Raw genomic sequence first — 54,937 nt, 5'->3', positions numbered from 1 at the left:
TCCCCCATCAGCTCCTGGAAGGCCAGAATCTTGTTGACCGTGCCTTCGATCTGCCGCACGTTGGAGGTGATGTTTTCCGCAATGTATTGCAGCACCGGGTCGGGCAGATTCATGCCCCGGCGAATGGCTTTGTTTTTGATGATGGCCACACGGGTCTCATAGTCGGGGGGCTGAATGTCTACGGGCAGGCCCCATTCAAAACGGGTGCGCAGCCGGTCGTCCAGCCGCAGCATCTCCTTGGGCGGACGGTCGGCGGTGAAAACGATCTGCCGGCCGGCTTCATACAGAGTGTTGAAGGTGTGGAACATCTCTTCCTGGGTGGACTCTCGCCCAGCAATGAACTGTACGTCGTCCATGAGGAATACATCGGCGGAGCGGTACTTTTCCCGGAATTCCGGATTGCGCCCTTCCCGGATGGCCTGAATGAGTTCATTGGTGAAGGAGTCGCCCTTGATGTATACAATGCGGTAGTCCGGATGGTTACGGTGGATCTTGTGGGCAATGGCGTAGAGCAGATGGGTCTTGCCCAGTCCGGATTCACCGTAGATGAACAGGGGGTTGTAGGTCTGGGCCGGCCGCTCGGCCACGGCGAGCGCGGCGGCATGGGCAAATTTATTGGAAGCGCCCACCACGAATCGGTCAAAGGTATACTCCTCGGTGCCCGGCAGGAAGACATCCTCCGTCTTTTTCTTACCGTAACCCTCCAGTTCTCCCTCTCCCAGCACTACGACCTCAAAGTCAGAGGAAAACAGCTCATGCAGTGCTTTTTTAATGACAGGCAGATAGCGGGAGACAATGATGTCTTTTTTAAAATTGGAAGGTGTATGGAGCACGAACCGGTCCTCATCCAGTGCTACGGCAGTGGCGTCATCAAACCAGGTATTGATGGTGGTGGCGGTCATGTCCCCTTCCATCAGGGAGAGCACTTTGGCCCAGATATCGGCCGGAAAATTCACGGAAAGACCACCTCTTTCGGAAAATATCATAGCAATTTATTATAGCAGAAAAACAAGGGCAAGGCAACGCTATACTATATAAAAAAAGAAAGGCTTTTTTCTGGCATCTTTGGAAGGAGCCGGAGAAGGTAGTGGACAAGGTAAAAAGAGAGCACAATATCTGGTGTAGCCCTGCGGAAAGGGGGAGAAATCCCAAAAAAGATTGCAAAATTATAGTTGACAGCGCATTTTGATATGGGCTATAATATCATCTGCATCGTGCAGATATGCGCGCTGTAAAGCAGTTTACTTTGACGACCGCAGCCATCAGGCTGTTGTGGTGGGCGGCATGACCGCCGGATTACAGTACAGGAGGTGTACCAACATGGTCCGTACCTATCAGCCCAAGAAGCGTCAGCGCTCCAAGGAGCACGGGTTCCGTAAGCGTATGCGTACCGCCAACGGCCGCAAGGTCCTGGCGCGCCGCCGCGCGAAGGGCCGCGCCCGTCTGACCCACTAATGGGTCCGCGAATGGAATAGGGCTTTTTAGGGGCGGGGGAGTTTTCCCACCGCCCCTGCGCAGCATACGCAGGATTTTATCCCGCAGAGAGGAACGCGCGACGTGAAGCAAACCATTGCACTCAAACAAAATCACCTGTTTCGCCGGCTTTATGGCAGGGGAAAAAACGCCGTAGATCCCTGTCTGGCGCTGTACTGCCAGAAAAACCGGCTGGGGTATAACCGCTTGGGCATCACAGTAGGGGTCAAGCTGGGGAAGGCGGTAGTGCGCAACCGCACCCGCCGCCGGATTCGGGAGGCCTACCGTCTCCACGAAGGTCAGTTTGCATCCGGGTATGATCTGGTGGTGGTGGCCCGGGTACGGGCCGGACACAGCCGTTATCGGGAGATCGAGCGCAGTTTGCTGCGCCTGGCTGGCCGGCTGGAGTTGCTGTGTGTGAAAGAGGGACAGGCATGAAACGGGTGCTCTTGGCCCTGATCGGCTTTTACCGCAAATATGTTTCTCCTTGCCGCCCGCCATGCTGCCGTTTTATTCCATCCTGCTCGGCCTATGCCCTGCAGGCCGTGGAAAAATACGGCGTATGGAAGGGGGGCTGGCTTGCCCTGCGCCGGATCCTGAAATGTCACCCGTTCCATCGTCAAAAATCCGTGGAGTACGACCCCGTCCCCTAGAGGGACCACAAATCAACTTGGAGGCGCGCAAATGGATTTTGCACAGATCATCCTCTCCCCCTTTGTGTGGCTGCTGACCTTTTTTTATAACCTGTTTGGCAGCTACGGTATCGCCCTGATCCTGTTCGCCGTGGTGGTGAAGCTCATCCTGTTCCCCTTCTCCCTGAAGGGAAAACGGGGCATGATCCAGATGAATATGCTCCAGGGCAAGATGCAGAAGCTCCAGAAGCAGTACGGCAAGGACAAGGAGCGCTATAACGCGGAAGTTCAGAAGCTCTATGAGAAGGAAAAGGTCAACCCCATGAGTGGTTGCCTCTGGTCCTTCCTGCCCCTGCTGATCCTGATCCCCCTGTACGCCATCATCCGCCAGCCCATCAAGTACATGATGGGTATCAACGACGCCGATGTGCTCAACACCATTGCCCAGACGGTGGACTGGAGCACTCAGGCCGTCAATATGGGCTGGATCAAGGAAGCCACCGACACCTTTACCAACAGCGGCTACAACCAGCTGTATCTGGCCTCCCTCATCACCCCGGAGAACCTTTCTGCGGTGCAGAGCGCCGTGGGCGAGGTGGGCAAGAACCTGTTCTCTATCAATTTTGATTTCCTGGGTCTGGTGGATCTGTCCCAGATGCCCCAGCTGAAATTCTGGACCATCGCCGGCGGTTTTGGCCTGTTTCTGATGCCGGTGATCTCTGCTGTAACGGGCTTTGTGTTCTCTCTGATCTCCATGAAGACCAACGCCATCAATCAGCAGAGCGCCCAGTCCGCCAACAACAACAGCATGCGCACCATGCTCATTGTCAACCCTCTGATCTCCCTCTGGATCGGCTTTTCCATGCCGGCGGCCCTGTGTGTCTACTGGATCGCCCAGAACCTGCTGAGTATGCTGCAGGAGTTCCTCTGCGGCAAGCTGCTCAAAAAGGACTATGAAAAGGCCGCCGCCGCCCGGGCCGAACAGGAACGGCTGGACAAGGAAGAGGAGAAAGAACGCCGCCGCCTGGCTGCGGAGGAACGGGCCCGCCGCATTGAAGAGGCAAAGCAGAATAAGGGCCGCAAAAAGAAGCTGGAGAAGAAAACCGAGGATGAAGACAAGATCCCCGGCTATGTGAAGGAAGTCAGCCGGGTCGGTATGCGCCAGTATGCCCGGGGCCGGGCCTATGATCCCTACCGGTACAGCGACGAGGGACCTACGGTATATCCGGGCGCCCAGCCGCTGTTCCCTTCCAAGCAGGCGGCCACCGTCCAGGCCCAGGAGCCTGAACAGGAGCCTCTCCCCCAGTCGGCCGACACCGGAAGTGAGACAAGCAGTAACGGTACTACCGTTGATTCGTAAGGAGAGATGTCCATTATGCTGAAATGGATTGAAAGCACCGGAAAGAGTGAAGAGGCCGCCATTGAAGCCGCCCTTCAGACCCTGGGTATGGACCGGGATGAGGTCTCTGTGGAGATCCTGGAGCGGGCCAAGTCCGGGTTTCTGGGCATCGGCAGCTGTCCGGCCAAAGTAAAAGTGAGCTATGAGGCTCCCGACGAACCTGTTCCGACCCCCAAGGTTGAGGAGCCTGCGCCCGCGCCCAAAGCAGAGCCTGCACCCAAGGTGGAATCCAAGCCCGAACCGGTTCCCGCTGCAGAGCCCGTGTCGGTTGCACCGGCGGCTCCCGCCGGGGACGACCGTACCGGACGGATTGAAGCGTTTCTCACCGGACTTCTGAAACAGATGGGGGCGGATGCCCGGCCGGTTATCCATACCGACGGAGACGGGATTTACCAGGTGGAGCTGGTGGGCAGCGGCCTGGGCGGCCTGATCGGCCGCCGGGGCGAGACGCTGGACGCCATCCAGCAGCTCACGGGCTATGCGGTCAACCACGGCCAGTCCAAGCGGGTGCGCATCCACGTGGATGCCGAGGGGTACCGTGCCAAGCGGGAGGAATCCCTGGTCCGCCTGGCTCAGAAAGTGGCGGGCAAGGTGGTCCGCTATCGCCGCAATGTGACGCTGGAGCCCATGAACGCCTATGAGCGGCATGTGATCCACACCGCGCTGCAGGATACCCCTGATATTACGACCTACTCTGTGGGTACCGAGCCCAACCGCCGCACCGTGGTGGCTTACAGCCGTGGGGAACATCGGTAAAATGTAAGACGCATGCAAAAGCGCCTCAGGAAACTGAGGCGCTTTTTTCTCTTGCAATATTCGAACAAATGTTGTATAATGAAATCGAACAAAAGTTCTGTAAAAAATAGCAGGAACTTTTCCACATTTTAGTCCGTCTATGAGGATAAGAACGGAATCCGGCCCCGCCGGAAAGGGACAGGAGGATTTGCCATGGAGACCATCTATTACCGTCTGGATGCCAAACGGCTGACGTGCTCCGGAGTGGGTGCGGAGAAACAGGTCAGCGGTGGAGAGCCGGTGTGCTACGCCTTTGTGCCCCGGACCCGCCCGACTGGGGGCAAGACCGGCGTAGTGGTGGATTTTCAGGCTTATCGCCAGGCCCAGGTACAGGAGCAGGTGCCCTCCTCCCCTTCTGAGCTGCCCCGGCGCCGCCGGAGCCGGATGGAGCGGGTGGCCGGATTGGGGATGGAATTGTGTGCCACAGGGGCCATAGTGGCCCTTGTGGTGGGTATGCTCATCCGCTTTTTTACCCTGTGATGTGGAAAACGTATGGGCGGAGCAAATGCTCCGCCCATACGTTTATTCTGTACCCTTGTATTTCTTCCGGGTGGCGATGCCGCCCCGGATGTGCCGTTCCGCTTTGTTTTCGTCCAGCACGTCCTTTACCTGGAGGTAAAGGGGCCTGTTAAAGGCGGGCAGACGCTCGCTGAGGTCCTTGTGGACTGTGGACTTGCTGATGCCGAACTTCTGGGCCGCGCTGCGCACCGTCGCTTTGTTTTCTATGATGTAAAGCGCCAGCTGGCAGGCGCGCTCCTCGATGTTCCCTTTCAAACAGCAACACTCCCCGCAATGATTCTCACGGGGCATGTATATGCGCCTTCAGCGGGGGATATGTAGAAAAAACCGGGGTCCCCCAGCTGGGGGACCCCGGTTGAACCTTATTTGACTCAGACGTTGAAGCGGAAGAGCACGATGTCGCCGTCCTTCATGACGTACTCTTTGCCTTCGGAGCGGACCAGTCCCTTCTCCTTGGCGGCGGTCATGGAGCCGCAGGCCATCAGGTCGTCAAAGTTGACCACCTCGGCCCGGATGAAGCCGCGCTCAAAGTCGGTGTGGATCTTACCGGCGGCCTGAGGGGCCTTGGTACCCTTCTTAATGGTCCAGGCGCGGCACTCGTCCTCGCCGGAGGTGAGGAAGCTAATAAGCCCCAGCAGGGCATAGCTGGCTTTGATAAGCCGGTCCAGACCCGACTCGGCGATGCCCAGATCGTCCAGGAACATCTTTTTCTCATCGGCGTCCAGCTCAGCGATCTCGGCCTCCAGCTTGGCGCATACGGGAATCACCTGGGCGCCTTCCTTGGCGGCCAGATCCTCCACGATCTTGTAATAGGCGTTGCTCTTGCAGTCGGCAAAGCCGTCCTCATCCAGGTTGGCGGCGTAGATAATGGGCTTGAGGCTCAGCAGCTCGGAGGTGGCGATAATGGCCGCGTCGTCCTCATCGCAGTCAAAGGAGCGGGCGGAGTTGCCCTCGTTGAGCCAGTCTTTCAGGGCGGTGAATACCTCTACCTCGTGCAGGTACTTCTTGTCACCCTTGGCGGCCTTCTGTGCCCGGTCAATACGCCGCTCCACCATCTCCACATCGGCCATGATCAGCTCAATATCGATGACACCGATGTCGCCCGCCGGGTCCACGGGCACGTTGGTACTGGTGTCGGCCACCACATGCATGATGTTCTCGTCGTCAAAGCAGCGCACCACATGCACAATGGCATCGCATTCCCGGATGTTCGCCAGGAATTTGTTGCCCAGACCCTGGCCCTGGCTGGCCCCCTTGACCAGACCGGCGATGTCCACGAACTCCACCACCGCGGGGGTGGTCTTTTTGGGATGATACATCTCGCTCAAGGCGTCCAGCCGGTGGTCGGGCACGGCCACCACACCCACGTTGGGATCGATGGTGCAGAAGGGGTAGTTGGCGCTCTCTGCGCCGGCGTTGGTAATGGCGTTGAACAGGGTGCTCTTGCCCACATTGGGCAGGCCCACAATACCTAATTTCATATATTCTAAATCTCCTTTATTTTCAATGGTTTTTCGGGTTTTGGGGACACACTCCGCACCAATTCCGCACCAATTTTTCGCAGCGCACCATTTTTAACTTGCCACATTGGTGTCCTGTTCGAACAGTTTGATGGCGTTGGTCAGGGATGTGTCGGTGACATGGACATAACGATCCATGGTTGTTTTAATGCTCGCATGACCGAGCAGCTTCTGCAAGACTTTCGGCATAACGCCCCGTTCAATCGCACGGGTAGCGTAGGTGTGTCTCAGAGCGTGCATACAGAACCGCTTGATTTTCGCCTCATCGCACAGCTTGTACAGATGGGTGTCATAGGAACTGTTTTTTGCAGGCTCTCCGGTACGGAAATTGATAAACACCAAATCTCGCATACAAAGGTACTCTGTCTGACCTGTCCGGCGATCCACATATTCCAGAATCTGAGATAACAGTTCTGATTCTTTGCGGGTGAAGCGTTCATCGTAGCACGATTTCAATACATCGTATGCCCGCTTCGTCAGCAGGATCGTGCGGTAGCTGGTCTTTGTCTTAGGAGGACCAGCACGCCAAATGCCTTCGCTGTGGCGATATTCCAAGGTCTTGTTGACAGTCAGTGTCCGCTTCTTCCAGTCAATCGCATCCCAAGTCAAGCCGATCATTTCCGAAGTGCGCAGTCCGGTCTCCAACAGCAATACATACTGTCTGTAGTTGTGAGAGCGTTTTGCGGTTTCCAGAAACAGCGTCTGTTCTTCCACAGTTAAGAACTTGATGTCATCCACAGCCCGGACGGGCTTCGTATAACGAACCCCGTCCATAGGATGTTTTGTAAGCATATCGTTCATGACTGCGGCTCGGAACATGGTTCCCATGGCAATATACGCCTGCCGAATGGTGGAGCCAGCATAAGTGGCTTCCATCCGATTCAGGACAATCTTGCAGTGCATGGGTTTGACATCACATAAGCGCATATTTCCGATAACAGGCTGGATGTTCTTTTGATACCGTTCCCGGTAATTTCGCCGGGTGTTGGGAGCCAGATCCGCAATCAGATTGGTGATCCAGAACTCAAACCAGGCATCCACCGTCATTTCGGAGGATGTGTTGCAAACATCGTGCTTATCTTCGTACTGCGCATCAGCCAGCCAGTTGCGAGCTTCCGGAAGTGTGTCAAAGTGCTTTTCCTTGCGGGAGCCGTCCTTTGCGGTATATCTTGCGGCGTACTTTCCGTCTTTTCTCTGGCAGATACCTTTGCCAATTTCTTTGCCTTTTAAGTTTTTGCCCATTTAATGAACTCCTTTCCTGAGTGCCGGAAACGAGAGTTCATCACGACACTCCATTCTATCATGAAAGTGCTTTTTTTTCAATAGATTTCGATGTTTTTGGTGCGCACCAATTTTGCCTGTTCTGTTCATCAAATCGCAACTCTCCCTTCGATAAATTCCTCAAAAGCCTTGCGTTTGACCAGTTTCTTTGTACCTACATACAATACAAAGGGACAGTTGGGTTGTTTCAGCATCTCGTCAATCTTGTTGATTCCGATATTGCTGTATTCAGCCGCTTCCCGAATGGAAAGCAGCATTTTACGGTCGATAGGCAGGATCGTTGCCTGCTGGTTCTGATTCATCATAGGCACAAATAATTCCTTTCTTATATTTCCATATCCCGTCCGTGCTTGCGGGCAGGAGCCTTGTGTTCACGAGTTTCCTTTCCTCTGGCGAGGATGGCAGAAAGAAAAGCCCTGACCCGTTCTGCTGCGATTTCCAACGCATCCAGATAGGGCTGGGCTTTTTCTTTCAGTTCTTTATATTTTTCGTTCAGTTCGTCATGCCGCTGTTTCCAGATGGAAGCGGATTTTACAGCGGAAGCCAATTTTTCTTTCAGGCGTTCATTCTCAGCATTGAAGATAATTCCGTTTGTGGCGTATCGTTTCAGGGTATCGCACTGGTCTGCTGTGAGGGTGACATTTCCGGTGAAGGAATTTTTCTTACCCATCGCTTCAATATCCTGCACGGTCACTGCCACCGTCTTCGCAGTCTTGGTTTCCTTTTGCAGAGCTTTCAGCTTCTTTTCCTGTTTCTCCACAGCAGATTGGGTATCCGCCAATGCCTGTTCCGCTTGGTCTGCCCGTGCCGTCACAGCTTCCAGACGCTGGGTTTCGGCTTGCACCTTAAACTGAGTAACGGTCAGATGTTCCTCGGTGCTGCCACGCTCTCCACGCTCCACATCGGTATATCCGGCAGCTTGCATGAAATTGAAAAAGTCATCCTGCAACACACTGTAGGACGACTTCAAAATCTTTTTTCCTTTTGTGTTCAACATGGGATTGCCGTTCCCGTCAAGAACAGGTTTGGATTCCCATTTCTTACTGCGGCTGACCTGCATGATCGTTTCCTTGACTGTTCCCCGGAGGGCTTCGTCCTTGCACCGCTTCGACCAGAGAATCTGTTTTTCCACCACCGGGATATAGACCACATGAAGGTGGTAGTGGTACACATCCTCGCCAAGAGCTTCCGACATTGCCCGGTTGCGCTCATCGGCGTGCATGACAGCAGAGAGAATATACTGCTCACCGCCTACAACCTCCACGGCGGCTTTATAGGCATCAGCGTAGAACTGTTTGGCAAATACATAGCCGCCGTGATTATAGAAGTAAGCGGAGTTCACATCGAATACCAGCTCACCGTATTTCACGGCATCCGCTTTCAGACCTCTGGTGGAGATCACCTTGTCCTGTTCCATCTGCGTAAACATTTCTTCATATCCGGCTGTCGGTTCTTTGAAATGAATGTTCAGAGAAGAACGCTCCGGCACGATGTCCTGATTGCTGTAACTGTCTTTTTCCCGTTCATTGTGTTCCTGCACCTTTGCCAGATCATCGGCAGTTTCAATGTCCTGATGGCGGGCAACGGTGCGGTCAATTCCATCATTTCTTGCCATGGGTCATGCTCCTTTCCGAGAGGATTTGCGAGGGACGAGGGGCTTTCGAGAGGCACTTTTTCAAAGTGTAATAACCCACTATTACACTTTCATCCATACTGGCTGCAAAGTGCCGTGGGCTCTCCGAGGGCTCCTCCGGAGAGGGGGTGCGGTCACTGCGGTGACCTCTGCTGTCCAGTCCGAAAAATGTCCCCGGCCTTTTTCTCTTGTCCAGCCTGTCTGCCAGCGGAATTGCACCACAATCCCTTGCAGACAGCGGCAGCGAACAATCCGCAGTTTTGCCGATTGTATTCACTGCCAGTCCATAGGAAGCACTGCGGCACTTCCTATGGGGACGGGAGCTGCGAGGGGATAAGATACGCCGCATCATCGCTCCCTCCGTTTCTGCCACACGATGTCATAGCCCAGCACATCGGCAAGCTCGATGACCTCTTTGTAGCGGATGCTCTCTCTTTGGAGCTTTGCAGAAAGGTTGGATACGCTGTCCGACCAGTCGTGTTCCTCCGCCAGTCTGTCCACAACCTCCTGCATGGTAAATCCGGCACGGACGATCTGTGCCTTGATTTCATTTCGTACATTACTCATATTGAAAAACCTCCATAATTTTGTTCATGAAAAAGCGAAGCAGCTGCGCCCATTGGCGTGTCCGCTTCGCTGTACCGTGTAATATCTGATTTTCATAAAATGCGATAGAAATACCGCCTGTGATGTCCTGCACATAAGCACCCCTAACCCATTTCACTGTTTTGTGTGCTTTGGTCTGTAACAGTGAAAACAGCCATGATTTCGCAAAGGCTGTTCACTGTCCAGAGAAGCACTGTTTCGCAAAATGATTTCGCCCTGCGGTCAAAATTTTTGCTGTTTCCATTACCATTGATTTTCTATCCCCTAAAATAAGGGGGCTGCGGATGCTCCCAAGATAGAAAAACGATAGTAAGTGAAAAGTACGTGTACCAAGTGTACGATTGACACTCGGCTCCATCCGGTACGGATGGTACACGTATTTCTGAGTTACTGCTGTTTTTACAGAAACGGTCTTTGCAGAAGTTCAATGCCCACAAACCCTCTGGCAAATCGCCCGCCGCCGATGTTGACCTTGTTGGTGTATTCAAGGTTATAGCGGCTTTCATTCTGCTTTAGGAAGGAACCGAAGCTCTTTTGGGAAAGGCTGTTCAGGGCGTTATCATCACACCACTGCTTGTAAACAGCGTACAGGTTTTTGGAGCTTGCTTCATAATCCGCACGGAAGCGGATATATCCCTCGGAAGCCAGAAAATCAATGATGTTGTTTCCGTCAGAAACGGCATCGTTCAGATTGTCCAAAGCCGACTGGCTCAGGGTAAATCGGAAATCATTTGCAATCAGGCGGTGCAGTCCCTCCAACGCCCAGAGGAAGATGCCCTCTGCTTCGGCAGTCATCTTTTCCGCAATATAGGGATCGTCTTTTCTGTTTGGGTCTTTCTCCTTGGTTGTCAAAATGATCTGTCTGCGGAAGAAGCCCACACTCCGGTCATGGAGGGCTTGCAGGACACCGTTCCCAAGTCCGATGAACCGCACATACAAATCTCCCTGATAGCTTTGTTGTCGCTTTCTCTCCAAATCCATGGGCAGCTCTGCGGTGATAATCGCCTTGATATTGTTGGTCTGGGGCAGCGCTTCCAGCTTCATATCATCGTCCAGCATCAAAAGCTCATGTTCCAAGTCGGCACGGGCAAAGTTGCTTGTCTCCACCTTTGCCACGCTTCCGGTTTTCATGTTGGTTCCCAACAGCGCACGAAGAACAACGCCGATCCGGCTCTTGCCTTCGCCGCCCTTTCCCGTCAGCATGAGCATCTTCTGACCTTTGGTGGAGGGGATGAAGCAATAGCCGATAAATTCCTGTAAGGTCAGAATGTCCTCCGGCTCCAAAAGCTGGGACAAAAAATGCAGCCATGTGACTGGCTGCGGAGCTTCCGGATGATAGGCGACGGGTAAGCGATTGCGGCAGTAATCTTTTTCCGTGCTGAATGTGCCATCCAAATGATAGGTGCCGTTTGCCACATGGATGCGGTCTTGATACAGGAGAAGATCGGCAGCACAGCACTCCATTCGCATTACATCCAGAAGATTTGTGACCCTTTTTGCAATGTTGCTGGTCACATAGGGCTTGATACGGTCATAGATTTCTTTTTTCAGCCTGTTTTCATCGTTCACAATGCCGTTTACCGTGAAAAAGGTTCCGTTTACCGTAATCATGGGATAGTCCCTGAGAAATTCTTCACAGAAAATGACTTCGTTGATTGCTTTACCGTCAAACCATACCGCAATATCAGCGGATGGGTTCTGTGCTGCTTCTTTGCTCATGGGGCAGTACCTCCTTTTTCTTTCGTGCCACATAGTCCTGAAGAAAAGCAATCTTGCCCTCCTTCATCATCCCGTCCACCACGGCACCCCGTTCTTCCAGAGTGCCTACGGTCAGGATGTCAGCCAGATATTCCATGTGGTCGAGCATCTGGCAGGCTTCCACGAAACGGTCATCCAGCTTGTCCTCCGGCGTTCTGGGCGCATACCGCACCTTCCAATCTTCCAGCAGATGCAGATAATCCGTCAGCACCCGGAAGCAGAGCATTTCATCCTCCCGGAACTGGCGGATATGGGGGCGTTTTGTCTTGTGTGGAACTGCCACGGCTTGTCCCGGCTCGGTGCTGATACCGAAGTCCGCAGCCAGCCTTTGCGCCGCTTCGTAATTACTGAGATCAAACAGCCTTGCCACGAAGTCGATCACATCTCCCTTTGCTCCGCAGCCGAAGCAGTAGAAATACTCCTCGTTTAGCTTCAAGCTCGGATTTCGGTCATTGTGGAACGGACAGCAAGCCATACCGTTTCGGTTGACCCGCAGCCCGTAGTGTTCGGCGGCTTGTCTGACCGGGACAGCCGCCTTGATTGTTTCATAGATTGTCATTGAAAATCCTCCATTTCATAGTTTTGAAAAAGAAAAACACCCGCCGAGTGGCAGGTGCTTCGCTCCTTCTACTATGGTTATGCCGGATTTCGCAAAAAACAGGCTAATCGGAGGACAACCCCGTTTCAAAAAACAGGACAGCAGTAGATTTCTTCACATTTGGATGATATAATAAGAGAAAAAGGAAAACAGGACAGGAGGACGAATATGAATCAGGAATTGATGACGCTGGATTTCTGGCAGGATACGGTCATATACGAGGATAAAACGCTGCCCACCGGCACACTTGCCTGTGATGCGCTGAATGTATCCACCGATACCCTTGCCCGGATGAACGAGCAGTGTGACAAAATCAATCTGCTGCTGGGACAGCTGAACGCCGCTCAGGATGCTTCTGCATTGTTTCCAATGGTAAGGGAAGCTGCACTGACGATGCTTGATATTCTCAGCGTCACCCCTCCGTTTCCTTATATGGACATTCCAAAGCACCGGGAACGGATTCAAACGGTCTTTACGGCAGAAAATGCACAAAAATATGTAGAGTTCGCAATAAAAGCAACGACCAATTCATTGCCATTTGAGGAAGTCCCGATGTATGCAGATGCGATGCTGCTCCAACGCTACACGGCGGTTTTCGGGCATCTGGCGTACTCTCTTGGCGAATATCAAAAGGCTATGCTTGATTTTGCCGAAAAAACGGACGGCAATGAAGCAGACCGTACAGCAGAAGGATTTGCCAAGTTATTCGGCACCTGTTTTCCACCGGAGTTCTCCATTACGGAAGGCAATGCCTGGATGGCTGCATCCAATAATTCTATCCAGTATGTTTCTGCGCTTCGTCCCGGCTATGATGTGCCGATGCTGGTCAAGCGGATGCACTTCCTTACTTTTGTGGGGATGTTCCGTACGGACTTGTTTGAGGGTCTGTGCGTGGGTCACGCACCAAAGAAATGTCGTATCTGCGGCAAATGGTTCCTGACCACCAATGCAAGGCATACCAAATACTGCGGCGGATATGCGCCGGGGGACAAGCTGCACCGCACCTGTCGGCAGATCGGCAATCTGAAAGGCAGAACCCAGAGAGAACTTGCGGATGATCATCCGCTGAAACAGATATATGAGAAGCGGCTGAACACCATAAACCGATATATCAAGCGTGGCACACTGGATGCGGAACTTGCCAAGGCGATGAAAAAGCTGGCAAAGGATAAGATGCTCCGGGCAATCAGTGATGTTGCCTATGCCCGTGGGGATTATGAAACGGAAATGGAACAGGACGCTTTGCAAAGTGAAGCTGAAAAGAAAATTTGAAGTTGTGGAGGTGAAATGAAGTGGAAATAACGCCAAATGGTTTACAAAAAGAATTGACGACTTTGCTATCAGAGCTGGTTTTTGATACAGGATTTAAAAAGAAAAAAATCGGATGGTTAACTCGAAAGGTTGGAGAATGTGAACAATTTTTTACTATCACTTTCACAAGGGATCGTGGTTTGCCGGGGAATCTCTATTCTGTAAATTTTACGCTTTCATTTACATATAAAGAGGTAGATAGACTTACAAGTTTATTTTTAGGAATGGAATATGACCCTAAGTGGTCTACGGGTGCATGGATGTTCTATACACAAATTCCAAACTACACAATGAGCACGTTTAAGTATTGTTCCGATGAACCTATGCAGACTTATGCTGAACGCATTGCAAATTACTTTAGAAAATATGCACTTCCGTATTATGAGAAAATTGATACGTTAGAAAAAGTTGCAAAAATCTTTGAACAAACTGCATCCGCAAAAGACAGCGATAAAGCGAGAAACTTTTTTGTTGTCCGCCGTTTGCGGGGGAGTGAAGATGATTGCTGTTATGCGGCGATACTTTGCGTGCAAGGAAAATGGAACAAATTGAGAGACTTTCTTCCTATAGCAAGAGAACTTAGCATAGAAGAAAAAGAGCGCATAGAAAAATATATTTCAGATAAATAATCAAGCGCACAACTTCCAGTTTGTCTAAGAGAAAATATGTCCTCACGGAAGCCGAAGGGGAGGTGCGCTTATGCTGAGAGAATATTCATGGGACATGACCGGGTACAAGCCAAAGTCCTTTCCCGATACGCCCGACAGTGGCATTACAAGATATATGGCAGAGCGCATCTTCCAACTGGAACCGGAGCTGCCAAAGGCAGAGAACATCAATGATTACATTCTGTCTGCTCTCCGGGAAAAGGATTTGAAATACTTTTCGTTTTTCCTGCACCATTACGAGCCACAGCTTAACAATCGCATCAAAAGCTTTCTTGGCGTAGACAGCGGCGATCAGTATGACCCAGAGCGTTTTTTGGATATAAAACTTTCCTGCCGGGAGGCTATGCTCCAGAAGCTGCCGGACTATGCCCCTGAAAAGGGTGCTGAATATGCTACCTACATTTATCCCTTCATACGGGATGCCATGCTCCGTTTTCGCATGGGCGAAGAACAATGGTCGGTATCCTCGCTGACCAGCTATAAGATGCTCCGCACCATGGCATGGCTTTACCACAACACAAAAGATGCCATTGCTGAATTTTCAAAAAAATATAACTGCGATCTTGCGCTGGCAGAGGAATATTTGAAAGTTGTCCGTGGTATCCGCAATCAGCAGCCATTCTTTGTGACCGAGCAGGACGAGGACGGCGAGGAAACAGGCGAGGATGTGACCCGTGACTATAGCTGGAACTATGCCGATATTCTATGGGATGGTATACAGGCTGAAAAGGTGCGGAAAGCATTTGAAAAGCTGAACTACCGGGAACAAACCTTGTTGGAAAAACGGCTTGCCATCTGCATGACCTGTGGGCGTGTCGGTTCATGGAAAAACCGCCCTACCTTTGAAGAATTGGCTGTCATGTTTGAGGGCAGCTCCGCCAGCGGTGCGGAACGAGCCTACCGGAAAGCAGCGGAACATCTGACACTGCTGTTGGTAGAAAACGGCGGTATCCATGCAGTCCGGCTGAAACAGAAGTCCAAAACCAAACGAAAAAAGAAAATTGCCACCGCAGTCTACGAATATCAGGCAGACTGCGATGGCGAATGGGGAGAAATTTTATTCGATTTTGAAAACGGCACAGGGTCGATTGTCCGGCTTGCCGACTGGGATACCATGATTTCCAATGTTTTTGCAAAACGGGTGATCCGGTATCTGCTGAATTGCGAAAATGATAGATTGCCAAAAGAAACCATGTTTGCGTTTGAGATGTATGAATAAAGGCGAGTAAAGTTTACCAGCCATAAGAAGAAAAAACTCGAAAATAAAAAAAGCCGCTGCCGCATGGTTGGTTCCATGTAGCAGCGGTTTTTCACCGGCAGCATTCAATCAATATTCAATAGGCAAATTATGCTGCTTCAAAAAAGACAGTTTATCCCAATATCCTCTCTGGAACAGAATTTTACCATTTACAACATGGAAGAAGCCGCATCCCCGCAGTCCCAGCGGGTCTTTCCACTCCAAAATTGCCCATTGTCCATCTTCAAAAATATTCTCTACAATGGCTGTCATATCGGCAGTGGCAAATTCTGCTGTAAACATTTCTCTGATTGCGTCTATCCCGATCACAGGCTCATTGGTCACCTGATGGTTGGTTGCATTATCATGGTACAGGCTCACGATTGCATCTACATCGTGGCCATTAAAGGCATCTACCCATTTGCATACTACTTCTTTTGGTCGTAACATCATGATTTCCTCCATATATCTTTGTCTACTGTTTTCATTATACAATCTTCATGTAAAAAAGCAATTCCCCCATGAAAACAGGAATTGCTTTTTTATGTAGACTTGAGACAGTTATACTGAAGATTTGAACATAGGCTTACAATTCACGCCGCTTCCACTGATTCAATGCAGCAACGATACAAGCACCCACAACAGCGAATGTCAAAACGATAAAGGAAAGTCGGAATCCGTGCAGTGCCACCTCATACACATCGTAGTAGCGCAGAGGGGTCAGGTAATCCAAAATTTGATTTTCTGTGTATTCGGCTGTAAAGGCCAGAGCATAGGCAGCCAGCATGGAAATCGTACCTGTCCTCACCGCAGCCTTATAGGACATAAACAGGCTGGCAAACAGCAGCCCCAGAGCGAAAAAGAGGAACTGGGTAAAGAACATTCCCATGGTTGTGGTGAGCACTGCTCCCGGCTGTTCCAGACCGCCCAAAGGAAGAACGATTGTAAAATAATTACATAAACCGCTGAACAGGGCAAACACCAGCAGATTTACCGCCGAAACGATCACCTTCGCCAGTACAATGGTTTTCCGTTCCACAGGCTTTGTGAACAGGTATTCCGAGGTTCCGAACTTCTTTTCCTTCGCCACACAGGACAACCCCAGAGACATGGCATAAGGGAACGCCAGCAATCCTTCCCAGAAATAGATGCACACATACCAGCCAAGGGATGTGGTTAAATCGCCTTTGACCCCAAACATAATCATGATCAATCTCGGAAATTGGCTGACCATCGTTGCCATTTCATTCAGACTGTCCTGTAGAGACAGAAGCTCAAAATAGCAGAAACCGCACAGAAGCAGCATGATCCCTAACCAGATCAACAAGAGCCTTCTGGTTTGGCGGAACTCATTTTTAATCAATGTTTTCATGTTTGCACCCCCTTATGAACGAAACTGAATGTCTTTTTTCAGAAAGACACCGTAAGACAGCACCAAAAACAGGGTAACCAGCAGCACGCCCCAGCCAAGATAGGTCATATCATAGAAGCCAGTTTCGGAAATTTTTGCAGCTCCAAAGAAGGAGTATGGGGACAGGAAACTGATAGCCCGGTTACTGATGATGTTGGAGAAGCTGGTTATGCAATACTCCACAAACACGACTAATCCGGCGGTCAGCAGTGGGCTACGGTTGCGGGGAAACAAAATTCCCACCATCAGACCCATTGCAGCAAAGAACAGCGTAACAAGGGTGAGGGACAGAGCAATCAGAAAAAACTCTCCCCATGGAGTTCCGGAACGAAACATTGCCATGGCCAAAAAAGAAGCCAGCAGATACGCAGCACCTACGACCACCACTCCGATCAATACAGTCAATGCCTTTGCCCAATAGATTGTTTTCCGAGGAAAGGGCTTTGTAAACAGGTATTCCGAAGTTCCTTCCGTACATTCTCTGGTGTGAACGGAAATGCCGAAGTGCATTCCGAAAACGCCGGAGGCAATCATGAAAAAGCTGGTCAGAAACCCATAAATGCCCAACGGGGAAGTCAAGTATTCCATCGATACGCCGACACTCCTGTAAAAGTCCGTGGTGCCCATGGTTTCAAAGAGTTCCACGGAGGCAACATCCAGGAAGCTGTAATAAGTCGGTGTCATCAAAAAGATACACACAGCCAAGGCGATGGTCCAGCCCAGGATATAGGTTCGATGCCGTTTCAGTTCATATTTCAAAATGACCATACCTGACACCTCCTTACTCATAGTAGTGCATGAAGATTTCCTCCAAAGAGGGCTCTTCCAAAAGCACATCGTCCAAATGCAGCAGGTGAAGTTTATCAATGATTGCTGTGATATTGCCGTTATACATAAAGGAAACAGAGGTCTTGTCCGGGGTCTCAGAGAAATTCGCAATACCAGGCAGCTCCCAGAAATCACTGGAAATCGGTGTTTTGGTGGTAAGGCTGACCTTTTTATAACCGCTTTCCCGTAGTTCTCTGATAGACTGGATGCTCATGAGCTTACCCTCTTTTAAGATTGCCACCCGGTCACACAGCTTCTGTACCTCGCTGAGTACATGGGAGGAGAAGAAAATTGTGGTGCCCCGGTTGTTCTCCTCCTTCAGAATATCATAGAATGCCTGCTGGATCAGCGGGTCTAAGCCGCTGGTAGGTTCATCCATGATCAGCAGCTTAGGGGAAGTCATAATGGCAGACACGATGCCCACCTTTTTCTTGTTGCCCAGAGACAGGTCTGCAATCTTCCGGGACAAATCCAAATTGAGCCGTTCGGAAAGCTCATACATTTTCGTTTCACAGTTCATGGCGTACAGGTCGGCGGTGTATTGCAGTAGTTCCCGCACCTTCATGTTTTCATAATAGCTGTTCTCGCTGGGGAGGTAGCCCACATCTCTGGCAATGACACTTGCCTGACTCTGGCAGTCTAAACCGAAAATAGAAGCGTTGCCACCGCTGGGACGGATCAGACCCATCAGAGTGCGGATGGTGGTGGACTTACCCGCACCGTTTGGGCCAATGAAGCCAAAGAACTCGCCCTGATTAACTGTGAGATTGAGGTTGCTGATACCTCTGTGTTTCCCATAGTGCTTGGTCAGTTGGTTCAAGACAATAGCGTATTCACTCATTTTAAATATTCCTCCTTATAGAAATTGTTTTTTAGAATTGAAATGGTTTTTTCAAATTCATTCATAACTGTTTCAAAATCAAAAACGGCTGCGTTACGATAACGGGCTGCATACCCCTCCGCCATCACTAAAAGCATATTGTAAACAGGTTGAGCATCTTCGGGATTTTTGAACTTTAAGGAATCATCCTCTCGTAAAACCATTTCATTTCTGAAATTCCCTGCTTCCATCTTTAATGAAGCAAGTAGGTCATTGACTTCAGGAGAAGCCTCTTCCCAAACACTTGCCATAAATTGAGTAATAAACGGGTGTGTTTTCATTGCAGCCATTTTCATCTTGCTGGAAACCAGAATGCGGTTAAACAGATCGGTTTCTGAATCAAGTATCGTTTGGTCAAACGAAGGCATAATGATTTTCATACAATATTCCAACAGGTAGGTATACAGTTGTTTTTTGCTGCCAAAGTACTGAAATACGGATGCCTTTGAAATATGCGCCGTTACAGCAATATCGTTGACAGAAGCCTTATCATATCCAAACTTACCAAAGCACTGGAGTGCCGCATTGATGATGGTAATTTGCTTTTCCTCGCTTAGTGCAAAAAATTTGTCCATTTAATTTCTCCTTTCAAGTGACCGATTCGGTTATTCACAGTATAGCACCGATAACCGATTCGGTCAAGCGATTAGAAATCTAATTCTATGCCAACATCCACTACAAAAAAACGCCTGTACGAGCATTTCTCATGCCCGCACAGGCGGCTTGCTTTATCTTTGGCAATCAATCCAAAGGTTTATATTCTGTTACAGTTTTCAAGTAGGTTTCCGTATCGCCGTTGAGGATCAAATCCGCATAGGCTGCCGGATCGTTGTAAATCAGCCAGTCCAGCTCTGACCTCTGGTACATATTGTCTGCCACCTCGTTCTCCACGGCGGTGCAGTCAATGGAAACCATGCTGCCGTCTGCATATTTCAGCTCGACACAAGCATTGTCGATATTAAACTCACAAGATAATAATCGGTTCACAGTGGTAATCTCCTTACAGATTCTAATTTTCAAAATGAATAATCTGTCGTGATGAACCCGTTTCCCGAATATCGATTCCCATAGACCGCACCAATTCCGCACCAAATGCCCATGAAACTATATGTAAGTACATGGATTTATATAACGGAAAAGTACGAAAATATGGGATTTATTGAGGTTTATGAAGGAATATAGAGATATGAAAAGGCTGTTTATCCAACAATACCTAATTTCATCGGTACAAAACCCTCTTTCGGTATGTTAGCCCCGATATTATACCGTATTACCGGCAAAAAAACAAGGCTGCAGGGGTGATGGAAGGGAGCAAAGGGGCAAAAAATTGTCCGCCCCCTTGCCAAGGCGGAGAGAAGCGTGTAGAATCTTACGTTGTCTGTGTGTGAAATGCAACGGTAGAAGGAGGTCCTCATGAAATTACTGCGGCAGAGCGGAGGCGACATTACCCAGGGTGTGATCTGGAAACAGATCTTGGGCTTTTTCTTTCCGCTGTGGTTCGGTACGTTTTTCCAGCAGCTCTATAATACGGTGGATACCGTGGTGGTGGGCCGCTTTGTAGGGAAGACCGCCCTGGCGGCGGTGGGTTCCACCAGCGTGATTGTGAACCTGACGGTAGGCATTTTTACCGGTTTGGCCAGCGGTGCAGTGGTGGTCATTGCCCAGCACTACGGCGCTCGCCGGGGAGAAGAGGTACATAAAAGTGTCCATACCGCCATGCTGCTGGCCCTGCTCATCGGTGCCATCTTTATGGCAGCAGGCTTTGCCCTTACCCCGTGGGCTCTGCGGGCCATGGGTACCACCAGCGATGCCCTGCCCGGGGCTATCCTCTACCTGCGGGTTTATTTCCTGGGAATGGTGCCCAATGTGATTTACAATATGGGCACCGGCGTGCTGCGGGCGGTGGGCGACTCCCGCCGGCCCCTCTACTTTCTCATTGCAGCCTCCCTGTGCAACATCATACTGGATCTGGTACTGGTGGTGGGATTTCAAATGGGGGTGGCCGGTGTGGCCATTGCCACGGTGTGCTCCCAGCTGCTCTCGGCGGTATTGGTGGTGGTCTCGCTTATGCGGGCGGAGGGCGCCCCCTTCCAGTTCTTTCCCAGTGAGCTGGCCCTGCATGGGGCGGAGATCCGCGCTATAATGCGCATCGGCCTGCCCACCGCGCTGCAATCGGTGATGTACAACGCCTCCAACATTGTCATTCAGGCGTCCATCAACTCCTTTGGCACCGATGCGGTGGCGGCCTGGACGGCCTATGGTAAGATGGACATTATTTTCTGGATGACCATTACCGCTATGGCCCAGTCGGTCACCACCTTTGCCGGACAGAACTACGGCGCGGGTAAGTACGACCGGGTGAAGCAGGGGGTGCGGGTGTCAGTGGGACTGAGCGCCGGTTTTACCCTGCTCATCAGTGCGGTCATGTTCCTGCTGGCCCGGCCCATTCTGGCCATTTTTACCCCCGACCCCGATGTGCTGGAGGTGGGCGTAGAGATGGTACGCTTCCTGGTGCCGTGCTATATCACCTATATCCTGGTGGAACTGCTGCCCGGCGCCATCCGGGGAGCAGGTAAGTCCATGGTGCCTATGCTTATTTCCGTGTTCGGAGTGTGCGGACTGCGGCTGGTTTGGCTGTTTACCGCAGTGCCCGCCCATCATACGGTGATTATGGTGGAGGCCAGCTACCCCATTACCTGGACCATCACCTCAGTGGCAATGCTGATTTATTACCGCTTCGGCCATTGGCTGGAGCCGTCTAAAGAAAGGCAGATGCTGTCGTGAGCCAACGTATTTCTCTGCTTCATCCTCAGTGGATGGATATCACCGGCCCTGACGGGACGGTCACCCATGGAGCGGACCAGGACTGGTTTCCCGATCCGTGGCAGCAGCGTGCGGGGTGCGGCCCCACCGCGGCGGCGGTGATCTTTGCCTATCTGGCCCGGACAAAGCCGGAACTGGCCCCTCTCTATCCGGAGGAAGCCATGGACCGGGCCAGTTTTACCGATCTGATGTGCCAGGTATGGGAACACGTGACGCCCATCGCCCACGGGCTCAACAAGCCGGAGCTCATGGTGGAGGGCATGAAGTCCTACGCCGCGGCCCGGGGGATAGCCCTCTCCCCTGCCCTGTTTACCGTGCCCGCCGCCCGCACCAAGCGGCTTCCCTATGAGGAGGCGGCCGCCTTTCTCCACGCCAGTCTGGAGCGGGACTGCCCCGTGGCCTTCCTCAATCTGCACAACGGGAAGGTAAAGAACCTGGACCGCTGGCACTGGGTGACCATTACCGCCCTGGACGGAGGTCAGGCCACCATTTTGGACAGCGGCAGTGAGCTGGAGATCGACCTGGCTCTGTGGTATGAGAGCTCCAAGAAGCGGGGCGGCTTTGTGACCGCGCTGGGGGACGGACTATGTGCTGGCTGATCTTGTGGGTGATATGCGCCAGCCTGGTGGGGTTTTTCCTCATGGGTGTGGATAAGCGCCGGGCCAGGCGGGATGCCTGGCGCATACCGGAAAAGACCCTCTTTCTGGCGGCGATCCTGGGCGGTTCTCCCGGGTGTATCCTGGGTATGTGGATCTTTCACCACAAGACCCGGCACTGGTACTTTAAATTCGGCCTGCCTGCCATTTTGTTTGCACAGCTGGCGCTGGTAATGTGGATATTTTTACGCTGAAAACGGCGGCCCTCCCATTTGGGAGGGCCGCCGTTTTCTTTTCTCAGGGCTTTTGGCCCAGCTTGTGCTTGGTGCCGTCGGGTTCCACGATATAGGTGTTCTCCAGCTGAGCCACCAAATTATTGCGGTAGGCGGCGATATACTCCTGCCGCAGCAGGTCCCGCTCCACCATTTCCTCCGGGGTAAGTCCCTCGGGGCTTTTGGCCTTCTTGGCCAGGGCGTTGATTCGCTCAATTTTTGCCTGTTCCATTACACATAACGCTCCAATACGATCATAGTGCGCCCCTTTTTGGACGGGCCGCCCACCTCCCGAATGACGCATTTTCCCAATCCCCGGCAGCTCATCACATCCCCCTGTACCACTGCCCGGTCGGGCTTGAGGCACTCCCGGTGATTGAGTTGGACCTTGCCTGAGGCGATGAGATCGGCGGCCTTTCCACGGGAGAGGGAAAAGCCGGAGGCGGCTACCGCGTCCAGCCGCAGGGAACTGACGGTATCCCGGATGGTGCGCACCTGCACCGGGGGCGGTTCCAGCTGATCCAGGGACAGAGGGGAGAGCTTCAGCCGTACCCGGCCGGCCTGGTCCAGGTTGAGCAGCAGGAAGTCGGAGATCTCCTCCAGGGCCAGAACGTCACACGTCCCGTCCCCCACCAGCAGATCACCCACCTTCTCCCGGTCCAGCCCCAGACCCAGGATGGAGCCCAGAAAATCCCGGTGGGTGAGCTTGCCGCCGCTCCAGGTGCAGCGCAGGGCGCGGATGGGGCACAGCTCTGGGTCAGACTGCCAGTCCGACCCCTCCAGCCAGTCGGGCAAAAAGGCGCACAGGGTGCGCTCTGCCCCCTCATATCCGCCGAAGAAGCAGTGGGGTGGATGGCCGCAGGCAGCCAGCAGGTTTTCCACACTGACCCGCTCCTGTGGGGATAAAAATCCGGTGCAGGCCGGAATGTTGCGCTTGCGGGCCAGCTCCAGCCGGTCCAGGGCCCGGGCCAGCAGCAGCCGTTCCTCCCCGTCCCGGGCCAATTTGTTCAGCAGTTCGGTCTTGGTCATGGCGTTCCCCCAGCCTTATACCGCTACATGCTTCTGGGTCTCATAGAGGCGGGCGTACTCCCCGCCCTTGGCCATTAGTTCCTCATGGGTGCCCTCCTCGGCGATGCCGCAGCCATCGATGACGATGATGCGGTGGGCTGAGCGGATGGTAGAGAGCCGGTGGGCGATGATAAGAGTGGTGCGGCCCCGGGCCAGCTCGTCAAAGGCACCCTGGATGCGGGCCTCCGTGACGCTGTCCAGGGCGGAAGTGGCCTCATCCAGGATGAGGATGGGCGGGTTTTTCAGAAAGATGCGGGCAATGCTCACCCGCTGCTTCTGGCCGCCCGAGAGCATGACGCCCCGCTCCCCTACCTGGGTCTGGAAGCCGTTGGGCATATCCATAATGTCATCGTAAATTTCCGCCCGTTTGGCAGCGGCCACGATCTCTGCCTCGGTGGCGTCCGGGCGGCCATAGCGGATGTTGTCGTAAATGGTGCCCGCAAAGAGGAACACATCCTGTTGCACGATGCCGATCTGCCCACGCAGGGACTGCTGCTTCAGGGTGCGCACGTCCTGGCCGTCCACTAGGATGCGCCCCTCGGTCACGTCATAGAACCGGGGGATGAGCTGGCACAGGGTGGACTTGCCTCCGCCGGAGGGGCCTACCACCGCCACCGTCTCACCGGGATGGACGTGGAGGGTGACGTGCTCCAGCACCGGCTCGGGGGAGGACTCGTACCGGAAGGTAACGTCATCCACCAAAATGTCTCCCTTCACGGTGCCCAGATCCCGGGCGTCGGGGGCGTCCTGAATGTCGGGCTCCACCCGCATCAGCTCTACAAAGCGCTTGAAGCCCGCCATGCCCTGCATGAACTGTTCCACAAAGGCGGAGAGCTTGCGGATGGGGGTGATGAAGGTGGTGACATACAGCGCGAAGGTAGTCAGGTCGATAAAGTCCATCCGCCCCTGCATGATGAGAAAGCCGCCGAAGGCAATGACCAGCACCGACAGGATGCCCATGAAGAACTCCATACCAGACTGGTAGAAGGCCATGGTCTTGTAGTACCCCCGCTTGGCGCCGCGGAACTGGTCGTTGGCGGCGTTGAACTTGTCGCTCTCGGCCTGCTCATTGGCAAAGGCCTTGGCGGTGCGCATACCGGAGATGGAGGACTCCACCTCCCCGTTGATGCCTGCCAGCTTGGCCTTTACTTCGGTGGAGGCCCGCATCATCTTCTTGCGGGTCAGGGAGGTAAAGACGATGAAGATGGGGATCACCGCAAACACCACCAGGGCCAGCCGCCACTGGATGGTGAGCATGATGAAGAAGGCGCCCAGAATGGTTACCGACGAAATAAACAGATCCTCGGGGCCGTGGTGTGCCAGCTCGGTGATCTCAAAGAGATCGCCTGTGACCCGGCTCATCAGCTGGCCGGTGCGGTTTTTATCATAGAAAGAAAAGGACAGATCCTGCATGTGGGAAAACAGGTCCCGCCGGATATCCGCCTCCATGCGTACCCCCAGCAGATGGCCCCAGTAGGTGACGATGTAGTAAAATACGCCCTTGAGCACATAGGCTCCGCCCAGCAGGGCCATGACGGCGAAAAACGCGCCGAAAAGCTGCTGGGGCAGCAGATTCTGCATGGAGTACCGGGACACCACCGGGAAGGCCAGGTCCACCAGACAGATACACAGCGCACACACCATGTCCAGTAAAAAGAGCTTCCAGTGGGGCTTATAATAGCTGGCAAAGATCCGCAGATATCCGATTTTTTTCATTTGGTCTGTGGTCATGCTTCCGCTCCTCTCTCAATACAGTAACCCTTAGTATATCCCGTCCCTTCGCGCTTTGTCAACGCCGGCGGTTGCAAACCGGGGGGTATTGCGGTAAGATAGAGGAAAAAACAGGATGGAGCGGACGAACAATGCTGCAACAGATCGGATTGGTGGCCTCCCAGGTGGGGACCTTGTTTTTGATGATGGGAGTCGGCTTCCTTTTGGCCAAGCTGGGACGGATTACGCGGGAAGGCCTGTCCCAGATGACGGGGTTGCTGCTGTCGGTGGTCATCCCCTGCCTGCTGGTGGACTCCCTTCAGACCGAACGCACCCCCGCTCTGCTGGCCGCCATGGGGAGTGCGGCGCTGGTGTCGGCCCTTCTGTACGCGGCCTACTGCGTGCTGGTGATTCCCCTCTTCCCCCGCCAGAACCCCGATACCCGGGCGCCTCTGCGCTTTGGCGTGCTCTACGGCAACGTGGGCTTTATGGGCTTACCCCTCATCGCCGCGGTGCTGGGGGAGGACGGCATGGTGTATGCCACGGTGATCTTTGTCATGTTTAACCTCTATAATTGGAGCCACGGAGTGGTCTTTATGGGAGGGCGGGAAAACTTCTCCCTGCGCCGTACCCTGCTCAACCCCGGTATCATCGCCACAGTATTGGGACTGGTGTTCTTTTTTGCCGGCTTTACCCTGCCGTCTATGGTGGGGGACGCGGTGTCCTTCCTGGGCAGCATGAACACCCCCCTGGCCATGGTGGTCATCGGGGCCCAGATGGCATGGGCCGACCTGAAGGCCACCTTCCGGGACGGGAGGCTGTATGCCGCGGCAGCCTGCAAGCTTATCGCCCTGCCGGTGTTCACCGCCCTGGTGCTGCTTCCCTTCCGGCTGGACCCACTGCTCTACTCATCGCTGGTTATCCTGGCCGCCACCCCCACCGGAGGCACCGCCTCCATGTTTGCCCAGCAGTTCGGGCGGGATGCGGTATGCGGGGCCCAGGTCATCACCATCACCACGCTGCTGTCCATCTTCACCCTCCCCTGCTGTGCCGTCATGGCCCGGCTGCTGGGCGGGGCTTAACACGCACTTAAATATCCCCGTCCCCGGTTGAAACGGGACGGGGATATGTTTTCGCTGGACTTCTTTTATTCAAACCGAAAAGCAATCGACTCAACTTCCGATTCGTTTGCATCCGGGACCGTTCCATCCGGGCGTTCCAGGCCTAACGTATCATAATAGTCGTTGGAAAAACAGATCTGAGCATAGGGGAACTGGCTTTGCAATTCTTTGACGTAAGGAAATGGAGCTTCCATGGGCGTTAACTGCAAGGTTTTTCGGATGGTATGCAAGACCTGAACCACTTCTGGTCTGGATCTGTACTCCCGCTCCTCCGGAGCCGCTACAAAGGCCTCGAACAACGTCTGATCCCAGCCAATGATTTGCTGCAGGGTGTTTGTGGTTCCGACAGCCAGGATGAGCCGCAAAAAATCGCGGAATGTTTTGGCAATGGGATAGACATAAAAATCACAGCAAGTCTCCGGATTGACACAAAAGACCATATCGCCCCAAGCTTCAATAAAGCAGTAATGGATTGCGTTGTCCCAGCCGATGATCTCTGCACCGACGGGAGTACAAAAATACGGATCGCCGTCGGCCTGGGTCAATCCAATCCAGCTCCCGTCCAGATTTAGTTTTTTATACTTCTCATAAAGGGTCTCCACTTTGCCTCCTCCTGCAGATAAAACCCAGCCGCTGCCGGACCGACGGTATCATCGGTCCGGCAGCGGCTGGAACGGGTGATTTGTGCCATAATGCTATGGGTGTCTGGATGCGGTTAATAGAACCAGCCGCCTCCGAAGGGGAAACTGTAATAGCTGTTGCCGCTCTGCTGCTGCTGCTGAGACTGCTGCTCCTGCTGTTGCTGGGCGGCCTGCTCCTGCTGCTCCTGCTCTTCCTCGGTGGGGGCCTCATCAAAGGTGACCTGGACCTCATCCACCTTGCCGTTGCGGTCCAAAGTCAGGGTTGCGGTATCCCCCGCCTTGTAGTTGCGCAGCGCCGACTTCAGGTCGCTGTAGGACTCCACAGTGGTGCCGTCGATGGCGGTAATGATGTCGCCCTGTACCAGCCCGGCCTTCTCCGCGCAGGAGCCCTCTTCCACACTGTTGACATAGGCGCCCACGCTCATGCCGTATTTCTGAGCCTCTGCCTCGGTAACGTTGGCCAGGGTCACGCCCAGATAGGGCTTACCGGTCACGCGGCCGTTTTGAATGATGTCCTGGATCATATCCCACACATCATTGATGGGGATAGCGAAGCCCAGGCCTTCAATGGTAGCCTCCGAGGAATTGGTGGAATTGGACAGCTTGGCGGAAGTGATGCCGATCACCTGGCCATACATGTTGAACAGAGGACCGCCGGAGTTGCCGGAGTTGATGGCGGTATCGGTCTGGATCATGTTCATCACCACGCCCTCATCCATGGTCAGGGGGCGGTCCAGGGCGGACACCACGCCCTTGGTCAGGGTGTAGGTCAGCTCGCCCAGGGGGTTGCCGATGGCCACCACGTCCTCGCCCACGGTGAGGTTGTCCGAATCGCCGATGATCACAGGGGTCAGACCGGTGGCATCGATCTTCAGCACGGCGATGTCATTGTCGGAATCGCTGCCCACCAGGGTGGCGTCATAGCTGGTGCCGTCAATAAAGGACACCTTGATGGAGGTGGCGTCATTCACCACATGGTGGTTGGTGACAATATAACCGTCCTCGCTGATGACAAAACCGGAACCGGCGGCGGCAGCGGGGATTTTCTGACCCCAGATGTTCTCGGTATAAGTATCCACGGAAATACCGACGGTAGAACCCACGTAGGTGGCGTAGATTTGGGAAGCGGTCAAAGGCTCATCGGCGGTGACGTTGGAGATGTCTACCACCGTGGGGGGATGACTGCCCTCATAGACCGTGGTGTTGTTGCCGGAAAAATAATTATATGCCAGTACGCCGCCGCCTCCGGCCAGGCCGCCGATGATGGCACAGCACAGGCCAACCGCCACAAATTTGGTTGCAAACCCCTTCTTGGGCTGCTTCATGGGCTTGGCTTCGTAGACGTGGAATTGCTCGGTTTCTATCGGCTCCCGATCCTCAGGGGGTCTGTTATAATCGCTGTAGTACATAACTGGTCTCTCCTTTTGACGGGGTTGGGTTTCTTCTTGGAACGCTACTTAGAATACCCATAAATTGTGTATAAAGCATGAAGAAACGTTGTACGTTTTTTAAATTTGGTTTGTGTATAAAAACCGGCCGCCTCACAAGAGGCGGCCGGTTAAAACATACACTCAAATATGCAGGGCCTTAGTAACGGTGACAGCCCGGGCACCAGGGCCAATGTGGCATGCTACCGATAGAGACAACGGGTCCATGTGGATGGGATAACCGGGAAACGCCTGTTCCAGCTCTTCCAGCCACTCCTGGGCGCTCTCCCGGTCGCCGGTATAGGCCGCGGCGATGTGAAAATCCTCCGGGCCGGAGCAGTCGGGGAAATCCTCCTGCATCACCTTGCGGATGGTGTCGAGCATAGTCTTTTTGGCCGCTTTCCAGCCGCGGGCTTTGGCAAAGGAGTCCAGCTTTTCCCCCTTGATACGCAGCACGGGCTTGATACCCAGCACCGTACCAATGGCGGCAGCTGCGGGGGTGCACCGGCCACCTTTCTTTAAGTACTTAAGCGTATCTACCGTGATGTAGATGTCAGAGTCAAACTTGGTCTGCTCCAGCAGTTCCCGGATTTCTACGGCACTCTTTCCGGCCTGTACCAGGGCAAGCGCGTCCAGAGCCGACTGCCGCTGGGTCACAGAGATCCGCTGGTTGTTGACCACCTCTACCCGGCCGTCATAGTCCTGAGCCAACATTTTGGCTGTTTCGCAGGAACTGCTGAGGCTGCTGGACATTGGGATATGAACGACCTGATCGTACTCCTGCAAAATCTTGTCCCAGAACTCCATCACGTCGCCGGGAGCAGGCTGAGTGGTCTTGACATCGGCATCCTCCGCCAGGCGCTGATAAAACTGCTCCTGTGTAAGGGTAATATCCTCCAGAAACAATTCATCGTTAATGTAAAAAGGCATGGGCAACACAAAAATGCCCAACTGCCGGGCCTGCTCCTGAGTGATGCCGCTGTTGCTGTCGGTAGCAATGGCGATTTTATTCATAAAGATCCTCTCTTCATCAAATGAATGGGATGCCCTGCGCGGTAGCGCGCGCGTTGCGGCGGTAAGAGCATTATATCGAATTGACGGAAAAAGTCAAGGCTGGGCCGGAGGCATATCCTTCCGGGATAGGGCATAGGAATGAGTATCTTGTTACAAAGGATGATGTACCATGAACAAGCAGCCCATTCAATGGTCCCGCATTCTGCGCCGCAGCGGCGCATTGTTTCTGGTCACGCTGGCCGCATGGCTGCTGCTGCTGTGCTGCGGCACAGGAACAGCGGCAGGAGTGCTGCAGGAGCTGGGAGAAGATCCCGACTTTGTCACCGCCGCTTTGGCGGCCGAACTGGGGCCCGGAGCAACGAAACAGGATGCACGCTCGGAACTGAACGGCTGGGAGCGGCTGGTGGTGGATCAGTCCTTGCTGCTGCGCAGCGGAACGTGGGTACAGACGGATGAGAGTGAGGCCACCCCGGATCTGCCTGCCGGACAACCTGCCCAGGACCACGACGATGTGAGCACCCCACCTCCGGAGACCACTGCCGCGCCAGAGGACATCGTGGCCCGTACCCTGGTGCCTACCAGCACCCAGGGCTATGAAGTAGCGGGAAAGCTCTATCTTTACAACCGGACGGGGCTGGACGTGGACCTGGCGGCTGCGGCAGCTGCACCGGTGCAAATTACCCTGCCGGAAGAGGGGCCGCAGATCCTTATCATCCATACCCATGGCAGCGAGGCCTACACTCCAGATGGTACGGATGTGTACGTCCCCTCAGACAACAACTCCCGTACTTTGGATGAAAATTACAATATGGTCCGGGTGGGGGACGAGATGGAGCGGGTCTTTACCGAAATGGGGCTCACGGTGGTCCACGACCGGACGCTGTATGACTATCCTCAGTACAACGGGGCCTATGACCGCTCGGCGGAGGCCGTCAAAAACTATCTGGCCCAGTATCCCTCCATTAAAATTATCCTCGACGTCCACCGGGATGCTCTGGTGGGAGAGGACGGCACGGTGTACAAGGCCGTCACCCAGATCGACGGGGTGGATACGGCCCAGGTCATGCTGGTGCTGGGCTCCAGCGAGGGGGGTGAGCACCCCAACTGGACGCAGAACCTGACCCTGGCCTGCAAGCTCCAGCAGAGCATGGATACCCTCTACCCCACCCTGGCTCGTCCCATGACCATGCGCTCCTCCCGTTACAACCAGCAGCTCTCCACCGGCTCGCTGCTGGTGGAGGTGGGCACCCACGGCAATACACTGCAGGAGGCGCTGTCGGCCGCCCGGCTCTTTGCCCGGGCATCCGGGCAGGTGCTGCTGGGACTGGAAGAGTAACTCATCCCAGAAGGGCCCGCACCTCTTCTTCCGAAGGAATGCTTGGGATTCCGCCGGGACGCTGGGTGGAGAGGCTGGCCGCTGTGACGGCAAAACGAGCCGCCTGCTCCAACTGGTCGCTGTCCAGCGACCGGAAGGGGATGGTCAGGGGGAGCAGGCGGCTCATGGCCGCGCCGAAGAAAATATCCCCGGCCCCTGTGGTATCCACCGGGCGCACCCGGGGGGCGGGGACCAGGCAGGCTCCCTGGCCGCTCTTAAGGTAGCAGCCCTTGGGACCCAGGGTAACCATGACGAGGGACGCGCCAAATTCCTCCAGCAGCCGCCGCGCCCCTGCCTCCGGACCGCAGTCCCAGAGGAAGGAGAGCTCTTCCTCACTGATTTTGATCACGTCGGCCTGCTCCAGACCCCAGGTGATCTCGGCCCGGGCCCGGGCGGGGCTGGGCCAAAGCGGGGGGCGGTAATTAGGATCAAAGGTAATGCATTTGCCCTTCTCCTTGGCGTAGTCCACCGCCTGGCGGGTGGCGGAGCCCGCCGGCTCATCGGTCAGACTTAGACTGCCAAAGTGGAAACACCTGGCCTGGTCAATCAGACTCAGGTCCAGTTCCTCAAAGCGCAGGCGGGTGTCCGCCCCCGGCTTGCGGGCAAAGCTGAAGGTGCGCTCCCCTTCCCGCAAGGTGACAAAAGCCAGGGTGGTAAAGACGTCCGGGTCCCGCAGGATGCCACGGGTCTCCACCCCCGCCGCCGCCAGCGTGTCCACGAGTCGGGCGCCAAAGGCGTCCTCCCCCACCTTGGCCAGCAGGGCGGTACGGGCGCCGTATTTGCTCAGCGCCGCCAGGTAGTTGCCCGGCGCGCCCCCCGGCCGGGCGGCCAGGACGGGATCGGTATCCCCGCCTGCTTCCACAGGGGCGAAGTCTACCAGCAGTTCTCCCAGTGCGGTCACGTCTAACATGTTATCTACTCCCATCTCGTTTGAAAAAGGCCCTCCCCTGTCCATACCGGCAGTGGGAGGGCTGTTTGTGCGGTTATGTCAGGTCCAGCTCCACCGGGCAGTGGTCGCTGCCTGTTACATCGGCATGGATGATCTGATCGGCCACCCGGGGCAGCAGGCGGTCGGACACGATAAAATAGTCGATGCGCCAGCCTGCGTTGTTCTTCCGGGCGTTGAACCGGTAGCTCCACCAGGTATAGGCACCCTCCCGGTCGGGATAGAGGGACCGGAAGCTGTCGGCAAAGCCGCTGGAGAGCAACCGGGTCATTTGCTCCCGCTCCTGGTCGGAGAAGCCCGCGTTGCCCCGGTTTGTCTTGGGGTTTTTCAGGTCGATCTCCTCATGGGCCACGTTCAAGTCCCCGCACAGCACCACCGGTTTCCTGCTGTCCAGTTCCATGAGATAGCGGCGGAAGTCGTCCTCCCACTGCATGCGATAGTCGATACGGGCCAGCCCCTCCTGAGCATTGGGGGTATAGCAGCACACCAGGAAAAAGTCCTCAAATTCCACGGTGATGACCCGGCCCTCGGTGTCGTGCTCCGGGATGCCCAGGCCATAGGTCACGTTCAGCGGCTTGACCCGGGTAAAGACTGCCGTACCGGAGTAGCCCTTCTTTTCGGCGCTGTTCCAGTAGATTTCGTAGCCGGGCAGCTCCAGCTCAATCTGGTGGGGCTGAAGCTTGGTCTCCTGCAGACAAAAAACATCGGCGTCGACACGGTGAAAAAAGTCCAGAAATCCCTTTCCAAGACAGGCCCGAAGCCCGTTGACGTTCCAAGTAATCAGCCTCATGTCCAGTCCTCCGGCTTCCACTTCATGGGCTTGCCCTCGGCATCCAGCAGCGGGGTGATCCCGCCGGCGTACCCATTGTGCATTTCCAGGTAGAGCATACCCGTTGCCGTATCCAGCAAAACGCGGGTCACATCACTGATCCCTTGGGTATAGATCAGCTGAAAGCGTTTCTCATTACCCATTTGTGCACCTCCCTTACGGTTTCCGCATCTCCCCCGCGAGATGGGGAAGGAATTTGCGCATCAGGGGCAGATAGGTAGCCGCAAACACGGCCAGAGCGCCCAGAGCCGCCCATTTTCTCCCCCTTTTCGGGGCGGACAGGCCTAACAGGACACCGGCTGCGCACAGGCACAACTTTACCAAAGCCAGGTCCTTCCAGTTCATATGAGCAATATAGGCATCTGCGACAGACAGCAGTTTTTTCATAGAACACCCTCCAGTCGTAACAGCCATTGCTTCAGCTCCACCCCTCCGGCATAGCCGGTGAGGGCGCCTTTTTTCCCCACCACCCGGTGGCAGGGAAGAAAAATGGGCAGGGGATTACTATGGTTGGCCTGCCCTACTGCCCGGCAGGCCCTGGGGCTGCCCACCCGGACGGCCAGCTCCCCATATGTGGTCACCGTACCGTAAGGAATTTTCGCCAGCTCACTCCACACCTTTTGTTGAAAAAGTGTGCCTTTCGGGGCGAGGGGAAGGTCAAAATCCCGCCGTTTTCCCCGGAAATACTCCAGCAGTTCTTCCCGGCCCCGTTTCAGCAGGGGTGTTTCCGCTCCCGCTGGCCCCATCGGACGGCATGGGAGATACAGGGCGGTGAGGGCCTCCCCTTCACACTCCAGGGCCATAGGGCCTGCTGGAGTGTCCAATACGATGCGGTCCATCCCCTCAGTACCGCCGGACCACCGCGACGACTTTGCCCAGGATGGTGCAGCCGTCACCGTCGATGGGCTCATAGTCGGGATTTTCCGGCATGAGCCAGGTGTGACCATCTTTCCGGCGTAACGTTTTGACCGTGGCCTCATCCTCAAAGAGGGCCACTACAATCTCCCCGTTGTAGGCCTCGGGCTGCTGGTGGACCACTACCAGGTCACCGGGCAGGATGCCGGCATACTTCATGGATTCCCCCCGGACCTTCAGGGCAAAATACTCCCCCGTCCGCCCGCCGGTGTCAAACGTGAGGTAGTCCTCAATGCACTCCTGGGCCAGAATGGGCGCGCCGGCGGCCACATTGCCCAGCACGGGCACCTGGTTGGCGGGCAGCTCCCGCGAAGGGGCGGAATGGGCGGCGCTCACCGTAATGGCCCGGGTCTTGCCCTCGGCCTTGGTAATAAGGCCGGCTGCCTCCAGCCCTTTCAGGTGAAAGTGGACAGTGGAGGGAGATTTCAGTCCCACGTACTCCCCGATTTCCCGCACAGAGGGGGGATAGCCGTGTTCCGAGGAAAAGGAGATGATATAGTCATAGATCTGCTGCTGCTTGGGGGAGAGCGTTTTCATGGCAGATCCTCCTTCCGGATAAATTCCTGCCCTAAGTATACCACATCTGGGGGCAAAATGCAAACATGCGTTCTAAAACAGGCAAAAAATGTCCCGTCCGCAATTTGCGGACGGGACATTTTGGTCAGTTATCGCTGAGGTAGTAGGGCTTCATCAGGCTGGGCTGCTCGGTGGAGTCCTTCTGCCCGTTGGTGCGCAGTACCACCTCGGGGGGACGGCTCCGTCCACCCCGGCCTTTGGAGCGGGAGCGGTGGGCGTGGCTGTCGGTCTGTTTGGTGGAGGCGGACGCCTTCTTTCGGTTCTTTTCCAGCGGCTCGGCCTTTGGAGCGGACTGGGCTGCGGCGGACGGACCGTGCTTCTTCCGCTGGTCGGTATGGGTCCGGGGCTTGGGGGCCAGCAGACGGGCAGTGGCGTCCATAATGTGGTCGCTGGCCAGGGGGTCGGGCTTATAGAAGTCAGTGTACTCCGCCTGGGGCTTGGGCGCGGCGGGTGCGGTGGCCGTCAGAGCCTCCTCCAGCGTGGCGCTGTTGCGCCGGCCTCGTTTGCGCCGGGTCTTGGCGGGTGCGGGAGCTGCCATGGGCTCGGCTTTGGGGGCGGGCTGCTGGGGCTTGGGTGTCTCCGCCTTGGCCTTGCGGGCCTCCGCAGCGGCCTTGTTGGCCGCGTCCCGCTGGCGGCGGCGCTCCTTGGCAGCGGCCCGGGCCTCCGCGTCTTCGGGGTTGACGATCCGGCCCTTCTTATCCCGGGGCAGGGGTTCCAGGACCTCCATGGGCCAGGGGTGGTCCTCCACCACCGGGATGGACCGGCCGATCAGCTTCTCAATGCCCTTGAGCTCGTCCTTCTCGTTGATGTCACAGAAGGAGATGGCCGTGCCGCCGTGGCCCGCCCGGCCGGTGCGGCCGATGCGGTGGACGTAGGTCTCGGGCACATCGGGCAGGTTGTAGTTAAATACGTGGGAAAGTTCTTCGATGTCCAGTCCCCGGGCGGCGATGTCGGTGGCCACCAGGACCTGTACCCGGCCGCTCTTGAAGTCGGCCAGGGCCTGCTGCCGGGCGGTCTGGCTCTTGTTACCGTGGATGGCGGCGGCGGTGATGTCCGCCTTCACCAGGTCCCCGGCCACCTTGTTTGCCCCGTGCTTGGTGCGGGTAAACACCAGGGCGTTCTTGACCTTGCGTTCCCGAATCAGGTGGGCCAGCAGCTTGGTCTTGTTGCCCCGATCCACCCAGTAGAGCTTCTGCTCGATGACCTCCACAGGAGAGGAAATGGGGTCCACCGCAACCTTGGCGGGGTCCACCAGCAGGGAGTCCACCAGCCCCTGCACCTCGGGGGGCATGGTGGCCGAGAAGAAAAGGGTCTGCTTTTTCTTGGGCAGCCAGCCCAGGATGCGGCGCACGTCGTGAATGAAGCCCATGTCCAGCATCCGGTCGGCCTCATCCAGCACAAAGATCTCCAGCCGGGACAGGTCGATGAACTTTTGATTGTACAGGTCGCCCAGCCGGCCGGGGGTGGCCACCAAAATATCCACACCTTTGCGCAGTTGCTCCACCTGAGGCGTCTGGCCCACGCCGCCAAAAATGACTGTGGAGCGCAGAGGCAAGTATTTGCCGTAGGCCTCAAAGCTCTCCTGGATCTGGAGGGCCAGTTCCCGGGTGGGGGTGAGGATGAGGGCGCGAATGGGCCGGCCCTGGGCCGGCTGCGCCGCCAGGCGCTGCAGGATGGGAGCAGCAAAGGCACAGGTCTTGCCGGTGCCCGTCTGGGCGCAGCCCAGCACATCCCGGCCCGTGAGAGCGGGGGGAATGGCTTTTTCCTGAATGGGAGAGGGGCGCTCATACCCCTGGTCGGCCAGGGCCTTCAGGATGGGCTCGTTCAGGCCGAGTTGTTGAAAGGTCATGTCGTTGTTCGTCCTTTTCCGTAAATTGGCCCCTCCTGCGCCGGGGGGCAAATAAGCGGGGGCGCCCTGCCGCGCAGAGGCAGGGGAAAACACGACGAAGCCCGCCGGAAAACCAGCGGGCGGCTCGCACGTGATATTCGTTCAATTTACAGTATACCACGATTTCTCGAAAATACAAGTGGCCCCATCAGCCGCAGCCGATGAGCCCTTGGAGCACGGCAGCCACCGTCTGCTCCAGCCGGTTGCCCTCGGCTACGTCTACGGTCAGATCGGCATAGCGCTGGTAAAGCGGTTCCCGGGCGGCATATACATCGGCCAGGGTCTGTCCCGGCTCCATGGCGATGCCCCGGGTGGTGATGTTGCGTATCCGCCGTTCCAGCTCGGACAGAGGCACGTGGAGATAGACCACCCGGCCCAGCTGTTTGAGATGGTCGATGGCGCCCGCCCGGCAGACGGCGCTGCCTCCGGGAGCGATGATGGTGCGCTCGCAGGACAGAGAGCGGATGGCCGCCTCTTCCGCGTCCAGAAAGCCTTGGGTGCCGCGCTGGTCCAGCAGCTGCTGGAGCAGCGCGCCCTCCCGCTGCTGAATCAGCAGGTCGGTGTCAATAAACTGAAAGCCCAGGGTTTTGGCCAGCAACACGCCTACGGTGCTCTTTCCAGAGCCGGGCATGCCGATCAAAGTGATGTTCTGCAAGGTAAAAAACGCTCCTTTGTCAAAAAGCTTCTGAAGTGCTCCAGGGCAGCTGGAGCGTTATAAGGTGGTAGGCGGCGGGGGGATCCTCCTCCCCATCACCGGGGGCCGCCTCGGGCAGCACCAATGTCACATCTCCGGTGCAGTCGTCGGGCAGGAAAAAGATCATCTGCCCGTACAGCGGGTCGGCCCACTGGGCGTCGTAAGGGGTGACGGGCTCCAGCCCCACTTCATAAAAGGCGTCCAAAAGGTCCCAGTCGGTCTCGGCATAAACCTGGGTGCCGTCGGACAGGGATAGGAAGGGGGTGAAAAAGTACAGATCATACCGGGTATAGCCCCCGGTTACCTCCAGGTCCAGTGCCACACAGCGGGCGTCGTCATACAGCGCTGCCAGCTCGTCACTCAGGTAGGGTTCCCACAGTTCGCCCACGGTTATATCCTGGGTCCCGTTCATCCGGAAAGACTCATATGGTTCGTGCACACCATCCTGAGGCAGGCTGTCCGTGGGATGGGCTTCCAGAGCCGGCGTGTCAGGTTCAGGTACGGCGATGCTCCATCCGGTTTCGGGCAAACCCGTACTCAGGGAGGCAAAATTGACTGCGAGGATGGGGAACAAGAATGCCGCCAGCGCGGCAATCACCACCACCACGATCGCCACCAGCCAGGACCGGCGGCGTTCCTCTCCCCCGGCGTGCGGGGTATGAGGGCGCGGCAGGGTGCGGCCCGGAGCCGGACGGGTTCGGGCCGAGCGGGTCTGCTGTTTCTGCCCGTCCTGAAAGCGGGAGAGCAGCTCCTGCTCCAGCCGGGTGGCCCCGGTATCCGGCGGCGGATTGTAGCTGCCGCATTTTGGGCAGAAATCGTCTACATCATAGTCATATCGCCGGCCACAGTCGGCGCAGGTGATCTTCCGCATGGGAACGCCCCCTTTCCATAAGGCCATTATACCAGATGCCTTCCTTCCGGGCAACGCTCCGTCGGCAAAATCAGGATGGACAGCTGCAACAGGTACTGCTCATAACCCTGCACGCAGAGCTCATCCAGCAGCACATCCTCCAAAAACCACTCCCCCAGCTGCAAATTCCGCCGCTCGGCCTCCTCCAGCAGGCGGCGATAGCTCTCGTGTACCGTATCAAAGCCTCCGGCATGGCACAAGGTCAGGTAGCGGCCGGCGGGGGCCGTAAACAACTCCAGATCCTTTCGGGGCCGTGGGATGCGGGTGCAGCAATGGGTATAGCCATTCCAGTCCTCCCGCCGGGCGGCCTCCGCCGGCAGCAGACTGGCCATGGGATAGGGACTGACGACCCCGTGCTGGGTGCAGTAGCGGGTGTGGCGGGCCAGAGCCCGGGCAAATTCCTGTGCGTCCGTCAGTCCGTCGGCAGGGGTGACCGCGTAGCAGCGCCTGGGCTGTTCCTGCTCGGTCACCACGCCGGGGGTACAGGCCATAGCCTGACGGGTCAGCTCCGCCCGGCCGGCCATAAAGCGGCGCATCTGCTCCAAACGGCGCAGACGGCGGGTAAGTTCGGCCTGCTCCTCTTCCAACAGAGCTACCAGCTCCGCCGGACTGCGCCGGTCCAGATAGGAACGAATCTGAGCCAGCGGCATATCCAGTTCCTTCAGAGCGGCGATGACCTGGAACAGTTCGAGCTGGGCGGGCGTGTAGTAGCGGTAGCCGTTTTCCCCCTTTTCCGCCGGGGAGAGCACACCAACCGCGTCATAATGGAACAGGGTGTGTTTACTTACACCGCACAGGGCGGCAAATTCTCCTGTCGTAAAACGGGCGGGTCTGTGCATGGCGCCAACCTCCCTCTTGACTATCGGGTTACCCGATGGTTTATCATATACCCTACCTACCGGAAAGACAAGAGAAAGAGAGGATTTCTATGACCAATCGTTTGGACCGGGACTTTACCCTGACCGGCCTGCTGCGCTTTGCCCTGCCCACTATTGTGATGATGCTGGTCACCAGCCTGTATACCATTGTGGACGGCATCCTCATTTCCCGTCTGGTGGGAGCCAACGCTCTGGCAGCGGCCAATGTGGCCTATCCGGCCATCAGTGTGACCCTGGCCATGGGTATCATGCTGGGCACCGGGGGCAGCGCGGTGGTGGCCCACAAAATGGGGGCCGGCCGGATGGAAGAGGCTCGGCGGGACTTTGGCTTTCTGGCTCTGACCGCGGTGTGTATCGGTCTGTGTATCTGCCTGTTGGGCGCGCTGGGGGCCGAGCGGCTGGCCCGGCTGCTGGGAGCCAGCGACCTGTTGTTGGCCGATACGGCGACCTACCTGCGGGTACAGCTGTGTTTTGCACCCATGGCCATGCTCCAGCTGCTGTTTGAGAGCTTTTTTGTCACCGCCGGCCGGCCGGGGTTGGGGCTGTGTCTGGCTGTGGCGGCCGGAGTAACCAACGGCGTACTGGACGCGCTGTATATGGGACCGCTTCAAATGGGCATCCTGGGTGCTGCCGTGGCCACGGTTACCGGCTACTGTATCCCGGCGGTGGTGGGGGTGCTCTTCTTCCTGCTGCGGCGGCAGGGGCTGCGCTTCGGCCGGCCCAACGGGGATGTGCGCATGCTGGGGCAGGCCTGCTTCAACGGCTCATCCGAAATGGTGACCAATCTGTCCGCCGCTGTCACGACCTTCCTTTTCAACGCCATTATGATGGAGTATCTGGGAGAGGCGGGAGTATCGGCCATCACCATCGTGCTCTACGCTCAGTTTCTGCTCATTGCCCTCTATTTAGGCTTCTCCATGGGGGTGGCCCCGGTATTCAGCTTTAACCGGGGGGCCGAGCGGTATGACCGAATGCGCCGGGTATTTGGATACTGTGTGCGCTTTATTCTGCTCTCCTCTCTGGGCATCCTGTTGCTGGCGTTGGCGCTGTCCGGCACGATTGTGGGGGTCTTCTCCCCCGCCGGCACTCCGGTATATGCCATCGCTTTGGACGGGTTCCGCCGCTTTTCCCCCGCGTTCCTTTTTGCAGGGGTGAATATTTTTGCCTCCGCTCTCTTTACCGCCCTGGGGGATGGGCGGACCTCGGCGGTCATCTCTTTTGCCCGTACCTTTGGTTTTCTGATGCTGGGACTGCTGCTGCTGCCCCGGCTGCTGGAGGTGACCGGCGTGTGGCTGGCCGTGCCGTTGGCCGAATTGCTCTCCTGCCTGCTCTCTCTGGTACTGCTGCGCCGCCGCCGGGCAGATTTTGGGTTTTAAAACGAAAGAAGCGCCCCGGCCATTGGCCGGGGCGCTTGTTATTTTGTCATGAAATCAAGGAGTTACGGCAGTGGTAGTATCGACCAGTTCCTCTACTGTGGCACCGGCGGGAGGCTCAGTGACGGGGGCAGTGCTGCCCTTGGTATAGCCGCCGGTAAGGGTCATCTCCATAGCCATAGTCTCACCACTGTCCAGGGTGAAGGAGGCGGTCATCTGGTCCTTGGCGTCCATGCCGGCCTCCAGGGTCAGGGAGACGGGGGCCTGCTCGTCCTCCACATCGCAGGTCACGGACAGGTCATAGCCCGTTACTGCGTCGTCTTTCAGATGCAGGGTAAACGTGAACACAGCATTTACGCCGTCCTGGTTGAAAACGTAGTGCAGGACACGGTCATCCCCGTTGGCGGTAAAGGCGTCATCGCAGAACAGACCGGCCACCAGATTGACTGCCGTGGCCAGGTCGGAATAGGCGCTGGTGCAGTCGGTGGGCTCTTCGCCTACGGACAGGAGCATGGGAATGAGCGTGGTGTAATCCATGTCCATGGATGCGGAAATAAGGCTGGTATAGTCCATGCCCATGGAGCCATAGAGCGCCCCCAGGTCCATGGAGTACCAGGTGTCGGCGGGCAGGCCGGACATCTCCAGCAGCTGGCTGTCAGCGGTAAAGTAGAGCTTGCCCTCTTCCATGTCGCCCCGCAGCTGAATGTTGATGCCGTTGGTCTTCAGGTCGTTGAGCAGGGCCAGGTCTTCCGTAGTCCATTCCGTTGCGCCCATGCCGGAGAGCTCGTTCAGGCTCTCCATAAAGGCCTTCAGGTCCAGCTTGATTCCCAGGTCCATGGCCATCTTCATCGCATCGGCCACAGTGCCCTCCCCCGTGCCGGTAAGGGTCAGCGGGTCGGAGCCCATCATGGTCAGGCTGCCATTCAGCTGGGCGTCAAAATCCCAGATGCCCGTGTTGAACTTCTGGCTGTACTGGGTGTACTGGTCCAGATAGGTGAACTTGTACTTGGACAGGGTATCCTCTATCAGCTTCTCGGTGTCAATGAGGATGACGGTCTGGTCGTCCTGATCCCAGCCCACGGTGCAGCCGAAGGCCTGGGCGGCAAAGCGCACGGGCACGAAGGTGCGGTTATCGTGGGCGTAGGGGGCTACATCCATGGTGATGGTGGAGGTCACGCCGTCCCGCTCCACGGTAGCGGTCGTTCCACCCAGGGCCATGGTAACAGTGGTGCCGTCCCGGACGGCGGTAACGGTCTGGTTGGAGGCGGAGTAGCTCACCTGGGCGCCCATGGCCTCAAATACGGCGCGGAAAGGCAAAAAGGTACGCGCGTCTTTTACCTCCGGAACCACGTCGGTAAAGCTGAGAGTCTGCCCGTCCAGCTGAACGGCAATGCCGGAAGAGCTCTCCTCTGCCGCAAATGCGGAAGTCCCGGTGCTGAGCATGGCGGCTGCGCATACAAGGGCCAGGCCGCGCTTGGTCAATGCGTTCATATGGATCCTCCTTCATAAGAATGGTAAAAACAGTATAGCACGATTCTATATACTAGACAAGAAGATTTAAGTGCCTAACTGCTCTTGACGGTGTTTCAGGATACGGGGGAAACGGAAGAAGAACAGCGACCCGGTGGTGAGGGCAGCCAGGATATCGGCCACCGGCTCAGCCAGGAAGATGGCGAATACCTGGTCGGAGAAAAACAAGGGCAGCAGATAGATCAGCGGGATGAGCAGGATGACCTTGCGCAGCAGGGCCAAAAACAGGGAGATTTTGGCCTGCCCCAGGGCAACGAAGGTCTGCTGGCAGCCGGTCTGGATGCCCAGGATGAACATACCGCCGGCATAAATTTGCAAAGAGCGTACCGCGATGGTCACCAGCTGAGGCTTGTCGTTAAACAGGGCCACGAACGCCCCGGGGAAGAGCTCCAGAGCGGCCCACACGGTGCAGCTGAAGGCCAGCGCGCAGATGAGCAGCAGCCGGAAGGTCTGCTTCACCCGGTCCAGCTGGCCGGAGCCGTAGTTAAAGCCGATGATGGGCTGTGCACCCTGTGCAATGCCCTGCAGCAGCAGGAAGAACACCTGCATGATGCTGGAACAGATAGTAAAGGCACCCACAGCGGGGTCGCCGCCGGCGGCCTTCAGAGAGGTGTTGAAGGCGATATTCACCAGACTCTCGGTGGCATTCATGATAAAGGGGGACACACCCAGGGCCAGCACTGGGGCCAGCACCTTGGGATTGATACGGAAAAAGCGCTTTTGCAGCCGGAGCTTAGTGCGCTTACCGGTGAGAAAGCGCAAGACCCACACTGCCGAAACACCCTGGGCAATAATGGTGGCCAGAGCAGCGCCCTGCACGCCCATGTTCAGTCCAAAGATAAAGATGGGATCCAGCACGATGTTGATAATTGCGCCGATGATCACCGTAGCCATAGACATGGTGGAAAAACCCTGGGCAGTGATAAAAAAGTTGAGCCCCAGGGCCAGCTCCACAAAAATGGTGCCCCACAGATAGATGGTCAGGTAGTCGCTGGCGTAGGTAATGGTGTTGTCAGTGGCACCGAAGAGGTAGAGCATGGGTTCTTTAACGGCCAGAAAGCCCACCGTTACCAGCACGGAAAGAAGAATGAGCAGGGTGGTACAGTTGCCCAGAATGGCGTTGGCCTGGTCCTCCTTCCCCTCTCCCATACGCACCACCGCACGGGAGCCGCCGCCCATACCTACCAGAGCAGAGATCGCGGAGACGAACATGAGTACCGGGAAGCACACGCCCAAGCCGGTGAGGGCTAGATCCCCCACTTCCGGAATATGGCCGATGTACATCCGGTCCACAATATTGTACAGGGCATTGACCAGCTGGGCCATCACCGACGGCAGCGCCAGGCGCAGCAGCAGCTTGCCTACGGGGTCGCGCCCCAGATCATTTTCGCGTTTGGCCAAGGGATTACGCCTCCTCATGTTCCAGGAAATAGGTGGCCTCCATATCGGCCACGCTGAGGGCAAAGGCCAGCGGATACTGCTGGAGGGCCTGGCCTACCAGGCGCTTGTCCTCGTCCCCTGAAAAGCCCATGTGCCAGCGGATGGCCATGGCCTCTTCCCGGCTCAGACGGAGAAAGCCGGAAAGAATGTACACGCTCTTTTCTCCGTGGCCGTAGGGCAGGTTATCTTCGTAGTAGAAAGTAGGCACACTCTGCCACTTGCCGTCCGGGCCCTTTACGTTGCGGGTGCCGCCTTTGTAGCAGCCGATCTTGCACACGTCGTGGAGCAAAGCCACCAGGGCCACGCTCTCCGGGGTATAGTCCAGTGCATAGAGCTCCCGCACCCGCTCCCGCTCCAGGTAGGCTGACAGGCAGCGGTAGACATTGACGCTGTGCTGACAAAGACCGCCGGCGTAGGAGCCGTGAAAGCGGGCCGAGGCCGGAGAGGTGAAAAAGTCGCTCTTATGCTCCAGATAGTCCAGCAGGGCGTCGGAGCCCTCCCGGTGGATGTTCTCCCGGTAAATTTGGAGGAATTCTTCTTTGGCGCTCATGGGCAGCCTCCTTTTGCTATATGCTTATCTAATCAATATACCACACCTTCCATAAAAAAGCCACCCCCGCACCCCCGCCGTCCTTCCGGAATAGGATGGACGGAACAGGAGGAGTGCTATGCATTGGCTGAGTGTATTTGCAGCCGCGGTGCTGTTTGCCGCGGCTTGCAATCTGGATACAGTGCTGCTGGCCATGGGCTATGCTGCCCGTGGCGTACATCTGAAGTGGAGCCAGGCCCTGCTGCTGGCGGGACTGACTACTTTTATCACCTGGTTGTCGCTGATACTGGGGGTGGGGACGGCCCGGGCCTTTTCCGGGCGGCTGCCCGGGTTGCTGGGTGGGCTGGCTCTGGTAGGGATCGGGCTGTGGCTGGTATTGGACTGGCTGCGTAGCCTGGGGACCGCGGAAGGTCCCCAGGAACAGGCCGGCCCGGCCGGGATCTGGGACTGCCTGTCCCTGGGGGCAGCCCTGGCGGTAAACAACGCGGGCATCGGGGTGGCTGCCGGCGCCTCTGGCATTGCCCCAGGCTGGGCGGCCCTGGCCAACTTTCTGGTCACGTTGGCTGCGTTGGGGACTGGGCGGCTGCTGGGCGGCCGCCTGGCTGGGCGGCTGCTGGGCCGCTATGCCCTGCCCCTGTCCGGCGCGCTGCTGGTAGCCCTGGGGATATGGGAGGCGCTGAGTTAGCTTTGGACTGGCATGTCCCGGGAAAGCGTGGTACAATGGCAGGCAAGGAAGTGATCGTCTCATGATATTACTCGAACGCCTAGGCGGCCGGACTACGGTCATTGACGGCATTGTGAATACATTTGTCCGCCTGTCCCGCCACCCCCATCCTTCCCACTGCGAGCAGGCCGTGGGAGAGGATTTTATGGAATACCTGCGTGCGCTTGGACTCTCACCGGTCCGGGATGGGGCGGGGAACGTGATGGCTGATGTGCCGGCTACCCCGGGCCGGGAAGGCGCTCCCCGGCTCATCCTGCAGGGACACATGGATATGGTGTGCGCCGTGGCGCCTCACAGCGGGTTTGATCCGCTGCATGATCCGGTAAGCGTCGTGACCCGGGACGGATATCTGCGCAGCGACGGCCGATCCTCCCTCGGGGCGGACAATAATCTGGGCAACGCGGTGGTGCTGTGGCTGCTTTCCACCGGTCAGGTGCGCCATGGTCCGCTGCGGCTGCTGTTCACTACTGCCGAAGAAGTGGGACTGGAAGGGGCCAAACAGGTGTCCCCGGACTGGCTGGCCGGGGCGGAGTGCCTGCTCAATACCGACGGGTTCCATCTGGGCCGGGCCATTGTAGGCTCGGCCGGCGGCCGGCGGGAGACCTGGACCCGCCTGGTGGAGACCGAGCCAGCCCCCGCCCTTCCCGCCTGGCAGATCGACCTGGCAGGCGGCCTGGGGGGGCACTCGGGGGATGACATCAACCGGGGCAGATCCAACCCCATCAAGCTGCTCAGTGCCTGGCTGGCCGGCCTGCCGGGGGGCCGGGTGGCCCTGCTGGAGGGGGGACTGACCCATAATGCCATCCCCTCCTGGGCCCGTGCGGTGGTGTTTTGCCAAACGGAGCCTCAACTGACCTTGCTGGAGGAGGCGCTGGCCCGCTACCGGGAGACCGACCCGGGACTGACGGCGGTATGCCGGCCGGTTTCTGCCCCGGAGAGGGTGTGGCAGCCCGGATTCCAGGCCCACGTGCTGGCCTTCCTCAATGGCCTGTACCATGGGGTGTATGCCATGGACCCGGCGTTCCCGGGCGTAGTAGGCAGTTCGGCCAATCTGGGACGGGTAGTCCGGGACGGGGATGCGCTGCAGGTATGCGCCTTTCTCCGGGCTGCCCGGGTGACGGAGGAAGAGGAGATGGCCCGCCGCCATGAGAGCCTGGCCCACGCCCATGGTTTTACCGGTACAGTGACGGGCTACGCCGGCTGGCCCGGCCAGAGGGACAACCCTCTGGCGGGAGAGATGGACCGGGTGTTCCGGGCCCAGACCGGCCGTGGTTTGGAGATCGGTACGGTCCATGTGGGGTTGGAGCCCTCGGTATTTCGTGCAAAGGCCCCCGAACTGGTGATGGTGAGCACCGGACCGGAGATCCTGGACGCCCACTCGGTGGACGAGCGGGCCCCACTGGATGCTCTGCCGGAATATGCCCTGCTACTGGCCGGGACGCTGGAAGCCCTGTAAAAGGAAAAATAAAGACGCCGCCCACCGGATTCCCGGCGGGCGGCGTCTTTGTTTTGTGTCAATAAATGCGGTCCAGCTGCTGGATGATCTGGGCCAGACAGCCCTCCTGACAGGAGCACAGGATCTGTGCGCCCCAGTCCTTGACCTCCTGGGCGCAGTTGGAAGGGGCAAAGGGGATGGCCGACCGGGCCAGCATGGGGATGTCGTTCTGGTTGTCGCCCACACAGTAGACCTTTTTGGGGTCTATGCCCAGGTACTGCACCAGGTAGTCCACCATGCCGCCCTTGTTGCTCCCCTTCCGGGTAAGCTCCAGCAGTACGGCGTTGGAAAAGATGACCTCATATTCCTCTCCCCACCGCTGGAGCATGTACTGCTGGGTGCGGCGGAGCACGTCGTTTTTCTGCTGGAGGATGACTTTGCTCCAGGGCAGAGGCATCGCCGCGATGGGCACCTCCGCCGCATCCATCCCCGCCCGGAGCAAATGGCGGCGTGTGACGGCGTTGGGCTGATAGATGTAGATATCGTCGTGGTGGTAGGCCTCAAAGCCGATCTCCGGGATGTCCCGGGCCACCTGCTGCAGGTCTTCCCGGGCCCGGTCGGGCAAAAAGGTCTCGTACACCATCTCATCCCGGTCAAAGTCATACAGGGCCGAGCCGTTGGAGAGGATGACGGGGGCGTTGATGGGTACGATCCGGGCGTGGGGGGCAAAGGTGGGATGGGCCCGTCCGGTGGCGATGGTGAAGGTCCCCCCTTCCGACACAAAAAAGCGGATGGCCTCCCGGTTGACAGGGGCTACCGTCATATCCGCGCCGTAGAGGGTGTCGTCGAAATCGCTGACCAGCAGCACGCCGTCGAATTTACCCAAATAATATCACCTAATTCTTCACCGGACGGATGTCCTCCGCCAGGAAATATTTGCGCAGAGGCTTGTACAGCAGGGCAAACACCACCAGGCACAGCACCAGGTCGATGACCATGTAAAAGCCATTGTAGAGCAGAGAGTAGAGCCAGGGGATGGTCATGCTGATGCCCCAGAAAGTCTCGGGCATGTACTCGGCCCAGATGGTGGCCCCAACGACGTAGTGGACCAGGAATCGGGCCGCAGAGCCCAGCACGGTGCCGGCGAAAATGCTCCAGTTCCGGCCACGGAACAGTCCGGCCAGTCCCAGCACGGTAAAGGCCACCAGGTAGTCGCCGATGATGGACTGCCAGCCGAGGGCAAAGCCGCCGTCAAACATGAACTGCAGCACGCCCAGCACGAACCCGGCCAGCAGGCCCCGTCCCACGCCCCAACGGCAGGCGTAGAAGAAGATGGGCAGCATGGACAGGCAGATGGAACCGCCCCAGGGCATTTCCCACAGCTTCAGGTAGCCCAGGACCTGGGCCAGTACCACCATGACGGCCCCCTCACACAGGGCGCGCACGGCCAGATGGGATTTGCGGTTGCTTGTTGTCATAAGGATCCTTCCTCCCAAAAAAGATACCGCAGCGCAAACCGGGAAGCGCAATGCGGTATGGGAGAAACGACCAGTAACAGCCGAATGCTCTTCCTACGCCGGCATTACCCGGATCAGGTTCAAGGGACACGGGCGGCCATACGCCCTGATCTCAGCCGGACTTGCGTCCAGCGCCCCTGCGATTCGATTGGATTTGATCTGCGGTTCAGAAAAAGTTTATACCAGACGGGCGAGCTTTGTCAACACCCCGGTGAAATAGGCGGGCAGCGGACACTCCACCGTCACCCGTTCCCCGGTGCGGGGATGGACGAAGGACAGCCGCCGGGCGTGCAGGCACTGTCCGGCCAGGCCGGGCCAGGGCTTTTTCGCGCCGTATACCGTGTCCCCCAGCAGGGGGTGGCCCAGATAGGCCATGTGCACCCGGATCTGATGGGTGCGGCCGGTCTCCAGCCGGCACTGGATGTGGGTATAGCCCGCAAAGCGCTCCAGCACCGTATAGTGGGTCACCGCCCGCCGGCCGCTGTTCCGGTCCACGCACATCTTTTTGCGGTCGGTGGGGTGGCGGCCAATGGGGGCATCCACCGTGCCCGTGTCCTCCCGCAGTCCGCCCACGCACACCGCCTCATACTCCCGGTAGAGGGAGTGGTCCAGAAGCTGGTCGGCCAGCTTCTGATGGGAAAAGTCGTTCTTGGCCACGATCAGCAGGCCGGAGGTGTCCCGGTCGATGCGGTGGACGATGCCGGGTCGCAGCACTCCGTTGATTCCGGAGAGTGATGTTCCACAGTGATATAACAGTGCGTTGACCAATGTGCCGTCCGGATGGCCCGCCGCCGGGTGGACCACCATCCCTACGGGCTTGTTGACCACGATGACGTCGTCGTCCTCATACACCACATCCAGGGGGATGTTCTGGGGGCGCACGTCCACCGGCTCCGGTTCCGGCAAAGTCACGCAGAGCGTATCCCCCGGGCTGGTCTTATAATTTTTTTTCACCGGCGCGCCTGCCAGGGTCACCGCCCCCTCCTCCAGCAGGCGCTGGGCTGCCGAGCGTGTGAGCTCGGGCACCAGGCGGGCAATGAGCTGGTCAGCCCGTTCCCCCGCCCGGTCAGCGGTCAGCAGCAGCGGCGTCATGCCCCTTCTCCCCCTTGCCGTCAAAGAACAGATAATATACGCAGAACGCGATGCCTCCCACCACCACACAGATGTCGGCCACGTTGAATACGGGGAAGGTGATGAACAGGGTCTGGAACATGTCGGTCACATAGCCCAGAAAAGCCCGGTCGATGAGATTGCCCACCGCCCCGGCCAGCACCGCCGACAGGGTAAACATGGCCACAGGGTGGGGAAAAACCCGGCGCACCAGCAGCACGGCCAGAAGAATGGACACAGCCAGAGAGATGAGGGTCAGGATCCAGGTGTGGTTTTCAAACAGGGAAAAAGCCGCGCCGGTGTTCTGTACATAGGTCAGCTGGAGAATATGGGGCAGGAAGGGTACTCCCTCCCCCAGCGCGAGGTTGGTCCGCACCAGGAATTTGACCAGCTGGTCCAGGGCCACCAGGGCCACGACGAAAAGGACGTAGATCATGCAAAAAAGCTCCTTTGTCAAACTCGGATGGTTTCTATTGTATCACGCCGGCGGTGGAGAGACAACCGGGGAAATCCGCGGTCGAATAAGGTTGAAGAAGCTAGAAAAAGTTGGTATACTGGCAGAAAGAATCAAAAAGGCGGTGAGGATGTTGGACGAGAGCCGGATTTTGCCGCTCAACCTCTTTCTCAATACCATGCGGGAGGGCTGCCAGAACGAAAAGCGCTACTGTTTTATCCTGGGGGCTGGAGCTTCCAAGACCTCGGGGATCCCCACAGGGGAGGAACTGGCCAAACAGTGGCACGAGGAGATCTTGGAGCGCTATACCCAGCAGGAGATCCAGCAGCTGAAAAAACGGCTGGGGGTACGTAAGACCAAGCCCTCCAGCAAGGCCTATTTTGACCTGTACGCGCTGCGCTTTTTCCCCGACTATCACAATGGTTCGGCCTTTTTGGAGCGTGCCATGGAGCAGGCCCAGCCCAGCCTGGGTTATTATCCCCTGGCTGCGCTGCTGGCCTCCACGGAAAACAACCTGGTCATCACCACCAACTTTGACAGCCTGGTGGAAGACGCGCTGTTTATCTACACGCAAAAAAAGCCCATTGTGATCAGTCATGAACTGCTGGCTCAGTATATCAATTTCAATACCCGCAGGCCCATTGTGGCCAAGATCCACCGGGGACTGTTTTTTGGCCCGCTCAACCGGGCCGAGCAGGTCAACGGTCTGTCGGAGCAGTGGAAGGAGATCCTGCGGGAGGCATTCAAGCGCTATACTCCTGTGGTCATCGGCTACGCCGGAGGCGATCACAGCCTGATGGACTTCCTCAAAGATACCCAGAAGCTCAATGGGTTGTACTGGTGCTACCGCCATGAGGAACCCCCTGCGGAGATCCAGAAGGTGGTGGAGCAGCACGACGGCTTCTTTGTCCCCATTGAGGGCTTTGACGAAATGATGTACCTTATGGGGCAGAAGTTTGGCTATGAAGATCCCTGTGAGCGCATCAAGCGGGTGGCTGAACAGCGGGTGACCCACTATCAGGAGCAAGTGGGCGCGTTTCAGGCGCAGCTGCGCGCCATGACCGACCCAAGTGAGGACCAGAGCCGAATCCTCCGGGCCCTGGATGAGAACCAGCAGGCCAAGCTGCAGCGCCTTAACCGGAGCCTGGAGCTGGACGGTGAGGATGGCCAGACCTACCGGGAACGGGGCATGCTGTTTTACCAGGCCAACGAATACCAACTGGCCTGCCACGATTTGACCCGGGCGGCCGAGCTGGGTACCGAAGACAGCCAACTCTACCTGCAGCGGGGCAACTGCTGCTATTACCTGGGGCAGATTGAGGAGGCCATCGAGGATTATGGCCGATCGCTGGAACAAGAGGAAAACAGCCAGGCCTACCGCAACCGTGGCCTGATGTACATGCAGAAACAGGAACATGAGTTGGCTATCAGCGATTTTACCCATGCCATTGCGCTGACGCCCGATCAACAGATCCTTTATACCCTACGCGCCAGAGCCTATTGTATCAATGGGGAATATGAAAAAAGCCAGGCCGACTGCGGCCGAGCTCTGGAATTGGGATTGCCCAGCGCCGAGATCCACACCGTGCTGGCTGACGCGCTGGAAAATCTCGGGCAGGATGAGCAGGCGCTGCAGAACTACCAGAAGGCCCTCCAGCTGGACCCGGACTATGAGCGGGCGTACAACAACCGGGGCGTGTTTTATCTGAGCCGCGGACAGCAGGAGGCGGCGCTGGCCGATTTTCGCAAGGCGACCCGGCTAAAGCCGGAGGAGGCGCTCTATCACGCAAACGTGGGCAGTGCCCTCAATGAGCTGAAGCGCTGGAAGGAGGCGCTGACCAGCAGCAACCGTGCCATCAAGTTAAATTCCAAGCTGGCGGTGGCCTATCAGATCAGGGCCAATACCTATGAGGGGCTGGGCCAGAAGGAAAAGGCGGCCCAGGACCAGCAGACCTATGAGACTCTGAACCGGGAAGCGCCGCAGTAACTATATAAAAAAGGACGCCGGGCATAGCCCGGCGTCCTTTTTCTGATCGTGTTTAAACGCTTGGACGCGCTGACGCGCGCCCCGCTTCGCGGAGGCCGAGCTGTGCCTGTTATTCTCCCACCACGGCGGCGCAGCGGTCGCACAGCTCGGCATGGTGGCCGGCGGTGCCGATGTGCTCGTTGTGGTTCCAGCAGCGGGGGCACTTGGGGGCCTCGGACAGCTTGACGGCGATGGTGCAGGGGATCAGGCAGTCCTCATTCTTCTCGCCCTCCACGGCCTCGGTGGTAACGGTGACCTTGGAGACGATGCACAGAGTGGCCAGGTCCTCGGCGGCCAGGGCGGCGGCATCCTCAGCGGACACGGAGATGGTGACCTCGGTGTCCTGGGCCTTCTTGAACACGCCGGCATTGCGGGCGTTTTCCAGAGCCTTGTTGACGGCGTCCCGCAGGCTGACCAGCTTGTTCCAGCGCTCCTGGGCGGCGGCGTCCAGGGTGAAGGCGGCGTTGTCGTCGGGCATGTCGTTGAGCAGCACACTCTCGGCGTCCACGTCCTTGGCGTGCTTCATGGCGTGCCAGATCTCGTCGGAGGTGAAGGCCAGGATGGGGGCCACCAGACGGGTCATGCCGTCCAGGATATAATAGAGGGCGGTCTGGGCGGAGCGGCGCTCGGCCTCGGTGCCGCAGTACAGCCGGTCCTTGATGATGTCCAGGTAGAAGTTGGACATATCCACCACGCAGAAGTTGTACACCGCACGGTAGACGCCGTGGAACTCGTACTTGTCATAGGCGGCACGGGCGGTCTTCACCAGCTCGTTGAAGGAGGCCAGGGCGAACCGGTCCAGGTCCATCATCTGCTCCACCGGCACCAGGTTGGCGTCGGGGTCAAAGTCGCACAGGTTGCCCAGCATGTAGCGGGCGGTGTTGCGGATCTTCAGGTAGGCCTGGGAGAGCTGCTTCATGATGTCCTTGGAGATGCGCATGTCCTGGGTGTAGTCGGCGGAAGCCACCCACAGGCGGAGCATGTCGGCGCCGTACTCCTTAATGACCTCGTCGGGGGAGACGGCGTTGCCCAGGGACTTGTGCATGGCCTTGCCCTCGCCGTCCACAGTCCAGCCGTGGGTGGCAATCTGGTGATAGGGAGCCACGCCGTTGACAGCGATGGAGGTAAGCATGGAGGACTGGAACCAGCCGCGGTACTGGTCGCCGCCCTCCAGGTACAGGTCGGCGGGGTACTTCAGATAGGGACGCTCAGCGGCGACGGCGGCCCAGGTGGAGCCGGAGTCGAACCACACGTCCATGATGTCGGTCTCCTTGGAGAAGTGGGTCTTGCCGCACTTGGGGCACACGAAGCCCTCGGGCAGCAGGTCCTTGGGCTCCTTGTCGAACCAGATGTTGGAGCCGTGCTCACGGAACAGCTTGGCCACGTGGGCGATGGTCTCGGGGGTGACGATGTCGGCCCCGCAGTCGTCACAGTAGAAGATGGGGATGGGCACGCCCCACACGCGCTGGCGGGAGATGCACCAGTCGGAGCGCTCGGAGATCATGGAGATCATGCGCTCCTTGCCCCACTCGGGCTTCCACTGGATGGAGTCGCAGGACTTGACGGCGGCGTCCTTGATGGCGTCCACGGAGCAGAACCACTGCTCGGTGGCACGGTAGATGATGGGATTCTTGCAGCGCCAGCAGTGGGGGTAGGAGTGGGTGATGTTCTCCTTGGCAACCAGGAAGCCTTCCTTCTCCAGGTCCTCCACCACCATGTCGTTGCCCTTGGCGTAAAACTGGCCGTTGTAGCGCTCGTCGGTCATGACGCCCTTGGCGTTGACGGGCACGGGCACGCCGATGTGGGTCAGGCCGGCCTTGTCGTACTGCTGGCAGATCTGGAAGTCCTCGGCGCCGAAGCCGGGGGCGGTGTGGACGCAGCCGGAGCCGGCGTCCAGGGTGACGTGGTCGCCGTTGAGGATGACGGACTCCCGGTCGAACAGGGGGTGGGTGGCGGTCATCAGCTCAAACTCGCTGCCCTTCAGGGTAGCCAGCACCTTGCAGGCCTCATAGTCGATGTGAGCGGCCTTGCACACGCTCTCGGCCAGGTCCTTGGCCAGCACATACACGTCGCCATTGGGCACCTGGAGCAGCACGTAGTCGAACTCGGCGTTCAGGCAGATGGCGAAGTTGCCGGGGATGGTCCAGGGGGTGGTGGTCCAGATCACGAAGTAGGTTTTCTTCAGATCGGTGTACTGGCCCAGCTTGCCCTTGTCGTCCCGGACGGGGAACTTGACAAAGATGGTGGTACAAGGATCGTCGGCGTACTCGATCTCGGCCTCAGCCAGAGCGGTCTGGTCGGCGGGGCACCAGTACACGGGCTTCATGCCCTTGTAGATAAGTCCCTTCTCGGCCATCTTGCCGAAGACTTCGATCTGCTTGGCCTCAAACTCGGGCAGCAGGGTGATATAGGGGTTCTCCCACTCGCCCAGCACGCCCAGGCGCTGGAACTGCCCGGTCATCTTGGCGATATAGCCCTCGGCGTACTCCCGGCACTTGGTGCGGAACTGGGCGGTGGTCATCTCGTCCCGCTTTACCTTCTTGTCCTTCAGAACGGCGGACTCGATGGGCAGGCCGTGGGTGTCCCAGCCGGGCACATAGGGGGCGTAGTGGCCGGTCATGTTCTTGTGCTTGACGATCATGTCCTTGAGGATCTTGTTCAGGGCGGTACCGATGTGGATGTTGCCGTTGGCGTACGGAGGGCCGTCGTGAAGGACAAAGCTGGGCTTGCCCTCGTTGCGCTTCACCATCTTGTGGTACAGGTCGTGGTCGTACATCTCCTTGAGCATGTCCGGCTCACGCTTGGGCAGCCCCGCCCGCATGGGGAAGTCGGTCTGGGGCAGATGGACGGTCTGGTTGTAATCCATGGGTGGTTCTCCTTTATTTTTAAATTATGAGTTATCCTATTCCTGTTGATCGTAGGTCATAAGGACCATCTGGCAGTCTACGCAAAGCCATGCCGGAAGGGTTCCGCCAAACATGCCCTGCAGGCGCAGGTCATCCTGGCCCAGAAAGATGGTCAGCTTATTTTTCTTTCGGCTCCAGAACAGGGGACCGCGGCCTGCGTGGAGCCAGCCCAGCTCCATTTCCTGGCCGCATTTGGGACACTTCAAAGCATCTCACCTTCCATTCCGCAAACAAAAAGCGCCCTTGTCTCCCAAGAGACAAAGGCGCACACCTCTGCGGTACCACTCTCATTGCCGCGGATATGCCGCGGCCCCTCGAAGGCCGGTAACGGGGCCAGCCGTGGCCGCTTACTGCTGGTTCAGCGGCACGCTCGGAGGTGATCTTCCCGGCCCTTCCCTGTCCGCCTTGCACCAATACGGCGGCTCTCTGCGCAGGGGCGGGGACGGTACTCGTCCTCTTCTCGGCGTTTTTCCGGATAAAAATTACTCGGAGACACGGAAAAACCGCGTCTCCGAGTATCTTACCCGTTAAAATCCGTTCTGTCAAGGGGTTTACTTGATTTCGTAATCCTTACCGAACTGCAGGTGGTCGAAGTCAATGCGGCGGGTGGGTTCGGTGGGCTCTTCCACCTCGTCCTCCTGAATGGGGCGGCGAATGGGCCGCTTATGCCGCTCGCCCTCCGGGTGATTCAGGTTGAGCTCCATGAGCTCGGCGTACAATCCGCCGTCTTTTTCCTGCACCGGTACCTCCACCGAGGCCTTATTCAGATCTAAGGTATCCTCGGGGTCCTCTTCCTCCTCTGCGGCGGACTGCTCCTGGGCCACCAGCTTTTCCACGCTGGCCTGAATGTCCTGGGCGGCGGTGGCTACCGGATCAGCGGCAGGTGCGGGGGCGGTGAGCTTGGACAGGCCGGAGAGGTAGTCCATCTCATGCTGATAGAGCTCCTTGAGCTTGGCTACGTAAGCGGCAGTGGCGTTTTGGGCCGCGGCCAGGCGCAGCTGTTCATCCCGCACGCCCTGCTGCAGTTCTGCCACCCGGGCCTTGGCCTGGGCTTCCGCACCCCGAAGAATCTCAGACTTCTGGGCCTCTGCCTGGGCCACCAGCTCGTCCGCCATCTTCTGAGCGGTCAGCAGAGCCTTGCGCATGGCCTCTTCCGTGGAGCGATATTCCTCCACCTTGTCTACCAGTACCTTCATCTTGGCCTTCAAAGTGGCATTTTCCTTGTACAGAGTGGTATAGTCTGCCGTCAATACGTCCAGAAATTCATCCACCATGGCCATGTTATAGCCGCCGAAGGAGGCCTTGGAAAAGGCGTGCTCCGAGACTTCCTGAGGTGTCAGCATAGATTGTTCCCCCCACTGGGGCATCCCGTCCCGTCGGGGCCCCCGATTTCATTTCTTTATCCGGCCCTTGTCAGAAATACAGGCCGTTGTTCTCCAGCTCGTCGATCAGGTCGCCCAAAATGTCCGCCCCACCCGATGCTTGGCATCGTGCGGGGGCCCCTGCTTTTTATCTGCCCGGGCGAAGTGAATTCGCCCGGCATCAAGGTTTTGGCTGTGCCAAAACGCTTGGGACGCCGGACTCCCGGCGGGACAATGTGGACGATGTTCTCCTGGAACGCAACTTAGAAATACAGGCCG

60 protein-coding genes, 1 riboswitch and 1 other annotated feature (2 of these 62 running past the window's edge) are annotated in these 54,937 nt (G+C 57.1%); of the genes, 18 read left to right on the top strand and 42 right to left on the bottom strand.

Translation table 11 applies throughout. The annotated features are described in order from the left end of the window. Positions 1–956, bottom strand: the 5' portion of a protein-coding gene (dnaA, locus tag WMO45_RS08690) for a chromosomal replication initiator protein DnaA (protein ID WP_349140248.1). It extends 361 nt beyond the left edge of the window; 956 of the gene's 1,317 nt are visible here — the first part of the coding sequence; the start codon lies at positions 954–956; its stop codon lies beyond the left edge, outside the window. 364 nt (positions 957–1,320) lie between these two features. Here dnaA and rpmH point away from each other — a divergent pair, with 364 nt between their 5' ends. The 6 genes from rpmH to WMO45_RS08660 all read left to right on the top strand — a co-directional run bounded on the left by rpmH (position 1,321) and on the right by WMO45_RS08660 (position 4,779). Beyond that, entirely contained in the window at positions 1,321–1,455 is a 135-nt protein-coding gene (gene rpmH / locus WMO45_RS08685) for a 50S ribosomal protein L34 (RefSeq protein WP_006570963.1), read from the top strand. A gap of 102 nt (positions 1,456–1,557) precedes the next feature. Continuing rightward, on the top strand, positions 1,558–1,911 hold the full coding sequence (rnpA, locus tag WMO45_RS08680; protein ID WP_349140247.1) for a ribonuclease P protein component: 354 nt from the start codon (positions 1,558–1,560) through the stop codon (positions 1,909–1,911). Beyond that, entirely contained in the window at positions 1,908–2,126 is a 219-nt protein-coding gene (gene yidD, locus WMO45_RS08675; RefSeq protein ID WP_349140246.1) for a membrane protein insertion efficiency factor YidD, read from the top strand. Before rnpA ends, yidD begins: the two co-directional genes overlap by 4 nt. A 31-nt stretch (positions 2,127–2,157) precedes the next feature. Beyond that, complete coding sequence (gene yidC / locus WMO45_RS08670) at positions 2,158–3,465, top strand: membrane protein insertase YidC (protein WP_349140245.1); 1,308 nt, start codon at positions 2,158–2,160, stop codon at positions 3,463–3,465. A 15-nt stretch (positions 3,466–3,480) separates the two neighbouring features. Continuing rightward, positions 3,481–4,260, top strand: a complete 780-nt coding sequence (jag, locus tag WMO45_RS08665) for an RNA-binding cell elongation regulator Jag/EloR (RefSeq protein WP_349140244.1) — start codon at positions 3,481–3,483, stop codon at positions 4,258–4,260. Positions 4,261–4,452: 192 nt separating this feature from the next. Continuing rightward, complete coding sequence (locus WMO45_RS08660) at positions 4,453–4,779, top strand: hypothetical protein (RefSeq protein WP_349140243.1); 327 nt, start codon at positions 4,453–4,455, stop codon at positions 4,777–4,779. A gap of 42 nt (positions 4,780–4,821) precedes the next feature. On the opposite strand, the gene spoIIID is transcribed toward WMO45_RS08660, so the two are convergent. The 8 genes from spoIIID to WMO45_RS08620 all read right to left on the bottom strand — a co-directional run bounded on the left by spoIIID (position 4,822) and on the right by WMO45_RS08620 (position 12,175). Beyond that, on the bottom strand, positions 4,822–5,073 hold the full coding sequence (gene spoIIID, locus WMO45_RS08655) for a sporulation transcriptional regulator SpoIIID (RefSeq protein WP_349140242.1): 252 nt from the start codon (positions 5,071–5,073) through the stop codon (positions 4,822–4,824). Between the two features lie 116 nt (positions 5,074–5,189). Further along, on the bottom strand, positions 5,190–6,299 hold the full coding sequence (gene ychF, locus WMO45_RS08650; protein WP_349140241.1) for a redox-regulated ATPase YchF: 1,110 nt from the start codon (positions 6,297–6,299) through the stop codon (positions 5,190–5,192). A gap of 93 nt (positions 6,300–6,392) precedes the next feature. Then, positions 6,393–7,580: a tyrosine-type recombinase/integrase gene (locus WMO45_RS08645; RefSeq protein ID WP_008726779.1), complete on the bottom strand. Its 1,188-nt coding sequence runs from the start codon at positions 7,578–7,580 to the stop codon at positions 6,393–6,395. 128 nt (positions 7,581–7,708) lie between these two features. Continuing rightward, positions 7,709–7,924, bottom strand: coding sequence for an excisionase (locus WMO45_RS08640; protein ID WP_107434922.1), 216 nt, complete (start codon positions 7,922–7,924; stop codon positions 7,709–7,711). A gap of 20 nt (positions 7,925–7,944) precedes the next feature. Next, positions 7,945–9,234: a plasmid recombination protein gene (locus WMO45_RS08635; RefSeq protein ID WP_008726782.1), complete on the bottom strand. Its 1,290-nt coding sequence runs from the start codon at positions 9,232–9,234 to the stop codon at positions 7,945–7,947. A 366-nt stretch (positions 9,235–9,600) separates the two neighbouring features. Next, positions 9,601–9,819, bottom strand: coding sequence for a hypothetical protein (locus WMO45_RS08630; RefSeq protein WP_008726786.1), 219 nt, complete (start codon positions 9,817–9,819; stop codon positions 9,601–9,603). A gap of 438 nt (positions 9,820–10,257) precedes the next feature. Further along, a complete protein-coding gene (locus tag WMO45_RS08625; protein ID WP_044955957.1) occupies positions 10,258–11,577 on the bottom strand; it encodes a DNA primase family protein in 1,320 nt (439 codons plus the stop codon). After that, positions 11,543–12,175: a CHC2 zinc finger domain-containing protein gene (locus WMO45_RS08620; protein WP_008726792.1), complete on the bottom strand. Its 633-nt coding sequence runs from the start codon at positions 12,173–12,175 to the stop codon at positions 11,543–11,545. Before WMO45_RS08620 ends, WMO45_RS08625 begins: the two co-directional genes overlap by 35 nt. Before the next feature lie 207 nt (positions 12,176–12,382). Here WMO45_RS08620 and WMO45_RS08615 point away from each other — a divergent pair, with 207 nt between their 5' ends. From WMO45_RS08615 to WMO45_RS08605, 3 genes are all read left to right on the top strand, one after another. Continuing rightward, positions 12,383–13,486 carry a DUF6076 domain-containing protein gene (locus tag WMO45_RS08615; RefSeq protein WP_008726793.1) on the top strand — a complete coding sequence of 368 codons (1,104 nt, stop codon included), beginning with the start codon at positions 12,383–12,385 and terminating at the stop codon, positions 13,484–13,486. A 20-nt stretch (positions 13,487–13,506) separates the two neighbouring features. Continuing rightward, on the top strand, positions 13,507–14,154 hold the full coding sequence (locus tag WMO45_RS08610) for a hypothetical protein (RefSeq protein ID WP_026648249.1): 648 nt from the start codon (positions 13,507–13,509) through the stop codon (positions 14,152–14,154). A 70-nt stretch (positions 14,155–14,224) separates the two neighbouring features. Further along, positions 14,225–15,412, top strand: a complete 1,188-nt coding sequence (locus tag WMO45_RS08605; protein WP_008726794.1) for a sigma-70 family RNA polymerase sigma factor — start codon at positions 14,225–14,227, stop codon at positions 15,410–15,412. Between the two features lie 108 nt (positions 15,413–15,520). Here WMO45_RS08605 and WMO45_RS08600 read toward each other — a convergent pair whose 3' ends face one another. From WMO45_RS08600 to WMO45_RS08575, 6 genes are all read right to left on the bottom strand, one after another. After that, a complete protein-coding gene (locus tag WMO45_RS08600; protein ID WP_008726795.1) occupies positions 15,521–15,895 on the bottom strand; it encodes a nuclear transport factor 2 family protein in 375 nt (124 codons plus the stop codon). 121 nt (positions 15,896–16,016) lie between these two features. Continuing rightward, entirely contained in the window at positions 16,017–16,802 is a 786-nt protein-coding gene (locus tag WMO45_RS08595) for an ABC transporter permease subunit (protein WP_008726796.1), read from the bottom strand. Between the two features lie 12 nt (positions 16,803–16,814). Then, positions 16,815–17,609: a DUF2705 family protein gene (locus WMO45_RS08590; RefSeq protein WP_026648251.1), complete on the bottom strand. Its 795-nt coding sequence runs from the start codon at positions 17,607–17,609 to the stop codon at positions 16,815–16,817. A gap of 13 nt (positions 17,610–17,622) precedes the next feature. Next, positions 17,623–18,510: an ABC transporter ATP-binding protein gene (locus WMO45_RS08585; RefSeq protein ID WP_008726798.1), complete on the bottom strand. Its 888-nt coding sequence runs from the start codon at positions 18,508–18,510 to the stop codon at positions 17,623–17,625. Further along, the gene (locus WMO45_RS08580; protein ID WP_008726799.1) at positions 18,507–19,124 is read right to left on the bottom strand and encodes a TetR/AcrR family transcriptional regulator; all 618 of its coding nucleotides are present in this window, start codon (positions 19,122–19,124) and stop codon (positions 18,507–18,509) included. Before WMO45_RS08580 ends, WMO45_RS08585 begins: the two co-directional genes overlap by 4 nt. A gap of 166 nt (positions 19,125–19,290) precedes the next feature. Further along, entirely contained in the window at positions 19,291–19,536 is a 246-nt protein-coding gene (locus tag WMO45_RS08575) for a DUF6061 family protein (protein WP_008726801.1), read from the bottom strand. A gap of 426 nt (positions 19,537–19,962) precedes the next feature. On the opposite strand from WMO45_RS08575, the gene WMO45_RS08570 reads away from it, so the two are divergent. From WMO45_RS08570 to WMO45_RS08560, 3 genes are read left to right on the top strand one after another with little or no spacing between them, the layout of a single operon-like run. Next, on the top strand, positions 19,963–21,333 hold the full coding sequence (locus WMO45_RS08570; protein WP_349140239.1) for an MATE family efflux transporter: 1,371 nt from the start codon (positions 19,963–19,965) through the stop codon (positions 21,331–21,333). Further along, positions 21,330–21,971 (top strand): hypothetical protein, encoded by a 642-nt coding sequence (locus tag WMO45_RS08565; protein ID WP_349140238.1) that lies wholly within the window; start codon positions 21,330–21,332, stop codon positions 21,969–21,971. The genes WMO45_RS08570 and WMO45_RS08565 overlap by 4 nt, the downstream gene beginning before the upstream one ends. Further along, positions 21,959–22,222: a DUF1294 domain-containing protein gene (locus WMO45_RS08560; RefSeq protein ID WP_349140237.1), complete on the top strand. Its 264-nt coding sequence runs from the start codon at positions 21,959–21,961 to the stop codon at positions 22,220–22,222. Before WMO45_RS08565 ends, WMO45_RS08560 begins: the two co-directional genes overlap by 13 nt. Before the next feature lie 43 nt (positions 22,223–22,265). Here the strand turns inward: WMO45_RS08560 and WMO45_RS08555 are convergent, their stop codons facing one another. From WMO45_RS08555 to WMO45_RS08545, 3 genes are read right to left on the bottom strand one after another with little or no spacing between them, the layout of a single operon-like run. Next, positions 22,266–22,472, bottom strand: coding sequence for a DUF896 domain-containing protein (locus WMO45_RS08555; RefSeq protein ID WP_349140236.1), 207 nt, complete (start codon positions 22,470–22,472; stop codon positions 22,266–22,268). Further along, positions 22,472–23,269 (bottom strand): YlmH family RNA-binding protein, encoded by a 798-nt coding sequence (locus WMO45_RS08550; protein WP_349140235.1) that lies wholly within the window; start codon positions 23,267–23,269, stop codon positions 22,472–22,474. The genes WMO45_RS08555 and WMO45_RS08550 overlap by 1 nt, the downstream gene beginning before the upstream one ends. 15 nt (positions 23,270–23,284) lie before the next feature. Next, positions 23,285–25,039, bottom strand: a complete 1,755-nt coding sequence (locus WMO45_RS08545) for an ABC transporter ATP-binding protein (protein WP_349140234.1) — start codon at positions 25,037–25,039, stop codon at positions 23,285–23,287. Positions 25,040–25,170: 131 nt separating this feature from the next. Here WMO45_RS08545 and WMO45_RS08540 point away from each other — a divergent pair, with 131 nt between their 5' ends. Beyond that, complete coding sequence (locus WMO45_RS08540; RefSeq protein ID WP_349140233.1) at positions 25,171–26,100, top strand: AEC family transporter; 930 nt, start codon at positions 25,171–25,173, stop codon at positions 26,098–26,100. A 65-nt stretch (positions 26,101–26,165) separates the two neighbouring features. Here the strand turns inward: WMO45_RS08540 and WMO45_RS08535 are convergent, their stop codons facing one another. From WMO45_RS08535 to WMO45_RS08525, 3 genes are all read right to left on the bottom strand, one after another. After that, positions 26,166–26,741 carry a hypothetical protein gene (locus WMO45_RS08535; protein ID WP_349140231.1) on the bottom strand — a complete coding sequence of 192 codons (576 nt, stop codon included), beginning with the start codon at positions 26,739–26,741 and terminating at the stop codon, positions 26,166–26,168. A 113-nt stretch (positions 26,742–26,854) separates the two neighbouring features. Further along, on the bottom strand, positions 26,855–28,189 hold the full coding sequence (locus WMO45_RS08530) for a S1C family serine protease (protein ID WP_349140230.1): 1,335 nt from the start codon (positions 28,187–28,189) through the stop codon (positions 26,855–26,857). Between the two features lie 162 nt (positions 28,190–28,351). After that, entirely contained in the window at positions 28,352–29,221 is an 870-nt protein-coding gene (locus tag WMO45_RS08525) for a DegV family protein (RefSeq protein ID WP_349140229.1), read from the bottom strand. A gap of 169 nt (positions 29,222–29,390) precedes the next feature. Here WMO45_RS08525 and spoIIP point away from each other — a divergent pair, with 169 nt between their 5' ends. Further along, positions 29,391–30,557 carry a stage II sporulation protein P gene (gene spoIIP, locus WMO45_RS08520; RefSeq protein WP_349140227.1) on the top strand — a complete coding sequence of 389 codons (1,167 nt, stop codon included), beginning with the start codon at positions 29,391–29,393 and terminating at the stop codon, positions 30,555–30,557. A gap of 1 nt (position 30,558) precedes the next feature. Here spoIIP and WMO45_RS08515 read toward each other — a convergent pair whose 3' ends face one another. The 10 genes from WMO45_RS08515 to WMO45_RS08470 all read right to left on the bottom strand — a co-directional run bounded on the left by WMO45_RS08515 (position 30,559) and on the right by WMO45_RS08470 (position 38,193). Continuing rightward, positions 30,559–31,506 (bottom strand): carbohydrate kinase family protein, encoded by a 948-nt coding sequence (locus WMO45_RS08515; protein WP_349140226.1) that lies wholly within the window; start codon positions 31,504–31,506, stop codon positions 30,559–30,561. Between the two features lie 73 nt (positions 31,507–31,579). Then, complete coding sequence (locus WMO45_RS08510; protein WP_349140225.1) at positions 31,580–32,332, bottom strand: exodeoxyribonuclease III; 753 nt, start codon at positions 32,330–32,332, stop codon at positions 31,580–31,582. After that, positions 32,329–32,514 (bottom strand): DUF6440 family protein, encoded by a 186-nt coding sequence (locus WMO45_RS08505; RefSeq protein ID WP_349140224.1) that lies wholly within the window; start codon positions 32,512–32,514, stop codon positions 32,329–32,331. The genes WMO45_RS08510 and WMO45_RS08505 overlap by 4 nt, the downstream gene beginning before the upstream one ends. A 13-nt stretch (positions 32,515–32,527) precedes the next feature. Next, the gene (locus tag WMO45_RS08500; RefSeq protein ID WP_349140223.1) at positions 32,528–32,758 is read right to left on the bottom strand and encodes a permease of phosphate ABC transporter; all 231 of its coding nucleotides are present in this window, start codon (positions 32,756–32,758) and stop codon (positions 32,528–32,530) included. Beyond that, the gene (locus WMO45_RS08495) at positions 32,755–33,210 is read right to left on the bottom strand and encodes a methylated-DNA--[protein]-cysteine S-methyltransferase (protein WP_349140222.1); all 456 of its coding nucleotides are present in this window, start codon (positions 33,208–33,210) and stop codon (positions 32,755–32,757) included. Before WMO45_RS08495 ends, WMO45_RS08500 begins: the two co-directional genes overlap by 4 nt. Positions 33,211–33,214: 4 nt before the next feature. Next, on the bottom strand, positions 33,215–33,823 hold the full coding sequence (gene lexA / locus WMO45_RS08490; protein WP_349140221.1) for a transcriptional repressor LexA: 609 nt from the start codon (positions 33,821–33,823) through the stop codon (positions 33,215–33,217). 124 nt (positions 33,824–33,947) lie between these two features. Continuing rightward, positions 33,948–35,711, bottom strand: a complete 1,764-nt coding sequence (locus WMO45_RS08485) for a DEAD/DEAH box helicase (protein WP_349140220.1) — start codon at positions 35,709–35,711, stop codon at positions 33,948–33,950. 187 nt (positions 35,712–35,898) lie between these two features. After that, positions 35,899–36,405, bottom strand: coding sequence for a shikimate kinase (locus WMO45_RS08480; protein ID WP_349140219.1), 507 nt, complete (start codon positions 36,403–36,405; stop codon positions 35,899–35,901). Positions 36,406–36,424: 19 nt separating this feature from the next. Further along, a complete protein-coding gene (locus WMO45_RS08475) occupies positions 36,425–37,315 on the bottom strand; it encodes a TFIIB-type zinc ribbon-containing protein (RefSeq protein ID WP_349140218.1) in 891 nt (296 codons plus the stop codon). Positions 37,316–37,341: 26 nt separating this feature from the next. Further along, positions 37,342–38,193: a MerR family transcriptional regulator gene (locus WMO45_RS08470; protein WP_349140217.1), complete on the bottom strand. Its 852-nt coding sequence runs from the start codon at positions 38,191–38,193 to the stop codon at positions 37,342–37,344. Positions 38,194–38,282: 89 nt separating this feature from the next. Here WMO45_RS08470 and WMO45_RS08465 point away from each other — a divergent pair, with 89 nt between their 5' ends. Then, positions 38,283–39,608, top strand: a complete 1,326-nt coding sequence (locus WMO45_RS08465) for an MATE family efflux transporter (RefSeq protein WP_349140216.1) — start codon at positions 38,283–38,285, stop codon at positions 39,606–39,608. A 54-nt stretch (positions 39,609–39,662) separates the two neighbouring features. Here WMO45_RS08465 and WMO45_RS08460 read toward each other — a convergent pair whose 3' ends face one another. The 3 genes from WMO45_RS08460 to WMO45_RS08450 all read right to left on the bottom strand — a co-directional run bounded on the left by WMO45_RS08460 (position 39,663) and on the right by WMO45_RS08450 (position 43,125). Beyond that, entirely contained in the window at positions 39,663–41,096 is a 1,434-nt protein-coding gene (locus tag WMO45_RS08460) for a copper amine oxidase N-terminal domain-containing protein (protein WP_349140215.1), read from the bottom strand. A gap of 66 nt (positions 41,097–41,162) precedes the next feature. Further along, entirely contained in the window at positions 41,163–42,536 is a 1,374-nt protein-coding gene (locus WMO45_RS08455) for an MATE family efflux transporter (RefSeq protein WP_349140213.1), read from the bottom strand. 4 nt (positions 42,537–42,540) lie between these two features. Beyond that, positions 42,541–43,125 (bottom strand): hydrolase, encoded by a 585-nt coding sequence (locus WMO45_RS08450; RefSeq protein ID WP_349140212.1) that lies wholly within the window; start codon positions 43,123–43,125, stop codon positions 42,541–42,543. A gap of 118 nt (positions 43,126–43,243) precedes the next feature. Here WMO45_RS08450 and WMO45_RS08445 point away from each other — a divergent pair, with 118 nt between their 5' ends. Together WMO45_RS08445 and WMO45_RS08440 are read left to right on the top strand one after the other, a co-directional pair. Then, the gene (locus WMO45_RS08445) at positions 43,244–43,810 is read left to right on the top strand and encodes an MntP/YtaF family protein (RefSeq protein WP_349140210.1); all 567 of its coding nucleotides are present in this window, start codon (positions 43,244–43,246) and stop codon (positions 43,808–43,810) included. A gap of 61 nt (positions 43,811–43,871) precedes the next feature. Further along, entirely contained in the window at positions 43,872–45,305 is a 1,434-nt protein-coding gene (locus WMO45_RS08440) for a M20/M25/M40 family metallo-hydrolase (protein WP_349140209.1), read from the top strand. A 58-nt stretch (positions 45,306–45,363) separates the two neighbouring features. Here the strand turns inward: WMO45_RS08440 and WMO45_RS08435 are convergent, their stop codons facing one another. The 4 genes from WMO45_RS08435 to lspA all read right to left on the bottom strand — a co-directional run bounded on the left by WMO45_RS08435 (position 45,364) and on the right by lspA (position 48,347). Further along, positions 45,364–46,170, bottom strand: coding sequence for an HAD-IIB family hydrolase (locus tag WMO45_RS08435; protein ID WP_349140208.1), 807 nt, complete (start codon positions 46,168–46,170; stop codon positions 45,364–45,366). Between the two features lie 10 nt (positions 46,171–46,180). Then, entirely contained in the window at positions 46,181–46,762 is a 582-nt protein-coding gene (locus WMO45_RS08430; protein ID WP_349140207.1) for an energy-coupled thiamine transporter ThiT, read from the bottom strand. 73 nt (positions 46,763–46,835) lie between these two features. Then, a riboswitch (TPP riboswitch) is annotated at positions 46,836–46,950 on the bottom strand. Between the two features lie 28 nt (positions 46,951–46,978). After that, positions 46,979–47,893, bottom strand: coding sequence for an RluA family pseudouridine synthase (locus tag WMO45_RS08425; RefSeq protein ID WP_349140206.1), 915 nt, complete (start codon positions 47,891–47,893; stop codon positions 46,979–46,981). Beyond that, positions 47,868–48,347: a signal peptidase II gene (lspA, locus tag WMO45_RS08420; protein ID WP_349140205.1), complete on the bottom strand. Its 480-nt coding sequence runs from the start codon at positions 48,345–48,347 to the stop codon at positions 47,868–47,870. Before lspA ends, WMO45_RS08425 begins: the two co-directional genes overlap by 26 nt. A 148-nt stretch (positions 48,348–48,495) precedes the next feature. On the opposite strand from lspA, the gene WMO45_RS08415 reads away from it, so the two are divergent. After that, a complete protein-coding gene (locus tag WMO45_RS08415) occupies positions 48,496–50,352 on the top strand; it encodes a tetratricopeptide repeat protein (protein ID WP_349140204.1) in 1,857 nt (618 codons plus the stop codon). A 109-nt stretch (positions 50,353–50,461) separates the two neighbouring features. Here the strand turns inward: WMO45_RS08415 and ileS are convergent, their stop codons facing one another. The 4 genes from ileS to WMO45_RS08395 all read right to left on the bottom strand — a co-directional run. Continuing rightward, on the bottom strand, positions 50,462–53,257 hold the full coding sequence (ileS, locus tag WMO45_RS08410; protein WP_349140203.1) for an isoleucine--tRNA ligase: 2,796 nt from the start codon (positions 53,255–53,257) through the stop codon (positions 50,462–50,464). Positions 53,258–53,293: 36 nt separating this feature from the next. Next, positions 53,294–53,503: a PF20097 family protein gene (locus tag WMO45_RS08405; protein WP_349140202.1), complete on the bottom strand. Its 210-nt coding sequence runs from the start codon at positions 53,501–53,503 to the stop codon at positions 53,294–53,296. A gap of 44 nt (positions 53,504–53,547) precedes the next feature. Next, positions 53,548–53,768 (bottom strand) — a binding site (T-box leader). Between the two features lie 80 nt (positions 53,769–53,848). Then, complete coding sequence (locus WMO45_RS08400) at positions 53,849–54,640, bottom strand: DivIVA domain-containing protein (RefSeq protein WP_349140200.1); 792 nt, start codon at positions 54,638–54,640, stop codon at positions 53,849–53,851. A gap of 281 nt (positions 54,641–54,921) precedes the next feature. Beyond that, on the bottom strand, positions 54,922–54,937 hold the final stretch of the coding sequence (locus WMO45_RS08395; RefSeq protein ID WP_349140199.1) for a cell division protein SepF. The gene runs 485 nt beyond the window's last position; only the last 16 of its 501 coding nucleotides appear in the window; its start codon lies off the right edge, out of view; the stop codon is at positions 54,922–54,924.

The sequence above is a fragment of the Flavonifractor hominis genome (assembly GCF_040095835.1).
GTDB lineage: Bacteria > Bacillota > Clostridia > Oscillospirales > Oscillospiraceae > Flavonifractor > Flavonifractor hominis.
This window is presented reverse-complemented; position numbering and strand designations above follow the sequence as displayed.

Excerpts from the sequence above, each read along its gene's own strand:
- jag (WP_349140244.1), top strand. The coding sequence starts at position 3,481 with ATGCTGAAATGGATTGAAAGCACCGGAAAGAGTGAAGAGGCCGCCATT.
- WMO45_RS08645 (WP_008726779.1), bottom strand. The coding sequence starts at position 7,580 with ATGGGCAAAAACTTAAAAGGCAAAGAAATTGGCAAAGGTATCTGCCAG.
- WMO45_RS08660 (WP_349140243.1), top strand. The coding sequence starts at position 4,453 with ATGGAGACCATCTATTACCGTCTGGATGCCAAACGGCTGACGTGCTCC.
- WMO45_RS08500 (WP_349140223.1), bottom strand. The coding sequence starts at position 32,758 with ATGAAAAAACTGCTGTCTGTCGCAGATGCCTATATTGCTCATATGAAC.
- WMO45_RS08540 (WP_349140233.1), top strand. The coding sequence starts at position 25,171 with ATGCTGCAACAGATCGGATTGGTGGCCTCCCAGGTGGGGACCTTGTTT.
- WMO45_RS08550 (WP_349140235.1), bottom strand. The coding sequence starts at position 23,269 with ATGACCAAGACCGAACTGCTGAACAAATTGGCCCGGGACGGGGAGGAA.
- WMO45_RS08555 (WP_349140236.1), bottom strand. The coding sequence starts at position 22,472 with ATGGAACAGGCAAAAATTGAGCGAATCAACGCCCTGGCCAAGAAGGCC.
- WMO45_RS08415 (WP_349140204.1), top strand. The coding sequence starts at position 48,496 with ATGTTGGACGAGAGCCGGATTTTGCCGCTCAACCTCTTTCTCAATACC.
- WMO45_RS08590 (WP_026648251.1), bottom strand. The coding sequence starts at position 17,609 with ATGGTCATTTTGAAATATGAACTGAAACGGCATCGAACCTATATCCTG.
- lspA (WP_349140205.1), bottom strand. The coding sequence starts at position 48,347 with ATGATCTACGTCCTTTTCGTCGTGGCCCTGGTGGCCCTGGACCAGCTG.
- WMO45_RS08440 (WP_349140209.1), top strand. The coding sequence starts at position 43,872 with ATGATATTACTCGAACGCCTAGGCGGCCGGACTACGGTCATTGACGGC.
- WMO45_RS08625 (WP_044955957.1), bottom strand. The coding sequence starts at position 11,577 with ATGAGCAAAGAAGCAGCACAGAACCCATCCGCTGATATTGCGGTATGG.
- WMO45_RS08470 (WP_349140217.1), bottom strand. The coding sequence starts at position 38,193 with ATGCACAGACCCGCCCGTTTTACGACAGGAGAATTTGCCGCCCTGTGC.
- WMO45_RS08485 (WP_349140220.1), bottom strand. The coding sequence starts at position 35,711 with ATGACCTTTCAACAACTCGGCCTGAACGAGCCCATCCTGAAGGCCCTG.
- WMO45_RS08450 (WP_349140212.1), bottom strand. The coding sequence starts at position 43,125 with ATGAGCGCCAAAGAAGAATTCCTCCAAATTTACCGGGAGAACATCCAC.
- yidD (WP_349140246.1), top strand. The coding sequence starts at position 1,908 with ATGAAACGGGTGCTCTTGGCCCTGATCGGCTTTTACCGCAAATATGTT.
- WMO45_RS08510 (WP_349140225.1), bottom strand. The coding sequence starts at position 32,332 with ATGAGGCTGATTACTTGGAACGTCAACGGGCTTCGGGCCTGTCTTGGA.
- WMO45_RS08605 (WP_008726794.1), top strand. The coding sequence starts at position 14,225 with ATGCTGAGAGAATATTCATGGGACATGACCGGGTACAAGCCAAAGTCC.
- WMO45_RS08640 (WP_107434922.1), bottom strand. The coding sequence starts at position 7,924 with ATGATGAATCAGAACCAGCAGGCAACGATCCTGCCTATCGACCGTAAA.
- WMO45_RS08445 (WP_349140210.1), top strand. The coding sequence starts at position 43,244 with ATGCATTGGCTGAGTGTATTTGCAGCCGCGGTGCTGTTTGCCGCGGCT.
- WMO45_RS08505 (WP_349140224.1), bottom strand. The coding sequence starts at position 32,514 with ATGGGTAATGAGAAACGCTTTCAGCTGATCTATACCCAAGGGATCAGT.
- WMO45_RS08530 (WP_349140230.1), bottom strand. The coding sequence starts at position 28,189 with ATGTACTACAGCGATTATAACAGACCCCCTGAGGATCGGGAGCCGATA.
- WMO45_RS08460 (WP_349140215.1), bottom strand. The coding sequence starts at position 41,096 with ATGAACGCATTGACCAAGCGCGGCCTGGCCCTTGTATGCGCAGCCGCC.
- WMO45_RS08425 (WP_349140206.1), bottom strand. The coding sequence starts at position 47,893 with ATGACGCCGCTGCTGCTGACCGCTGACCGGGCGGGGGAACGGGCTGAC.
- WMO45_RS08560 (WP_349140237.1), top strand. The coding sequence starts at position 21,959 with ATGTGCTGGCTGATCTTGTGGGTGATATGCGCCAGCCTGGTGGGGTTT.
- WMO45_RS08545 (WP_349140234.1), bottom strand. The coding sequence starts at position 25,039 with ATGACCACAGACCAAATGAAAAAAATCGGATATCTGCGGATCTTTGCC.
- yidC (WP_349140245.1), top strand. The coding sequence starts at position 2,158 with ATGGATTTTGCACAGATCATCCTCTCCCCCTTTGTGTGGCTGCTGACC.
- WMO45_RS08630 (WP_008726786.1), bottom strand. The coding sequence starts at position 9,819 with ATGAGTAATGTACGAAATGAAATCAAGGCACAGATCGTCCGTGCCGGA.
- WMO45_RS08585 (WP_008726798.1), bottom strand. The coding sequence starts at position 18,510 with ATGAGTGAATACGCTATTGTCTTGAACCAACTGACCAAGCACTATGGG.
- WMO45_RS08620 (WP_008726792.1), bottom strand. The coding sequence starts at position 12,175 with ATGACAATCTATGAAACAATCAAGGCGGCTGTCCCGGTCAGACAAGCC.
- WMO45_RS08570 (WP_349140239.1), top strand. The coding sequence starts at position 19,963 with ATGAAATTACTGCGGCAGAGCGGAGGCGACATTACCCAGGGTGTGATC.
- WMO45_RS08495 (WP_349140222.1), bottom strand. The coding sequence starts at position 33,210 with ATGGACCGCATCGTATTGGACACTCCAGCAGGCCCTATGGCCCTGGAG.
- WMO45_RS08465 (WP_349140216.1), top strand. The coding sequence starts at position 38,283 with ATGACCAATCGTTTGGACCGGGACTTTACCCTGACCGGCCTGCTGCGC.
- spoIIP (WP_349140227.1), top strand. The coding sequence starts at position 29,391 with ATGAACAAGCAGCCCATTCAATGGTCCCGCATTCTGCGCCGCAGCGGC.
- rpmH (WP_006570963.1), top strand. The coding sequence starts at position 1,321 with ATGGTCCGTACCTATCAGCCCAAGAAGCGTCAGCGCTCCAAGGAGCAC.
- WMO45_RS08595 (WP_008726796.1), bottom strand. The coding sequence starts at position 16,802 with ATGAAAACATTGATTAAAAATGAGTTCCGCCAAACCAGAAGGCTCTTG.
- ychF (WP_349140241.1), bottom strand. The coding sequence starts at position 6,299 with ATGAAATTAGGTATTGTGGGCCTGCCCAATGTGGGCAAGAGCACCCTG.
- WMO45_RS08400 (WP_349140200.1), bottom strand. The coding sequence starts at position 54,640 with ATGCTGACACCTCAGGAAGTCTCGGAGCACGCCTTTTCCAAGGCCTCC.
- WMO45_RS08430 (WP_349140207.1), bottom strand. The coding sequence starts at position 46,762 with ATGACAACAAGCAACCGCAAATCCCATCTGGCCGTGCGCGCCCTGTGT.
- WMO45_RS08600 (WP_008726795.1), bottom strand. The coding sequence starts at position 15,895 with ATGGAGGAAATCATGATGTTACGACCAAAAGAAGTAGTATGCAAATGG.
- ileS (WP_349140203.1), bottom strand. The coding sequence starts at position 53,257 with ATGGATTACAACCAGACCGTCCATCTGCCCCAGACCGACTTCCCCATG.
- lexA (WP_349140221.1), bottom strand. The coding sequence starts at position 33,823 with ATGAAAACGCTCTCCCCCAAGCAGCAGCAGATCTATGACTATATCATC.
- WMO45_RS08615 (WP_008726793.1), top strand. The coding sequence starts at position 12,383 with ATGAATCAGGAATTGATGACGCTGGATTTCTGGCAGGATACGGTCATA.
- WMO45_RS08515 (WP_349140226.1), bottom strand. The coding sequence starts at position 31,506 with ATGTTAGACGTGACCGCACTGGGAGAACTGCTGGTAGACTTCGCCCCT.
- WMO45_RS08580 (WP_008726799.1), bottom strand. The coding sequence starts at position 19,124 with ATGGACAAATTTTTTGCACTAAGCGAGGAAAAGCAAATTACCATCATC.
- WMO45_RS08525 (WP_349140229.1), bottom strand. The coding sequence starts at position 29,221 with ATGAATAAAATCGCCATTGCTACCGACAGCAACAGCGGCATCACTCAG.
- WMO45_RS08475 (WP_349140218.1), bottom strand. The coding sequence starts at position 37,315 with ATGCGGAAGATCACCTGCGCCGACTGTGGCCGGCGATATGACTATGAT.
- WMO45_RS08635 (WP_008726782.1), bottom strand. The coding sequence starts at position 9,234 with ATGGCAAGAAATGATGGAATTGACCGCACCGTTGCCCGCCATCAGGAC.